This is a genomic window from Stenotrophomonas sp. STEN029 (assembly GCF_056760015.1).
This window is the reverse complement of record NZ_JBRREC010000021.1, coordinates 1-52,663: the sequence shown is the minus strand read 5'-3', so window position 1 is coordinate 52,663 and position 52,663 is coordinate 1. Positions and strand designations below refer to the sequence as shown.

41 protein-coding genes are annotated in these 52,663 nt (G+C 64.5%); 9 read left to right on the top strand and 32 right to left on the bottom strand.

Annotated features, from left to right (window positions below; genetic code table 11):
- Window positions 1–124: 124 nt before the first annotated feature.
- The 4 genes from ACVOLI_RS07095 to ACVOLI_RS07080 form a co-directional block, all read right to left on the bottom strand.
- Entirely contained in the window at window positions 125–2,185 is a 2,061-nt protein-coding gene (locus ACVOLI_RS07095) for a TonB-dependent copper receptor (RefSeq protein WP_481534096.1), read from the bottom strand.
- Window positions 2,186–2,253: 68 nt separating this feature from the next.
- Window positions 2,254–2,703 (bottom strand): DUF2946 family protein, encoded by a 450-nt coding sequence (locus ACVOLI_RS07090; RefSeq protein WP_481534095.1) that lies wholly within the window; start codon window positions 2,701–2,703, stop codon window positions 2,254–2,256.
- A gap of 274 nt (window positions 2,704–2,977) precedes the next feature.
- Complete coding sequence (locus tag ACVOLI_RS07085) at window positions 2,978–3,685, bottom strand: serine aminopeptidase domain-containing protein (RefSeq protein WP_481534094.1); 708 nt, start codon at window positions 3,683–3,685, stop codon at window positions 2,978–2,980.
- 14 nt (window positions 3,686–3,699) lie between these two features.
- Window positions 3,700–4,683 carry a LysR family transcriptional regulator gene (locus tag ACVOLI_RS07080; protein ID WP_481509618.1) on the bottom strand — a complete coding sequence of 328 codons (984 nt, stop codon included), beginning with the start codon at window positions 4,681–4,683 and terminating at the stop codon, window positions 3,700–3,702.
- 179 nt (window positions 4,684–4,862) lie between these two features.
- Between ACVOLI_RS07080 and cysG the strand changes: the two genes are divergently transcribed.
- The 3 genes from cysG (at window position 4,863) to ACVOLI_RS07065 (ending at window position 8,055) form a co-directional block, all read left to right on the top strand.
- Window positions 4,863–6,314: a siroheme synthase CysG gene (cysG, locus tag ACVOLI_RS07075; RefSeq protein ID WP_481534093.1), complete on the top strand. Its 1,452-nt coding sequence runs from the start codon at window positions 4,863–4,865 to the stop codon at window positions 6,312–6,314.
- A 20-nt stretch (window positions 6,315–6,334) separates the two neighbouring features.
- Entirely contained in the window at window positions 6,335–7,294 is a 960-nt protein-coding gene (gene cysK / locus ACVOLI_RS07070) for a cysteine synthase A (protein WP_481534092.1), read from the top strand.
- A gap of 170 nt (window positions 7,295–7,464) precedes the next feature.
- A complete protein-coding gene (locus tag ACVOLI_RS07065) occupies window positions 7,465–8,055 on the top strand; it encodes an O-acetyl-ADP-ribose deacetylase (RefSeq protein ID WP_296247103.1) in 591 nt (196 codons plus the stop codon).
- A gap of 185 nt (window positions 8,056–8,240) precedes the next feature.
- Here the strand turns inward: ACVOLI_RS07065 and ACVOLI_RS07060 are convergent, their stop codons facing one another.
- From ACVOLI_RS07060 to ACVOLI_RS07040, 5 genes are all read right to left on the bottom strand, one after another.
- Window positions 8,241–9,548: a M1 family metallopeptidase gene (locus ACVOLI_RS07060; protein ID WP_481534091.1), complete on the bottom strand. Its 1,308-nt coding sequence runs from the start codon at window positions 9,546–9,548 to the stop codon at window positions 8,241–8,243.
- Window positions 9,549–9,774: 226 nt separating this feature from the next.
- The gene (locus ACVOLI_RS07055) at window positions 9,775–10,779 is read right to left on the bottom strand and encodes a class I fructose-bisphosphate aldolase (protein WP_282271310.1); all 1,005 of its coding nucleotides are present in this window, start codon (window positions 10,777–10,779) and stop codon (window positions 9,775–9,777) included.
- A gap of 164 nt (window positions 10,780–10,943) precedes the next feature.
- Window positions 10,944–12,410 (bottom strand): pyruvate kinase, encoded by a 1,467-nt coding sequence (gene pyk, locus ACVOLI_RS07050; protein WP_282271308.1) that lies wholly within the window; start codon window positions 12,408–12,410, stop codon window positions 10,944–10,946.
- Window positions 12,411–12,860: 450 nt separating this feature from the next.
- The gene (locus ACVOLI_RS07045) at window positions 12,861–13,505 is read right to left on the bottom strand and encodes an HAD-IA family hydrolase (RefSeq protein ID WP_481534090.1); all 645 of its coding nucleotides are present in this window, start codon (window positions 13,503–13,505) and stop codon (window positions 12,861–12,863) included.
- Window positions 13,502–14,680 carry a phosphoglycerate kinase gene (locus ACVOLI_RS07040; RefSeq protein WP_303747251.1) on the bottom strand — a complete coding sequence of 393 codons (1,179 nt, stop codon included), beginning with the start codon at window positions 14,678–14,680 and terminating at the stop codon, window positions 13,502–13,504. Before ACVOLI_RS07040 ends, ACVOLI_RS07045 begins: the two co-directional genes overlap by 4 nt.
- An 81-nt stretch (window positions 14,681–14,761) precedes the next feature.
- On the opposite strand from ACVOLI_RS07040, the gene ACVOLI_RS07035 reads away from it, so the two are divergent.
- Window positions 14,762–15,316 carry a GNAT family N-acetyltransferase gene (locus ACVOLI_RS07035; protein ID WP_481534089.1) on the top strand — a complete coding sequence of 185 codons (555 nt, stop codon included), beginning with the start codon at window positions 14,762–14,764 and terminating at the stop codon, window positions 15,314–15,316.
- Window positions 15,317–15,513: 197 nt separating this feature from the next.
- On the opposite strand, the gene ACVOLI_RS07030 is transcribed toward ACVOLI_RS07035, so the two are convergent.
- The 3 genes from ACVOLI_RS07030 to gap all read right to left on the bottom strand — a co-directional run bounded on the left by ACVOLI_RS07030 (window position 15,514) and on the right by gap (window position 21,179).
- Window positions 15,514–16,899, bottom strand: coding sequence for a DUF3999 domain-containing protein (locus tag ACVOLI_RS07030; RefSeq protein ID WP_481534088.1), 1,386 nt, complete (start codon window positions 16,897–16,899; stop codon window positions 15,514–15,516).
- A complete protein-coding gene (locus ACVOLI_RS07025) occupies window positions 16,896–19,661 on the bottom strand; it encodes a DUF2339 domain-containing protein (RefSeq protein ID WP_481534087.1) in 2,766 nt (921 codons plus the stop codon). The genes ACVOLI_RS07030 and ACVOLI_RS07025 overlap by 4 nt, the downstream gene beginning before the upstream one ends.
- Window positions 19,662–20,177: 516 nt before the next feature.
- Window positions 20,178–21,179: a type I glyceraldehyde-3-phosphate dehydrogenase gene (gene gap / locus ACVOLI_RS07020; RefSeq protein WP_282268943.1), complete on the bottom strand. Its 1,002-nt coding sequence runs from the start codon at window positions 21,177–21,179 to the stop codon at window positions 20,178–20,180.
- Window positions 21,180–21,388: 209 nt separating this feature from the next.
- Here gap and ACVOLI_RS07015 point away from each other — a divergent pair, with 209 nt between their 5' ends.
- Both ACVOLI_RS07015 and ACVOLI_RS07010 read left to right on the top strand, forming a co-directional pair.
- A complete protein-coding gene (locus tag ACVOLI_RS07015; protein WP_481534086.1) occupies window positions 21,389–22,036 on the top strand; it encodes an OmpW/AlkL family protein in 648 nt (215 codons plus the stop codon).
- A 129-nt stretch (window positions 22,037–22,165) separates the two neighbouring features.
- A complete protein-coding gene (locus tag ACVOLI_RS07010) occupies window positions 22,166–22,990 on the top strand; it encodes a S1/P1 nuclease (RefSeq protein ID WP_481534085.1) in 825 nt (274 codons plus the stop codon).
- Window positions 22,991–23,023: 33 nt separating this feature from the next.
- On the opposite strand, the gene ACVOLI_RS07005 is transcribed toward ACVOLI_RS07010, so the two are convergent.
- Genes ACVOLI_RS07005 through ACVOLI_RS06995 form a run of 3 tightly spaced genes read right to left on the bottom strand, consistent with a single transcriptional unit; the run spans window position 23,024 to window position 25,584 of the window.
- Window positions 23,024–23,596, bottom strand: coding sequence for a hypothetical protein (locus tag ACVOLI_RS07005; RefSeq protein ID WP_481534084.1), 573 nt, complete (start codon window positions 23,594–23,596; stop codon window positions 23,024–23,026).
- 1 nt (window position 23,597) lies between these two features.
- Window positions 23,598–25,223 carry a TonB family protein gene (locus ACVOLI_RS07000; RefSeq protein ID WP_481534083.1) on the bottom strand — a complete coding sequence of 542 codons (1,626 nt, stop codon included), beginning with the start codon at window positions 25,221–25,223 and terminating at the stop codon, window positions 23,598–23,600.
- Entirely contained in the window at window positions 25,210–25,584 is a 375-nt protein-coding gene (locus ACVOLI_RS06995) for a BlaI/MecI/CopY family transcriptional regulator (protein ID WP_282268950.1), read from the bottom strand. Before ACVOLI_RS06995 ends, ACVOLI_RS07000 begins: the two co-directional genes overlap by 14 nt.
- 118 nt (window positions 25,585–25,702) lie before the next feature.
- Here ACVOLI_RS06995 and ACVOLI_RS06990 point away from each other — a divergent pair, with 118 nt between their 5' ends.
- Entirely contained in the window at window positions 25,703–27,661 is a 1,959-nt protein-coding gene (locus ACVOLI_RS06990; RefSeq protein ID WP_481534082.1) for an acetyl-CoA hydrolase/transferase C-terminal domain-containing protein, read from the top strand.
- Window positions 27,662–28,103: 442 nt separating this feature from the next.
- Here the strand turns inward: ACVOLI_RS06990 and tkt are convergent, their stop codons facing one another.
- The 13 genes from tkt to ACVOLI_RS06925 all read right to left on the bottom strand — a co-directional run bounded on the left by tkt (window position 28,104) and on the right by ACVOLI_RS06925 (window position 43,661).
- Entirely contained in the window at window positions 28,104–30,110 is a 2,007-nt protein-coding gene (gene tkt, locus ACVOLI_RS06985; RefSeq protein ID WP_481534081.1) for a transketolase, read from the bottom strand.
- 185 nt (window positions 30,111–30,295) lie between these two features.
- Window positions 30,296–31,603, bottom strand: coding sequence for a dicarboxylate/amino acid:cation symporter (locus ACVOLI_RS06980; protein ID WP_481534080.1), 1,308 nt, complete (start codon window positions 31,601–31,603; stop codon window positions 30,296–30,298).
- A gap of 58 nt (window positions 31,604–31,661) precedes the next feature.
- Window positions 31,662–33,341: a BatD family protein gene (locus ACVOLI_RS06975; RefSeq protein WP_481534079.1), complete on the bottom strand. Its 1,680-nt coding sequence runs from the start codon at window positions 33,339–33,341 to the stop codon at window positions 31,662–31,664.
- Window positions 33,338–35,167 (bottom strand): vWA domain-containing protein, encoded by a 1,830-nt coding sequence (locus ACVOLI_RS06970; protein WP_481534097.1) that lies wholly within the window; start codon window positions 35,165–35,167, stop codon window positions 33,338–33,340. Before ACVOLI_RS06970 ends, ACVOLI_RS06975 begins: the two co-directional genes overlap by 4 nt.
- Window positions 35,146–36,144: a vWA domain-containing protein gene (locus ACVOLI_RS06965; protein WP_481534078.1), complete on the bottom strand. Its 999-nt coding sequence runs from the start codon at window positions 36,142–36,144 to the stop codon at window positions 35,146–35,148. The genes ACVOLI_RS06970 and ACVOLI_RS06965 overlap by 22 nt, the downstream gene beginning before the upstream one ends.
- Window positions 36,144–36,596 (bottom strand): DUF4381 domain-containing protein, encoded by a 453-nt coding sequence (locus ACVOLI_RS06960; protein WP_481534077.1) that lies wholly within the window; start codon window positions 36,594–36,596, stop codon window positions 36,144–36,146. Before ACVOLI_RS06960 ends, ACVOLI_RS06965 begins: the two co-directional genes overlap by 1 nt.
- Window positions 36,596–37,528 carry a DUF58 domain-containing protein gene (locus ACVOLI_RS06955; RefSeq protein WP_481534076.1) on the bottom strand — a complete coding sequence of 311 codons (933 nt, stop codon included), beginning with the start codon at window positions 37,526–37,528 and terminating at the stop codon, window positions 36,596–36,598. Before ACVOLI_RS06955 ends, ACVOLI_RS06960 begins: the two co-directional genes overlap by 1 nt.
- Before the next feature lie 67 nt (window positions 37,529–37,595).
- Window positions 37,596–38,615, bottom strand: a complete 1,020-nt coding sequence (locus tag ACVOLI_RS06950) for an AAA family ATPase (RefSeq protein ID WP_296250747.1) — start codon at window positions 38,613–38,615, stop codon at window positions 37,596–37,598.
- A gap of 101 nt (window positions 38,616–38,716) precedes the next feature.
- On the bottom strand, window positions 38,717–40,621 hold the full coding sequence (locus tag ACVOLI_RS06945) for a type IV pilus secretin PilQ (protein WP_481534075.1): 1,905 nt from the start codon (window positions 40,619–40,621) through the stop codon (window positions 38,717–38,719).
- A gap of 19 nt (window positions 40,622–40,640) precedes the next feature.
- Window positions 40,641–41,171 carry a pilus assembly protein PilP gene (locus tag ACVOLI_RS06940; protein WP_481534074.1) on the bottom strand — a complete coding sequence of 177 codons (531 nt, stop codon included), beginning with the start codon at window positions 41,169–41,171 and terminating at the stop codon, window positions 40,641–40,643.
- A 2-nt stretch (window positions 41,172–41,173) separates the two neighbouring features.
- The gene (locus tag ACVOLI_RS06935) at window positions 41,174–41,848 is read right to left on the bottom strand and encodes a type IV pilus inner membrane component PilO (RefSeq protein WP_481534073.1); all 675 of its coding nucleotides are present in this window, start codon (window positions 41,846–41,848) and stop codon (window positions 41,174–41,176) included.
- On the bottom strand, window positions 41,845–42,603 hold the full coding sequence (locus ACVOLI_RS06930; RefSeq protein ID WP_481534072.1) for a PilN domain-containing protein: 759 nt from the start codon (window positions 42,601–42,603) through the stop codon (window positions 41,845–41,847). Before ACVOLI_RS06930 ends, ACVOLI_RS06935 begins: the two co-directional genes overlap by 4 nt.
- The gene (locus tag ACVOLI_RS06925; RefSeq protein WP_481534071.1) at window positions 42,603–43,661 is read right to left on the bottom strand and encodes a pilus assembly protein PilM; all 1,059 of its coding nucleotides are present in this window, start codon (window positions 43,659–43,661) and stop codon (window positions 42,603–42,605) included. The genes ACVOLI_RS06930 and ACVOLI_RS06925 overlap by 1 nt, the downstream gene beginning before the upstream one ends.
- A 214-nt stretch (window positions 43,662–43,875) precedes the next feature.
- Here ACVOLI_RS06925 and ACVOLI_RS06920 point away from each other — a divergent pair, with 214 nt between their 5' ends.
- Together ACVOLI_RS06920 and ACVOLI_RS06915 are read left to right on the top strand one after the other, a co-directional pair.
- Window positions 43,876–46,314: a penicillin-binding protein 1A gene (locus ACVOLI_RS06920; RefSeq protein WP_481534070.1), complete on the top strand. Its 2,439-nt coding sequence runs from the start codon at window positions 43,876–43,878 to the stop codon at window positions 46,312–46,314.
- 76 nt (window positions 46,315–46,390) lie between these two features.
- Window positions 46,391–47,020, top strand: coding sequence for a hypothetical protein (locus ACVOLI_RS06915; RefSeq protein WP_481534069.1), 630 nt, complete (start codon window positions 46,391–46,393; stop codon window positions 47,018–47,020).
- 406 nt (window positions 47,021–47,426) lie between these two features.
- Here the strand turns inward: ACVOLI_RS06915 and ACVOLI_RS06910 are convergent, their stop codons facing one another.
- From ACVOLI_RS06910 to recG, 4 genes are all read right to left on the bottom strand, one after another.
- Window positions 47,427–48,701 (bottom strand): citrate synthase, encoded by a 1,275-nt coding sequence (locus ACVOLI_RS06910; protein ID WP_282271232.1) that lies wholly within the window; start codon window positions 48,699–48,701, stop codon window positions 47,427–47,429.
- A gap of 278 nt (window positions 48,702–48,979) precedes the next feature.
- Complete coding sequence (locus ACVOLI_RS06905; RefSeq protein ID WP_054657059.1) at window positions 48,980–49,222, bottom strand: type B 50S ribosomal protein L31; 243 nt, start codon at window positions 49,220–49,222, stop codon at window positions 48,980–48,982.
- A 97-nt stretch (window positions 49,223–49,319) separates the two neighbouring features.
- A complete protein-coding gene (locus ACVOLI_RS06900; RefSeq protein ID WP_481534068.1) occupies window positions 49,320–50,258 on the bottom strand; it encodes a nucleoside hydrolase in 939 nt (312 codons plus the stop codon).
- A gap of 65 nt (window positions 50,259–50,323) precedes the next feature.
- Window positions 50,324–52,453: an ATP-dependent DNA helicase RecG gene (recG, locus tag ACVOLI_RS06895; protein ID WP_481534067.1), complete on the bottom strand. Its 2,130-nt coding sequence runs from the start codon at window positions 52,451–52,453 to the stop codon at window positions 50,324–50,326.
- Window positions 52,454–52,663: the final 210 nt, after the last annotated feature.

Genomic DNA, 52,663 nt, shown 5'->3' with positions numbered 1-52,663 from the left:
GCTACTGCTGCATCCGGGCATGTGTGTAATTCGATCTGGATATTCAGCTTCGCGGCTCACGCCGCTCCCACAACAGCACTACAACAATCTCGACGCCCGCCTCAACGAGGCGGGCGTCCTCGCTTCAATACCGGTAGTCCAGCTTCAACCAGAACGAACGCCCCGGCTCATTGATCCGCACCGGGTCAGCAGGAAACCCGAAATCCGCGCTACCGGCCAGATTCAGGTGTTCGGCATAGGCGCGGTCGAACAGATTGTCCACGCCCACACTGGCACGCAGCCCGTCATTGATCCGATAGACGCCGTTGAGTGACAAGGTCGCAAAGCCCGCACTCGGGCCCAGGTCCCGCGCCACCACATTGCCCTCATCCAATGCCACACGGCTCTGCCGGCTGACCGCGCGCAACAAGGCACCCACCGACCAGCGCGACTGTTCATAGGAGGCGGAGAAGCGCCCTTCCAGCGGTGGAATCTGCGGCAACGGCCGGTTTTCGCTGCGGTTCTCGCCCCAGGCGTAAGCCAGCGTGCTGCCAAGCTTCCATGCCTGCGTCGGCCGCCATTCCACGCCCGCCTCGGCCCCGGCGATGCGCGCATCCACATTGCGGGCCTGGGTGCTGCTGCCCATCATTCCACCGCTGCGGTACTGGAACAGGATGTAATCCTGCAGGCGACCGGCATACGCCGACACCCACGCATCAAGCCGCTCGCTGCGGAACTGCAAGCCCAGGTCCAACTGTGTGGTCTGTTCCGGCTTCACGCCCGAGAACGCATTGATGCTACCGACCGGCCCGGCATTGGCCGAGAACAACTCCCAGTAATCCGGCATGCGCTCGCTGTGTCCGATACCTGCGTACCAGGTCCAGACCTGGCCATGATCGCGCTCATAACGCACGAAACCACTGCCGAGATCCTCCTGACGCTGTTGCCCCGCAGTTGGATTCGGCATGCTCATCATGCCGGTGGTCGCGCGCCGATCCTTGACCGTCGCCTTGTCCAGACGCAGGCCGCTGATCCAGCGCTGTGGCGTGCCTTCGCCCAAGGTCAGCTCAGTGAACACACCCTGGCTGCTGAAGTCGGCATCACGCTTCCACGCCGACTGCTGCCAGGTATTGCGTCCCATGCCATTGCGGCTGCGATGGCGACTGTCCTGCGCATCGAAGCCGGCGACGACTGCCACCTCCTGCCAGCGCCATTCGCTGCTGACACGGCCACCGGTGGTGCGCCGCTCAACATTCGAGGCCATCGGCATCGGCATGCTGCTGGCCGGGTTCGGCGTGCGCAGCGTGTAGTTGTCCATCAGGTGATCTGCGTTGTTGTAATACAGATTGGCCTGCAACTTGTCCCAGGCGCCGGGCAGGTTGTCGCGCTCGAAGCGCAGGCCATAACTATCGCGCTTGAACGCGGCGCCATCCATGCCACGGCCGGCATAGCGCGCAATCGCATCGCCTGTGCCGGCACTGAGCTCCACAACCGTGTCAGCATCCGGCGTCCAGCCGATGGCCGCATCGGCGTTCCACTTGCGCCACCGCGAAGGCACCACGTCGCCATTGCCGTCGCGGTAGTCGTCGGACTCGGAACGGTTGCCGTTGACACGCACATATCCGGGCGTGCTGCCGAACGTGGCATCGAGCATCTGGTCGTTGCGGTTGTTGGATCCGCCCAGTGCACTGGCTTTCAGCTCCATGCCAGGGCTGTCAAAGCGCGGCGTCTCCCGCTCGAAGCGCACCGTTCCCGCGGAGGCACCAGCGCCCCAACGCACGCTTTGCGGTCCCTTGATGACGGTCAAGCGATCATAGGTTTCCGGCGCAATATACGACAGCGGATTGTCCATGCGTGACGGGCAGGCACCGATCAGGTTGCCGTCATTGCTGAGAATGTTCAGTCGCGAGCCGGACATGCCGCGTAGTACCGGGTCGCCATTGGTGCCGCCGTTACGGATCGCCGAGAAGCCCGGCACGGTCTTCAGGTAGTCGGCGCCGTCACTGGCCGGCACCGGTTGCCGTGGCAGGCGCGGATCGGTGACCCATTGCAGCGGCGAAGAGGGTGCCGCGGCGGTAACCACCAGCGTGTCCAGGGTTTGGGTCAGATCACGCTCGACGGCATTGCCGATATGTGGGAACAGCGCCATGCAGACGCAGACAGACAGGCATGCCGGAGCACCCGGCATACGGGAAAGGGATTTCATTTGGTTCTCCAATACGACACGTCCGCGCACCGCCCAACGGCAGCGCACGGCAAACAGGAAAGGTGGCGTTATCTGGAGAGCATCGGCGGCCCGCGCGGCGGGTGCGCAGGCCAGCGCAGGCTGGCGCGAACAAGGGTCTTGCGGGGGGATTCAGGCGCCAGCCGATACAGCAACGGCGCCAGTACCAGGATCACCGCCAGCCAGGGCAGCAGGCGCGAGGCCATGGTGCAGTAGTCGCAGGCTTCGCCATGGGCGGCGTGCGGATCGGCCGGCGGCGTTGGCTTCAGCTCGCTCACCGCCAACGCGGGCGCGTGATGCGACATGTGATGCATGTCGTGATGCCCAGCGTGCGCATCGGCAGACACCGGCATCGCTACTTCATGCGCGGCATGGCCCATTGCGCTCGTCGGCAACTGCTGGGACTGCAGCCAGCGGCTGACCACCGGCGCCACTGCCATCAACAAGGCTGCGGCAAAGGCCAGCAGAAGCACAAAGGATTGGAAGCGAAGCGAACGCATGACCCGCGCATTTTATCGGCACGACAATGCCGACGTTGCCACGCAAGGTGCGACCGTTTGCCGCACATCCTGTTCACAGACGCAGACCGTAGTGCCGAGCCACGCTCGGCAGAGGCCTTCCCGGCAATGCCTCACCCACGCAGCGTTTGTAGGAGCGGCGCAAGCCGCGAAGCTGATGTCAATGAAATCGCCAAATAACCCGAAATCCGACGGACCATCAGCTTCGCGGCTTACGCCGCTCCCACAAGGTTGATCACGCTCCAAGGGTAAAGCGTCAGCGGAATCTGGCCGACTGCAGGCCTTCAACGAAATCGCGCACAGCCTGCGCCGCCAGTGAAGGACATGCCTGCAGGAGGAGATGGGGACCTGCAATACTCCTGACGGTCGCATGCTTGATAGCCGACATAATTAGCTCACCGGCACCCGGCATGATCAGGCGATCACCCTCTGCTCGCAGATACAACACCGGCAAGGTGACGCGTGTCAGCAATGCCGACACATCCGCCTGCATTGCAAGCGCCGCACGTTGCCGCAACACGTTTGGATGCACTTCAAGCAAGGCCCGTTCGAGCGCAAGATTCAATGCCGGGGTTGCCCAGCGGCCCAGTAACCACCAGGACAGCAAGGCCAGCGGCAACGCGCGGACAGGCGCAAAACGCGTCAGCGGTGCCAACGGCGAGAACAACGGCAGCGGCGTGCGTGCGAATGTTGTGGACAGCACCACGCCGACAAGATTGGCCGGTGGGTCAGCTGCGATCGACAGCGCTATCGGACCGGAAAAGGATTCACCCAACAGCACGAAAGGAACGTCGCGGTGCAACTCAGCCCTGGCCTGCACCTCCAGCGCCGCATAGTCCAACGCCTTATCCGGCGGGTAACGCAGCACCGTCACCGGCCCAAACACATCACCCAGGCAGGCGACAAACTGCGCGTGCAGCGCCGCCGTGCCATCAAGACCGGGCAGGATTACCAGTGCGGTCACCCAGCCCGTCTCATTCAGACGGTAATCGTCTGCGTCAACGATTCCCAGGTCGGCGGTACCGGCCAATCGGCCTGTTGGTTGCCGTCCAACACGCGGCGCAGATCACGCTTGTCGATCTGCGGTGCAAGCACGTGTACCAGCTCCAGGGCGTAGTCGCGCAGCACGCGGTCGCGCGGCAGCACCGCCCAGGCGATGCACTCGGGAATCGATGCCGGTGCTGGCCAGGCGCGCAGGTCGGTGTCGTTGGCGCTTACCGCCATTTCCGCGAGCAGGCCGACGCCCAGTCCGGTGCGCACATAGGTCTTGATCAGGTCCGCGTCCAACGCGGTCAAGGTCAGGTCCGGTTCCAGATCCAGCGCGGCGAAGGCGCGACGCAGGGATGAACTGGTGCGGGTGGAAGACTCGTAGCTGATCAAGGGATGGCTGGCCAATGCGGCCATGTCCGGCGTTACACCGGCGCGATCCAGCGGATGGCCCTTGGGCACCAGCACCAGCCTGCGCCAGCGATACAGCGGCACGGCAATACCGGTGCTCGGTTCGCCACCTGCAGTGCTGATGATGGCGATGTCGGCATCGCCCTGGCTCAGCAGATCCAGTGCATCGCTTTCAGCGGCCTGCTGCAGGTGCACGCTGACCTGTGGGTAGGCCAATTTGATACGTGCAACCGCTGGCGGCAGCACGAAACGTGCCTGCGTATGGGTCGTGGTCAGGATCAGCTGGCCGTGGCTCTCGCGGCGCTGGTTCGCGGCGTAGGTGCGAATGTTGTTGGCTTCGGCCAACACGCTGCGCGCACGGTTGATGACTTCTTCGCCTGCAGGCGTTACCGATTCAAGACTTCTTCCTTTTCTCACGAACAACAGAAAACCCAACTCGTCCTCAAGCTGTTTGAGCTGTTTCGACAACCCCGGCTGGGTGGCATGCACCCGTGTCGCGGCGAGCGTGATGTTCAGCTCGGCATCGGCAATAGCAACGAGGTAACGCAGTTGGGTAAGTGTCATCGCAGTGTTGGAGAGAGATCTTCGGTAAGGAACTGTGAAGAATGTAGGCCAAAACGGTCTCGATACTTATAACCTAAAGTTATCTGACGTTGGGCGCTTTTCATTTCCGGCGCTGCGGGGCCGGCGCTACGGTCACGGACCTAACTCCGACTACCTCCGTCATCGCCTTGGACAGCCCCTTGTTCCCCCTGTTTGCCGACCTCAAGGGTCGGGCCGTGCTGGTCGTTGGCGGGGGCGCGGTGGCCGAGCGAAAAACCGAGGCGCTGCTGCGTGCCGGTGCCCTGCCCCGGGTCGGCGCACCGGCCCTGAGCCAGGCACTGCGGCAATTGGCCGATGCCGGACGCATCCAATGGCTGAATGGTCAGTTTGATCCAGCCTGGCTGGACCAGGCGATCTGGCTGGTGATTGCCGCCACCGACGACATCATCATCAACCGCGCGGTAGCCGAGGCCGCCGAAGCGCGCCGGCTGTTCGTCAACGTGGTCGATGACGCGGCGCTGTCCGGCTTCCACGTGCCGGCAGTGGTCGAACGCGGGCCGCTGCAGATCGCCATTTCCAGCGGCGGCGGTGCACCAATGGTGGCCCGCCATGTGCGCCGCCAGATCGAAGAACTGTTTGACCAGGCCTGGGGCCAACTGGCGCAGCTGGTCAGCCGCAAGCGCGGGCTGATACGCGAGCGCTTCCCCGAGCTGGCCGCGCGCCGTCGCTTCTTCGACCGGCTGATCGACGGTCCATTGCTTGGCCTGCTGCGCGCACGCCAGTCCATTGCTGCCGAGACCCAGCTGCTGCTGGACATGGGCGCCGAAGCGCCGGCTCATGCCGGCTCGGTGGTGCTGGTCGGTGCCGGCTCCGGTGACCCCGGCCTGCTCACCCTCAACGCCCTGCGCGCACTCAACCAGGCCGATGTGATCCTGCACGACCGTCTGGTCAGTGCCGAGGTGCTGCAGCTGGCGCGACGCGATGCCGACTTCATCGAGGTCGGCAAATCCGCACAGGGCCGCAGCACCGCGCAGGAGCACATCCACGCGCTGATGCTGGAGCATGCCCGCGCCGGCAAGCGCGTGGTGCGACTCAAGGGCGGCGATGCCTTCGTGTTCGGCCGCGGCGGCGAGGAACTGCAGTTCCTGCGCGCCCATGGCATCGCCTTTGAAGTGGTGCCCGGCATCACCGCCGCACTGGCCTGCGCCGCCTACGCCGGCGTCCCGCTGACCCACCGTGACCACGCCCAGCAGCTGCGGTTGGTCACCGCGCACTGCAAGGACTCGCTGGACACGCTGGATTGGCCGGCGCTGGCAGAGCCGCGGCAGACGCTGGTGTTCTATATGGGCGTGGCCGCGCTGGCGCAGATCCGCAGCCACCTGCTCGGCGCCGGGCTGACGCCCAGCACCCCATTCGCCCTGATCGAAAACGGCTCGCGCGCCGACCAACGGGTGGTCAGCGGGCAACTGCGCCAGCTGCCCGAGGCCGCTGCCCAGCACCAGGTGAAATCACCGGCGCTGCTGATCCTCGGCGACGTGGCGGCGCTGGCCGATGAACTGCATTGGTTCGGCGACGCGCCGCTGCACGCAACGCCTACTGTTTCCTCACTTTCCGCAAAGACGGCACCGCCCACACTGGCCGACGCCGCCTGACCACCTCCCCGGAGATTTCAATGGCCCTGTACAACAGCATCCTGGACACCATCGGCAATACCCCGGTGGTCAAGCTCAACCGCCTGGCCCCGGCCGGCGTCGACATCTACGTCAAAGTCGAGTCGTTCAACCCGGCTGGGTCGGTCAAGGACCGCCTGGCCCTGGCCATCATCCTCGACGCCGAGAAGAAGGGCCTGCTCAAGCCCGGTGACACAATCGTCGAAGCCACCTCCGGCAACACCGGCGTCGCCCTGGCGATGGTGGCCGCCGCGCGCGGCTACAAGTTCGTCGCCACCATGGTGGAAACCTTCTCCATCGAGCGCCGCAAGCTGATGCGCGCCTATGGCGCCAAGGTCATCCTGACCCCGGCCGCCGAGCGTGGCAGCGGCATGGTGCGCAAGGCCAAGGAACTGGCGCAGCAGCACGGCTGGTTCCTGGCCAGCCAGTTCGCCAACCCGGCCAACCCGGCCTATCACCGCCAGACCACTGCCGCTGAGATCCTGCGCGACTTCGCCGGCAAGCGCCTGGACTACTTCGTCAGCGGTTGGGGCACCGGCGGCACCCTGACCGGCGTCGGCGAAGTGCTGAAGCTGGCCCGCCCGGAAACCCGCATCATCGCCACCGAGCCGGCCGGCGCCGCGCTGCTGGCCGGCAACGACTTCACCCCGCACAAGATCCAGGGCTGGACCCCGGACTTCGTCCCGGAAGTACTCAACCGCAACGTCTACGATCAGTTGCTGTCGATCCAGGACGAACGTGCGATTGAGACCTCGCGCCGCCTGGCTGCCGAGGAAGGCATCTTCGTCGGCATCTCCTCCGGTGCCACGGTTGCCAGCGCACTGGATGTCGCCGCCACGGCCGAGGCCGGCTCGGTGATCCTGGCGATGCTGCCCGACACCGGCGAGCGCTATTTCTCCACGCCGCTGTTTGCCGACATCAACGACGGCTCCGACGACGACTGGCTGGCCGGTCTTCCGTAACGGCCGTTACTTAACCCGTCAGCAACGCGAAGGCCGCCCATGCGGCCTTCGTGCTTTTCCGTGCCCGTGAATCGCGCCAGATGAGACGCCATGGGCGCAGACTGCAGTTGTGTCCGGCCAGGCGGTAGCCGTCACATCTTTCTCATACATCGCAATGGAAGATCACGGCCATGAACATTGAAGTTTGGCAGGGCGACATCACCGAACTGGCCGTTGACGTCATCGTCAACGCGGCCAATGAAACCCTGCTTGGCGGCGGCGGCGTGGACGGCGCAATCCATCGGGCCGCAGGCCCCGGCCTGCTGCGCGAATGCGAGCAGCTACCCGAACTGCGCGCCGGCGTGCGCTGCCCCACCGGCGAAGTGCGCGCCACCGGCGGCCACAATCTGCCGGCCAAGCATGTGTTCCATACCGTCGGCCCGGTGTGGCGCGATGGTCGCCATGATGAAGCGGCGTTATTGGCCAATTGCTACTGGCAGTCACTGCGGCTGGCCGAGCAGATGGGCCTGGAGTCGATTGCGTTCCCGGCGATCAGCTGCGGGGTTTATGGCTACCCGCTGCACCAGGCGGCGGTCATAGCCGCGACCGAGACCATGACCTGGCAGAAGAGCCATGCGCGGCCTTCGCGGATCGTGCTGGTGGCTTACAACGCGGCGGCGTTCAAGATCTACCAGCAGGCCTTGGCCAGCGCTGGGCCGGCGCAGGAGCAGGCGGGCTCGGTATTGGCGTCGTTTGCGGGTGGGTTTGCGCCTGCGCATTGAGGTGTTTGGCTGTTCGAGCCGAGCAAAATCAAAACCTACCCCTCCCCAGCCCTCCCCTTGCCTTCGGCAAAGGGAGGGGGCCGTTTGTGCAGGTCGGGCAGATCGCAGGTAGCCGCTTTTGCCCCCTCCCTTTCGCGCAGCGAAGGGGAGGGTTGGGGAGGGGTAAGCTCTTGGCAGCAGGCCCATCACCCCAGCTCACCACCCACCCCATAAACCCAGGCATCAAAAAACCCCTGCAGTGAGCGCCCGGCCGCACGCTCCATCGCCTGCTGGAAGTCCGCCGTCACCACCGAGCGCCCATCATTGGCCTGCGTGTACTCACGCAGCCCACGCCAGAACAGCTCTTCGCCCAATTCCAAGCGCAAGCGGTGCAGCACGTACGCGCCCTTCTTGTAGACCACCGCACGATCATCGGCGCTGGGTTTGTTCCAATCCGGATACACCAACGGCCGATCAGCACCCTTCTCGCGCAGCGCCAACACCCGCTGCTCCCAGCCCTGCACCATCGCCTGGTAGGCGGCTTCGCCCTGCGCCTGCTGCAACCACGCCGCCGTCATGAAGTTGGCGAAACCTTCGTTGAGCCAGAAATGCTCCCAGCTGGCACAGGTCACGCGTACTCCCCACCATTGATGCGCGGCTTCGTGGGCGATCAAGCCAGTTTGGGCGGGATCATCCAGCACGCCTTTGCCATAGGCCTCCGACATCACCGACAAACCAGCCATTTCCTGGCCGATGGTGTTGGCCACCAGCGCCTGTCGATAGTCGCCTTCATAGGCCAAGCCTGCGCGGGCGGCGAAGAAGTCGAGCATGTCGTCGGTGGCGGCGAACACCTGTCGCAGTTCGGCCTCGGAGCGGTCCTTCGAGTAGAACTGCAAGCGCCCCTGCCGTGCGTGCTGATAAGGGCCGGCAGCAAAGCCATAGACAAACGCGGGCGTTGGTTTGCGCAGCTGCCAGCGGCGTTCAATACGACCATCACCGAGCAGGCGCGATGGCAGTTCATCGCCAACCGCCGTCGCATGCAGGTCGTGAGGAAGGCGCAGCGCCAACTGCAGCGTAGCGCGCTCGTCCGGCGCATCCACCGACGGCATCCATTGGCTGGTGGAGAATATCGTGTAGACCTCGTTGCGTTCGGCGGCGAACTCCAGGCCAAAGCGCGGCTTGCCGCGGTAGTGCACGCGTACGCTGCTTTGCTGGCCTGCCGTCAACGTCGCTGCAAGGCTGATGGTCAACGTTCCATCGGCCTGCTGGAAGCCGAGCGGCCTGTCATCCTGCGTAACCGAATCGATGACCAGCTCACCACTGTCCAGGACAAGCTGTTGCAGTGGGCCTGTGGCGTCGAAACGCACCAGGGTCTCACCCTGCAGCTGACCGGCGACGATATGCAGATCCAGGGTGGTTGCGTAGTGCTGGATATCGAAATCGCGTGGTTCCGCAGCGAAGGCAGACACGGTCATGGTCGATGCAAACAGTGCCAGCGTGATTCTGAGGTGCATCGGATCATCCCTGAGGAAAAACCCGATTGTAGGTCGCCGAGCTTGTAGGAGCGGCGTAAGCCGCGAAGCTGGAAATGCACAGGCTGCCTGGAATGAATGCAATTGCAGCCACCCTGGCGGTTTTGTTTGCACCGGCTTCGCGGCTTACGCCGCTCCTACAAAAACACTGCAAAACAAAACGCCGGCTGTTGGCCGGCGCTTTGTTCAACTCACGCAGCTTGGCCTATCAGCCTTCCCACTTGCCCTGTGCAGCCAGGCCGTTTTCCTTGGCACGCTCGAACACGGTCTTCTGTGCGGCAGCGTAGTTGCCCTTCATGTCCTTGGCCCACAGCTTCAGTGCAGCCTGCTGCATGGCGCGGCCGTAGGAGAAGCTCAGCGGCCACGGCAAGGTGCCGACCTGGTTCATGGCATTGAGGTGAGCGGTGGACTGCTCGTCGCTCTGGCCACCGGACAGGAACACCACACCCGGCAGGATCGCCGGCACGGTCGACTTCAGGCACATCACGGTGGACTCGGCCACTTCCTCGACATCCACCTGCTCGTCGCAGGTCTTGCCCGGGATGACCATCGAGGCCTTCAGGATGGTGCCTTCCAGCACCACGTTCTGCTGGTACAGGGCGTCGAACAGCGAACGCAGGGTGGCTTCGGTGACTTCGTAGCAGGTCTCGATGTCGTGGTCGCCGTCCATGATCACTTCCGGCTCGACCATCGGCACCAGGCCGCATTCCTGGCACAGGGCGGCATAACGGGCCAGTGCATGGGCGTTGGACTCGATGCAGGTGCCCGACGGCATGCTTTCGCCGATGTTGATCACCGCACGCCACTTGGCGAAACGGGCGCCCAGCTTGTAGTACTCCTGCAGGCGCTCACGCAGGCCGTCCAGGCCTTCGGTCACCAGCTCGCCGGGACAGCCGGCCAGCGGGTGCGCACCCTTGTCGACCTTGATGCCCGGGATCATGCCGTTGTCGGCCATGTACTTGGCGAACGGCACGCCGTCCTTGGTCGACTGGCGGATGGTTTCGTCGTACAGGATGGCGCCGGAGATGTGCTCGTTGAGCTTCGGCGTGGTCAGCAGCAGTTCGCGGTACGCACGACGGTTTTCTTCCGTGTTCTCGATGCCGACGCTTGCGAAGCGCTTGGCAATCGTACCGGTGGATTCGTCAATGGCGATGATGCCCTTGCCCGGGGCGACCATGGCCTGGGCGGTTTCAGCCAGCAGTTCGATGCTCATGAGGTTCCTGTGACAGCGTGCGGGAAAACCCGGATTATAGCCCGGCACGCTCACCGGCTGGCTGCCCGCAAGGTCTGGAATCGGTTTCAGGCTGTCAGGTCAGGACAAAACCTGTCCGCTCCGATCAACTTCTGACCGGAGCGGTGGCTTGTTGCTGGCGTCGCTTACAGGTCGCCCAGACCGCTGGCGCGGCCGTCGTTACCCACTTCCAGCAGGCGCAAGGTGTTGGTGGCGCCATGGGTTTCCATGTGCTCGCCACTGGTGAACACCACGCGATCACCCGCCTGCAGCAGGTTGGACTCGACCAGCAGGCGGATGCTGCCGCGCGCGGCTTCGCGCGGGGTGAAACCACGGCTGTCGAAGTTGATCGGGAACACGTCACGCATCAACGCCATCTGCCGGCGCGCACCGTCATGGCGGGTGACCGCGTAGATCGGCGACTTGGCGCGGAAGCGCGACAGGTAACGCGCGGTACCACCGGATTCGGTCATCGCCACGATGGCGCGCACGCCCACGTGCTGGGACAGGAACATGGTGGCCATGGCAATGGCCTGGTCGGCGCGTTCCAGGTTGCGCGGCGAGGCATTGAAGTCGGTCTCGGTCTGGAACTGGCGCTCGGCACCCAGGCAGATGCGGGCCATCGCCTCGACCGCCTTGACCGGATAGGCACCGGCCGCGGTTTCGGCCGACAGCATCACCGCATCGGTACCGTCGATGACCGAGTTGGCCACGTCCAGCACTTCGGCGCGGGTCGGGATCGGGCTCTCGACCATCGACTGCAGCATCTGGGTGGCGGTGATGACCACTTTGTTCTGCGCCAGCGAGGCCTTGATGATCTTCTTCTGCAGGCCCGGCAGCTCGGCGTCGCCGATTTCCACGCCCAGGTCGCCACGCGCCACCATCACCACATCGCTGGCGTCGACGATCTCTTCCAGGTTCTCGATAGCTTCGGTGCGCTCGATCTTGGACACCAGCGCGGCGTAGCAGCCATGCGATTCGGCGATCTCACGCGCGTCATTCATATCCTGCGCATTGCGGCAGAACGAGACGGCGATGAAGTCGACGCCGATCTTGGCGACGATGCCGATCAGCTCCTTGTCGCGCTCGGTCAGCGCACCCAGCGACAGGCCACCGCCCTGCTTGTTCAACCCCTTGCGGTCGGACAGCACGCCATCGTTGAGCACGGTATTGATGATGCGCTCACCCTGCACTTCCACGACCTGCAGCTGCATCAGGCCATCGTCGAGCAGGAGCACGTCGCCCGGCGCCACGTCCTGCGGCAGGCCGAGGTAGCTCACGCCCACCTGGCTGGTGTCACCGGCCGGTGCCGAGGTGCTGGCGATCAGGTCGAAACGGTCGCCGGCCTTCAACGAGATCTTGCCTTCGGCAAAACGCTCGATGCGGATCTTCGGGCCCGGCAGGTCAGCCAGGATGCCGACTTCCACGCCCACGCGCTGGGCGGCGGCGCGCACGTCGGCGGCACGCTTGGCCTGGCCGGACGGATCGCCGTGGGAGAAGTTCAAACGCACAACGTTGACGCCGGCGCGGAACAGATCGTCCAGCACCCCTGGCGCGTCAGTTGCCGGCCCGAGGGTGGCGAGGATCTTGGTGCGGCGCTGACGTTCAATCATTGTGCGTGGTCTCCCTAATAGACCGCCGAAAGTAGCACATCCATTGCATGACAACGATGTCGCATACGATTTCATACGACACTTTCTGCTGTGTCCCAAAGACAGGCCAGACAGTCGATCTGGACATACCGTACGGTATGACAACGCGGGACCTATAGCTGACTTGCATAGGTCGATAAGCAGGGGAGATAGCTCAACACGCAAATGTTGCTGCTGCGTGTTGGATTGAAGATAAATTGTGCTGCTTTGCAGCAGAAAAAGTTGGCAGCGGAGACATGCCGAGGACATCGGGTGACAAGTGGGCGCGCGACTGCTGCGAAAGGGGCTTCCCCCCCTGAAACCTCCCAGATCGTCATTCCCGCGCAGGCGGGAATGACGGATCAATTTTTTCTGTGCAGTGAAAGCATGGAGGCTCCGGTTACCAAAGCCTCAATACACCCGCCCCATCAATCAACCACGCAACACCGCTGCCAACGCATCCGGCGTCGCCGCCAACGCGCCAGCCCCGGCAGCAACCAGCTCCTCGCGGCCACCAAAACCCCACAGCACGCCAACATTGCGCATGCCGTGGTGACGGGCACCTTCGATATCCATGCGCCGGTCGCCGATCATCCAGCACGCTGCCGGCTGCAGCTGCAGGCGCTGCAGGGCCTCGGCGATCAGTTCCGGCTTGTGGCTGCGCGAGCCGTCCGGGGTGGCGCCAATGATGTCCTCGAAACAGCTGCCGAACGGCAGGTGCTCGACGATGCGGCGGGCATGCGGCTCGTTCTTGGCGGTGACCACCGCCAGCCGGTGGCCAGCCGCATGCAGGCCCTGCACGACCTCGCCGATACCGGCGTAGATCGCATGCTCCTGCCAGCCCAGCGCGTCAAAGCGCTCGCGGTACAGCTCAACGGCCCGCTCCACCCGTTCGGCGTCGCCGAATACCGGAGTGAAGCTGGTACGCAGCGCCGGGCCGATCCACTTGCGCAGCTCGGCATCACCCGGCACCGGATGCTCCATCTGTTCCAGTGCATAGGCCACGCAGCGGGTGATGCCGACGGCCGAATCAATCAGCGTGCCGTCGAGATCGAAGAAGAAAACGTCGCGGCTCACTGGCCGCGAGCCTCCAACGCTGCCACCGCCGGCAAGGTCTTGCCTTCCAGGAACTCCAGGAACGCGCCGCCGCCAGTGGAGATGTAGCTCACCTGCTTGGCGATGCCGTACTTGTCGACTGCGGCCAGGGTGTCGCCACCGCCGGCAATCGAGAACGCATTGGAGCTGGCGATGGCCTTGGCCAGCGCTTCGGTACCCTTGCCGAAGGCATCGAACTCGAACACACCAACCGGGCCGTTCCAGACCACAGTGCCTGCTTTTGCAATCAGCTCTGCGTACTGCGCGGCAGTCTGCGGGCCGATATCCAGAATCATGTCATCGGCGCCGACGGCATCGACCGCCTTGACCGTGGCCGGGGCGTCAGCCGCGAATGCGGGCGCCACCACCACGTCGGTCGGCAGCGGGATCTCGGCGCCGCGGGCCTTGGCGTCGGCATCGATCTTGCGCGCGGTGTCGAGCAGGTCGTTCTCGACCAGCGACTTGCCCACGCCATGCCCTTCGGCCGCGATGAAGGTGTTGGCGATGCCACCACCGACGATCAATTGGTCGACCTTGCTGACCAGGCTGGACAGCAGTTCCAGTTTGGTCGAGACCTTGGAGCCGGCCACGATCGCCAGCAGCGGGCGTGCCGGGTTGGCCAGCGCCTTGTCCAGCGCGTCCAGCTCGGCCATCAGCAGCGGACCGCCAGCAGCAACCGGAGCAAAACGAATCACGCCATGGGTCGAGGCCTGTGCGCGGTGTGCGGTACCGAAGGCGTCCATCACGAACACGTCGCACAGCGCGGCGTACTTCTGCGACAGCGCCTCATCGTCCTTGCCCTCACCCACGTTCATGCGGCAGTTCTCCAGCAGCACGATCTGGCCCGGGGCCACGGCTACGCCGTCCACCCAGTCCTTGACCAGCGGCACATCCACGCCCAGCAGCTCGGACAGACGCTTGGCCACCGGCGCCAGCGAATCGGCTTCGCTCCACACGCCTTCCTTAGGACGGCCCAGGTGCGAAGTCACCAGTACAGCCGCGCCCTTCTCCAGTGCCAGCTTCAGGGTCGGCAGCGAGGCGGTGATGCGCTGCTCGGAGGTGATCTTGCCGCTCTCGTCGATCGGCACGTTCAGATCCTGGCGGATCAGTACGCGCTTGCCGGAAAGGTCGAGGTCGGTCATGCGAACGATGGACATGGCAGGATCAGCTCCGCAAAGATGGGGGAAACCGCAATTCTCGCCCGCCCTGCCTGATGGGGCAAACCCAAGGTGCACCGGATGTCGCCACGCCTGCCGCAACCCGAACTGTCCAGCCCCCGCCTGCGCCTGCGCGAAGTCCGGGATGGCGACGCTGCAGCGCTGTTCGCCATTCATAGCGATGCCCGGGTGATGCGCTACTGGAGCTACCCGACCTGGACCGAACTGGAGCAGGCCGAACAGAAGATCGCCGACATCCAGCGCCAGCGGCGTGAACTGGACATGCTGGTCTGGGCCATTGCCGACGCGGACAGCGACCTGTTGATAGGCAGCAGTGCCATCTTCCACATGGACCTGGCACAGGCCCGTGCCGAGATCGGTTACAGCCTGCACCCCGACTGGCAGGGCCGCGGCCTGGCCAGCGAAGCCCTGCAGCTGGTACTTGGCTATGTGTTCAACGAATTGGGGCTGCGCCGTATCGAGGCCGACATCGACCCCCGCAACCTGCCCTCCTGCCGCCTGGTGGAAAGATTCGGCTTCGTCCGCGAAGGCCTGCTCCGTGAGCGCTGGCAGGTAAACGGCGAAATCTGCGACAGCGCCATCTACGGCCTGCTGCGCCAGGATTTCAAACTGTAGCGCCGAGCCATGCTCGGCTGCAGGCCTCACCAGCAACCCACACTACTTGTGGGAGCGGCGTAAGCCGCGAAGCAGATAAATCAACAGCGCAAAAAGCAACCCCTCCCGGGCCCTCCCCTTCGCTTTGCGAAAGGGAGGGAGAGAAGCCTGCTGACTGCGCGTGTGAAGGCCTCTGCCGAGCATGGCTCGGCACTACGTCAGGTGTCTTTTTTTTCTGTGTGGCTGCTGCGGATCAGGCTGAATGCAAAACCCGCTACTGCTGCTGCACCGAGTACCAGCACCGACCACAACACGATGTTCTTCCAATCACGCGGGGCTTCGGCCTGATGGTAGGCAGCATCACCGGCGCGCTGTGCGCCCGCACCCAGCGTTGCCGCGACCGGCTGCCATTGCGCGCCGTTGTGCGCGCGCAAGGCTGCCAGCATCGGATCCAAAGCCGCCTGTGCGCTGCCTTCGTCGGCGCTGCCTGCAACCAGCAGGTAGGGCGCTTTGCCCTGTGCAAGAAACACCACGCTGCCGGGGCGATAGCCCAGACGCAAGCTTGGTGCGGCAGCAGGCACCGCGCCGGGCTCGGCCTGCAGGCGCCACTGTCTGTCATCGACGATGCCCGAGGTTTCCAACGGCGGTGAACGCTGCTGTTTTCCTGCCTGACTGAGGTTCCATGCATTCCAGCCCGTGGTCAGTGTCTGCCACACCGGTTCACCATCGGCAGCGCGCGCGCGATCTTCGTCGCGACTGGAGACAGTCCAGCTCACCGCGCTGTTCGGCGGCATCACCACATCCAGGCGCTGCACCGGGAATCGGCCCTGCAGGCGGTACAGATAGCCATCCTTGCCGTTGCCGCCGGCAGCCGCCTGCAGTTCCTGCCATTGCCAACCGCCAACCTCGACCGCATCAGCGAACTCACCGCGCAAGCCCTGCAACTGCGGCGCGCCGCTGCGCTGCAGAGGTACCAGACGCAGATAGCGCAGCTCTGATTCAACCTTGATGCTGTTGCTGCGCAGCTCGTTGTCCTGGTTGCGCAGCTGCACCAGCCGCACCTGCGGATCCAGCACCTGCCAGCCACGCAGGTCATCGCTGCCTTCGAGGCGATAACCAAGATCCAGCGTCGCCGCGGTGTCACTCCAATCGACCAGCAGTTTGTGCAGCTTGCCCGCCTCGTCACCCAGGTCGACCAGCCATACCGGGTCAGCGCTCCCCGCCGCCCTTGCCGTGCCCACAGAATTGCGGATCGACACCACTTTGCCAGCGGTATCGCGTTCCACCACGACGCTCAGGTCGTCATCACCACCGGCGCTGGCCGCAGGCAATGCAAACCATTGCAAGGGTGCGATGCGCAGCGCGCCGCCCAGCGGCGTTGCAGCCGCGTACACCGCACTGGCCACCGGCTTGCCATCAGCATCGATCACCCGCACATCGCGCAGGTCACGCCAATGCACGGCGGCATACACCGATGCATCCAGCGGCACCCGGTAGGCGCCAGCATCGGGCAGGGACAACTGCAGCGGCCATTGGCGGGCGAAGTCATCGGCTGCAATTGCGCTGAAAGGCAACAAGGCCAGTACCAGCAGGCGCTTGATCATGCGGTTGTTTCCTCGTTGTTTGTTCCAGCACCCTGCCTTCGTGGCGGTGCCGGCGCCAGCCAGCCCACCAGGGTGCACAGCAGTCCGTAAGCGATGAAGGCGCCGATACCGAGCAGGTCACCCAGGTTGCCGCGATCGATCAGCAGCAGCTTGGCCAACACCACGCTCATCAGGATTGCGCCGGCCAACCACAACCCCCACTGGCCGCGACGCGAGCCGGAAATCCAGCCAACCACGCCCAGCAGGCTCCAGACCACGGTCAGGCTGGTCTGCGCCAGTTTCGTGCCAAGCAGACTGTCACTCCACGGCACATCACCCCAGTGATGCACCGCTCGCAGCGTCATCACCGTCACCGTCACCAGCACCAGCGCAGCCACCGCCGTACCAACCAGTTGCATCGGCAACACCGCTGCGCCACCGCTCTGGCGCAGGCGCATCGCCAGCAAGGCAAGCACGGCGATTTCCGCCAGTTCCAGCGGGTTGAGTACGACGATCCACGGCAATGGCGCAGCCGAACCAGCACTGGCCAACGATGTCAGCCACCACAGGCCAAGTGCTGCGAACACAGCGATCTGCAAGGCCTTGCGATAGCCATCAAACGCGGCCCCCAAGGGCTGCGACAACCACGCCCAGCGATACATGGACAACACCGCCAGCAGCAGCCACGGCAGCGCCAGCAACATGCCCACCCAGCCCTCGGCCAGCGCGAAGCGGTCGCCGATATGCCAGGCCAACAGCGACAACACGGTCGGCCACAGCAACCACCAGGCCAACTGCGCCAAACCAGCAACCTTGCCGCTGCCAGCGCGCAGGCACATCAGGCTGCGCACACCCAAGGCAGCAAAGATCGCCCACGCAATCGCTCCGTAGCCTGCGAACGGCTGCCCGTACTCGGACACCTGCAGGAAGGCGACCGGGAAGGCCATCAACAAACCGCCCAGCGTGGTCAGGGACAGCGCCAACGCAGGCGCACGCCGCTGCACTTCCGCCGCCAGCCAACCGGTCACACCGAGTAGCAGCAAGACCGCGTGCAGGCGACTGTCGACCTCGACGAAATCACCGATCTCCAGGATCACGTTGCCCAGCCACCAGGCCAACGCCCACAGGTAGGCCACCGTCGCCACCTGCAGATTGCCTGCACTTCGGTACCACCATGCGGTGGCGAAGCCGGCCACGGCGATCAGCAAGGCACCCATGAAGGCGGCGTTGGCGATGGCAGTCGTCGCGCCGAGATGGCTGCCCGACACACCAATCGCCAAGGCCCCGGCAGCGGCCAGTTGCAGGCCAAGACCCGTCCAGCGGGCCAGACGACGGTCCTGGGTCAAGCCCAGCCAGACCAGACCCGCACCTTCCAGCGCGAATACCGATGCGGTTGCCTTGGCCGACAGGGCCAAAGGTACCGCCAAGGTGGCGAATCCGACTGCGAGAATCGCATAGCCACGTGCCAGCACATTCATGCGCTCGTTGTTGATCAACGCGCGCGCCAATACTGCGTACAACGCCGCCACGCCCAGTGCACAGAACGCCAGGGGCATGCGATCGCCGTGCAGCAATGCTGCCTGCAACGAGAATGCGACCAGCGGCGTACCGAACAACAGGCAGCCATCGATGCGCGCACTGCCAGCGCTGCTGGCCTTGCGGGCATACAACAAGGGCAACAACAGATAAAACACGAAGAACAACACCAGGAATGGCTCGGTGCTGTTGAAATTGGCCGGGGTGTACCTCAACACGCCCCAGGCCGTGCCAATGCCCCAGGTGAAGGCAAACCCCAGCAGGTTGAGGATGCGCCACGGCCGCACCCAGGCGATGGCGAAGATGCCGGCATTGAGCAGCGCGTAGTACGAGAACAGGGCCACATGATTGCCACTGCCGTCGGACAACCAGATCGGCGCCATGAAGCCAGCCAGTACACCGAGAATGGCCAGGGTTCTGCTTTCCTGCAGAACCGCCATCACCGACAGGCCGGCGATCAACACCACACTCAACGCAAATGCGGCGCCAGTGCCGATCATTCCGTAGTTCTTGCAGGCGGAGAACACCACCAGCAACAGGATGCCGATCATGCCGCCCTGCATCGCCAGGGCGAAGGTGCGATGGCTCTCGCGCTTGCGCCACGCGAATACCAGACCCGCCAGCGCAGCGGCACTGATGCCGGCCAAGCGCAGGCTCGGCGGCACCACGAACCAGCCCTGGTCGCTTGCGTACTTCAACAGTGCGGCAACACCGGCCAGCAGCACCAGCATGCCGACCTTGACCGGCACATTGCCACTGGTCAGCCACTGTTTGGCGTAGGCAAGCGCGCGTTCGACGAAGTTCGGTTCGGCAGGCTCAACCGGCGTCCAGGTCTGCTCCGGCGGCGGTTCGCGGCGGGCAGGAATGGGGCGGGGCGGCTCGCCTGCCAGTGGATCGAGCGGATCTGCCCTGGGCGGCAACGGCGGCGGTGCTGGCGACGCAGCGACGGGTTCGGCCGGGTGCGTCGGCGATGCAACCGCCAGCGGCTCGATCACGGCTTCATCTGCCTCTGCCTCTGGCTCGGGCTCGGGGGCAGGCTCGGGCTCCGCCCAGGCGTAGGGCCTGATAGCCTCGGCGCGCTGCCTGCGTGGTGCTGCCTCCGTCTCGCCAGCATCCAGCCGCTCCTCCAGCGCTGCCACGCGGCGCTTGAGCGAGGACACCGATACCAGGGCAACCACCAGCAACACCGGTATGGCCAGTGCAGCCAGTACCAGCAGCACAATCAACAACACCCAACCCTCGTCCATTGATCATCCTTGTGCACCTGAACGTGCTGCATCACCTTATCGGGGCCGCCTGAAAACGCAAGACGCCCCCAGTCAGCTTCAGCCCGCGCCTTGCCGCGCAATGCTTTCAGCCCGGGCGTTTGCGCCGCGTTGAGCCCCAGACTGCACTTTTGTGCGAGCGGCGTAAGCCGCGAAGCCGGTAGATCATCAGATGGCATGTACCAAGGGTTTCAGCCGCCTCAGCTTCGCGGCTTGCGCCGCTCCCACACCGAACGCTGCTCGCGCAACACTGGCGTCGGCTCGATTGTCGGGTGGCGAGTGGACAGCGCCAGGCTTCCAGCGAGACTTCCCCGGCATCACCATCACCCTCAAGCCCGCGCAAGGACCGCGCCAGCAGCAGCCTTCGGTCGTTCATCAGGCCGCACGCCAGTGGCGTGCAAGCAGCCTTCTTCCCCCTTCACCTTCGGTGAAAGGGAGGGCTTTGAATGCAGAACGGGCGCCTTTCGGCGCCCGTTCTGCTTGCAGCTGTTGCGTGGATCAGGCGGCGACGACGCGCACCATTTCCAGGCACTTGTTGGAGTAGCCCCACTCGTTGTCGTACCAGCTGACCAGCTTGACGAAGGTGCCGTCCAGGGCGATGCCGGCTTCGGCGTCGAACACGGAGGTGTGGGTCTCGCCACGGAAGTCGGTGGCAACCACCTTGTCTTCGGTGTAACCGAGGATGCCCTTCAGCGCGCCCTCGCTCTGTGCCTTCACTTCGGCGCAGATTTCAGCGTAAGTGGCTTCCTTCTCCAGCTCGACGGTCAGGTCGACCACCGACACGTCCGAGGTCGGCACGCGGAAGCTCATGCCGGTCAGCTTCTTGTTCAATTCCGGGATCACCACGCCCACGGCCTTGGCAGCACCGGTGGAGGACGGAATGATGTTTTCCAGGATGCCGCGGCCGCCGCGCCAATCCTTGTTGGACGGACCGTCAACGGTCTTCTGGGTAGCGGTGGCAGCGTGCACGGTGGTCATCAGGCCACGCTTGATGCCCCACTTGTCATTGATGACCTTGGCCAGCGGGGCCAAGCAGTTGGTGGTGCACGAGGCGTTGGAGACGATGCTCTGGCCAGCGTAGGTCTTGTGGTTCACGCCGAACACGAACATCGGCGTGTCGTCCTTGGACGGGGCCGACAGGATCACCTTCTTGGCGCCCGCGTCCAGGTGCTTCTGCGCGGTTTCCTTGGTCAGGAACAGGCCGGTGGACTCGATCACCACGTCCACGCCCACTTCGTCCCACTTCAGGTTGGCCGGGTCGCGTTCCTGGGTGAGGCGGATCTTCTTGCCGTTGACCAGCAGGTCGCTGCCCGACACTTCCACGTCGGCCTTGAAACGGCCGTGCACGGAGTCGTACTTGAGCATGTAGGCCAGGTAATCCGGCTCCAGCAGATCATTGATGGCCACGATCTCGATGTCGTTGCCGAAGTTCAACACTGCCGAACGCAGCACATTGCGCCCGATGCGACCGAAACCGTTGATGCCGACCTTGATTGCCATGTTCACAAGCTCCTGCAGCCGCAAAACCGTTGCGGCGGGGTGGAAAGGGGACGCCATTCTAACAGGACCCATGCCCGCCCCGTGGCCATCGGCCCTGCCACCGCAGCTGAGCGCCAGCTGAGCGCAAACCCCTGTTTGATCAGGATCAAAGCGGTACCCGAGCGCTGACCGGACACTGGCGCCACCTCCACCAAGCAACGGAATTACACATGCGCAAGACCTCCGCCCTGCTGCTCTCCGCCATGGCCGCCGCCGTGTCCCTGGCTGCCGCCGCCCCCGCAATGGCCCAGTCCAAGGGCGATTGGACCCTGGGCGTCGGCGTCCACGCGGTTGACCCGACGTCCGATGCCGGCGATCTGAACGGCGCCGCATTGGGCCTGGGCAAGCTGTCCACCAAGGTCGACAGCGACGTCAAGCCGACCGTGACCTTTGAATACTTCGTCGCCGACAACGTCGGCATCGAAGTGCTGGCAGCACTGCCGTTCAAGCACGACGTCAGCATCGACGGCGTCGGCAAGGTCGGCGAAACCAAGCAGCTGCCGCCGGTGGTCTCGCTGCAGTACCACTTCACCAACAGCAGCAAGGTCACTCCGTTTGTCGGCCTGGGCGTGAACTACACCAAGTTCTTCAGCACCGACAGCAAGGGCGCGCTGGCTGGCACCAAGCTCAAGCTGGAAGACTCGTGGGGCCTGGCTGCCCACGCCGGCCTGGACTTCGCCGTCAGCGACAAGGGCGCGTTGCGCGTTGACATGCGCTGGGCCGACATCGACACCAAGGTGAAGGTCAACGGCAACAAGCTGGGCACCGCCAAGATCGATCCGCTGGTGTACGGCGTGGCATACGTCTTCAAGTTCTGAGGCTGGCCGCAGTTGCTGGGCAAGTAGATATTGCCCTCCCCCAGCAAACACGCCCCCGGCCACAACCGGGGGCGTGTTTCGCCATCTGGCGCACGTAGCCGATGGCAGCACAGCCGTTAGAATGGCGGCATGAACAAGCTCCACCGTCTCCTGATGCCGGCACTGGGCATCGCCATCGCTGTCTCCGCAACCCTCCCCGGCCAGGCACTGGCATGGGGCGCGCAAGGCCACCGCCTGGTCGCACGGGTCGCCGAAACCCGCCTGGATCCCCAGGCCAAGGCCGAAATCGATCGACTGTTGGCAAGCGAGCCCGGCGCCAGCCTCAGCAGCATCGCGCCGTGGGCAGACCAACTGCGCGCGAACGACCCCGATCTGGGCAAGAAGTCGGCCGGCTGGCACTACGTCAACATGGCTGAAGACGGCTGCAACTTCTCCCCTACCAAGCACTGCCGCAACGGCAACTGCGTGGTGGGTGCCCTGCAGCAGCAAAGTGAAATCCTGGCCAACCGCCAGCTCAGCGACGCCGAACGCCTGCAGGCGCTCAAGTTCGTCGTTCACCTGGTCGGCGACCTGCACCAACCCCTGCACGCCGGCTATGGGCACGACCGCGGCGGCAACAACTACCAGCTGCAATTCAATGGCCGCGGTACCAACCTGCACTCGGTCTGGGACAGTGGCATGTTCTATCCGCTGCAGCTGAACGACGACCAGTTCCTGCAGCGCCTGCAGGCATTGCCCGCCCCCAGCGGTGTGCACGCGCCAGACCTGCAACGCGATCCCGCCCTGTGGGCCGAGCAGACCTGCCGCATCGCCACCCGCAAGGGCCTGTACCCTGACGGTCACAAGATCGACGAGCGTTACACCGCTGTATGGGAACCGGTCGCCGAAGCACAACTTCGTCTGGGCGGCGAACAGCTGGCCGCCTTGTTGAACCGGCTGCTCGATACTCCCTGAGAGAAACACGCCTGCACCGAAGCAGGCGTGCTTTCAGTGCAGGCTGTCCTGCCTCCGAACCTGCGCCCTGCCCTCCACCACTTCAAAGGTGAAGGCATAAGCCAGGGTTACCGGCACCGTCTCGATGCGTGAGGCAGTGCTGCAGTCCCCGTTCGACGGTGCCGTTACACCAGCCGCGTAGTAACAGACCGCAGCCGGCTCGAACAACCAACCGGAAGTGGCTGCCAGCGCCGCCTGCAGCAGGCCTGCGTTGGCCGCGTCGCTTCCCGCGCCACAGGCCGAATGCGCCAACAGCGGCGCACTGCGTTCCACCCGCCCCTGCGCATCGAGGATGACATTCACACATACCGTGGTGGCATCCAGCGAACGTTTTGCGTACTCCGACGGCAACACCGGATCATCGGCACTTACGGCAACCGGCATGCGGAAGCTTTCCGTGGCCGCCAACTGATAGGGCTGTATCTCGCCTGCGCCACCGGACGACTCGGGCGTCAGCATCTGCCGGTGCTGGTTGAGGTTGAAACTGCTGCTCGCCTGTTCTTTCGCTGGCTGCGTCGCACAACCTGCAAGCATCAACACCACCAGCATCACCGCATGCCCGCGCACCTCAGCCCCTGCTCTGGGTTTCGGTGTAGTGCATTTCTTCTTCGTCCATATCAAACGAGATCGGCACCCGGATAAGGCCGGCGACCGGCTTGCCGTCCTTCATCGCCGGCGTGAAACGCCACTGCCTTGCAGCGGCAATCGACACTTCCTCGAACACTCCCTTGGGATGCGCCTCGGTGACGACGACGTCGGTCGCCCGGCCTTCGGCATCCACCGCGATACGCAGCACCACCTTGCCACTGGTGCCACTGTCGATCGCAGCACGCGGATAGCTGGGCGGTGGCATCCGCCCGGCATTCGGCAAGGTCACCTGCTCGGCCTTGCCGGAAGCTGCCGATGCGATGGCCGGGTCCCCCGCCGCCAAGGCGATCGAACGCAGCTCCAATGCCCAGGTCGAGCGCCCGTCGGCGGTGGATACTTCGATGCCTGCGGCCACATCGGGCTTGATCAGCAAGGTCGGCGACGAAATCAGGTCCCCGTTCGCCTTCAGCGTGCCCTTGAGCGTGAGCATGCCGTCGGCGGCCGGCTGCAGGGTGAACTCCGCTGCCCACTGCACGCCTTTGTCCGAGCTGGCACTGAAGGAAAAAGGCGTGCCTGCCGATTGCTGCAGCTCGAAGCGCTGCCTGGTGCCTTCCAGCGTCGCTTCCACGAAGGTTGCGTACACCGTGCCCTTGCCGGTCGTTGTGGATGTGGAGGAAGAAGACGATATGGACGTCGACGAGGACGTGGACACTGCCTTGCCCGGCTGCGCGGCCCAGGCGGTATAGCCGAAAGCGGACGACAAGCCCAACGACAGCACCAACATGGCACACCACTGCTTCCTGCCTGGTACGGGACGCTTCAACATGGCAATACGCTCCTTCAATGGATGATGGTTCTGCCAGTGACACCCCACCGGCAACGGGGACGCGGCCAGCCCGGTCTTGAGCATGGCCTCGCCGTAACTGCGGCGTGCGCCCGACACCCGGGCAATCACACGTTCATCGCAGGACAATTCCTGGTCTTCGCGGCAGCAACGCAAACCGAACAACAACAGCGGGTTGAACCAGTACAGGCACTGCAACAACGCCAGCAGTGCGTTGATCGCGATGTCGCCGCGTTGCAGATGCACGCGCTCATGCAGCAGCACCAGTTGCTGCTCGATCGGCAGATAGCGTTGCTCGAAGCCAGCCGGCAGCACGATCCGCGGCCGCAACAAGCCCATCGCCGCCGGCAAGCCCGCCACCGCCTGTGCCTGCCACAAGCCGTCATCGCGTTGGCTGAGCAGCCCCAGCCCGCGCTGGAAACTCCTCTGCTGGCGATACAGATGCACCGCCATCAACAGCCCTCCGCCCAACCATGCGCAGCACAGCCACAGCGGCCAATGCGCAATCTCGGCAGGACCAGCAACTACTGCCTGCCCGACCTGTACCGCCACCTCGCTGACCCGCATCGGCACCGCCGCAACCCGTGGTGCCGGCAACAGCACCGCCAGCAGCGTCGCCGGCAACAGCAACCACAGCAGGTAAGCAGCACTTGCCCCGAGCCAGCGCCGCAGCGGCCGGCGCAGGATCAGCGCCAGCGCAACCGCCGCACTGCTGGCCAAGGTGGTCTTCAGCAGCAGCGCAAGGATCTCAGTGCTGCTCATCGTCGAGCCCCTCGAGCAGTTTGCGCAGCTCCGCCACGTCCTCGCGGCTGAGCCGCTGGTGCTGGCTGAAATGGGCGACCAGCGGCGCAACACGGCCATCAAACAGGCGCTCGATCAGGCTGCTGCTCTCCTCCAGCAACCAGGCATCGCGCTGCACCAGCGGCGTGTACAGGAAGCGCCGCCCTTCCTTGGTTGCACTGATCGCCGCCTTGTTGAGCAGGCGGTTGAGCAGGGTCTTGACCGTGGCCTCGGCCCAGTCATTGCCGCCGGGCAGTCGCGCGATGACCTCGTCTGCAGACAGCGGGTGCTGCCCCCAGAGGACTTCCATGACAACGGCCTCGGCCTCGCTGATACGGATCATCGTTTACGCCTGTAATTTTTTACGATTACACGAGTAAACGAAAGCCCTGTCAAGCCCTCACCAAGTGATTCAGGGGGGACATGCTGTAATGCCGATACCCCCGCAGATACCGGACACCATGCCCCATCATGTGACCGACCTCGACGCCGCCGTGGACTGGCTGCTGAGCAACATCCAAGGCCCACTGCGCATCGGCGCCCCACTGGCGCTGGGCAAACCGCACCGTTTGCTCAATGCCTTGTACGTGCGCATCGAACATGACCCGGCGCGGCCGCTGCAGTTGTATACCGCCTTGTCGTTGAACCCGCCGCAGGCCAAAGGCGATGGTTTGGAAGCGCGTTTCATGCGCCCGTTCGTCGAGCGCCACTTCGGCGCCGACTTCCCGCGCCTTGCCTACTCCGACGCCATCGCCCGCGATGCGTTGCCTGCACATGTGCAGGTGGAAGAGTTCTACATGCAATCTGGTGCTTTGCTGCGGTCGACGCAGGCACAGCGCTACTACACCAGTCTCAACTACACGCATGCCGCCGATGCCGTGGCGCAGCGCGCGCCGAATGCGATCGTGCAGAAAGTGGCCTACCGCGAAGGCAGCAATCAGCTGTCGCTGTCGTGCAACAACGACATCACCCAGGACACACTGGATGCCATCGCCAAGCGCGGCCTGCCCAAGCCCTTGTTGATTGCCGAGATTGATCCGCAACTGCCGTGGCTGGGCGGCACCGCCGCCGTTGATCCGGACTTCTTCGATCTGGTGATCACCCCGCCCGGTCCCTACCCGCGGCTGTTTGGCCTGCCGCGGCAGCCAGTCAGCGATGCCGACTACGCCATCGGCCTGTATGCCAGCACCCTGGTGCGCGATGGCGGCACCTTGCAGATCGGCATCGGCACGTTGGCCGACGCGCTCAGCCATGCGCTGGTGCTGCGGCATACCGACAACGCACGCTATCGGCAGATCCTGCACGCGCTCGATCCGCAGATCGCCGAGCACCCATTGGTGCACGAAGCAGGTGGGCTGGGGCCGTTCGAGATCGGCCTGTATGGCTGCAGCGAGATGCTCAACGAAGGCTTCCGCAAGCTGGTGCAGACCGGCGTAATCTGGCGCAAGGTGCATGACGATCTTGGCCTGATGCAGCGCCTGGCCGACGGCACCGCCAGCAATGGTGACCGCGGCCGGCTTGCACGCGAAGGCGAGTACCTGCACGGCGCCTTCTACCTGGGCTCAGCCGAGTTCTACGACTGGCTGCGCAATCTCCCCGATGCCGAACGCGCTGCCATCGGCATGCGCCGCATCAGCGAGATCAACCAGCTCTACGGCGGCAACGAGGCATTGGAACGCCTGCAGCGCCGCGATGCGCGCTTCTTCAACTCCTGCATGATCGCCAGCGCGCTTGGCGCAGCGGCATCGGATGCATTGGAAGATGGCCGCGTGGTCTCCGGCGTCGGAGGCCAGTACAACTTCGTGGCGATGGCGCATGCCCTGCCCGATGCACGCAGCGTGTTGATGTTCCGTGCCGTGCGCGAGGATGGCGGCAAGCCACAATCCAATGTGCGCTGGAACTACGGTCACACCACGATCCCCCGCCATCTGCGCGATGTCTTCGTCAACGAGTACGGCATCGCCGACCTGCGCAACCTCACCGACGAAGATTGCGTGGCCGCGATGAGCAGCATCACCGATGCGGCATTCCAGCCGGCGCTGTTGGATCAGGCCAAGGCCTCGAAGAAACTCGCCGCCAACTTCAGCGCGCCAGCACAGTGGCAACAGAACCGCGCCGAGGTGCTGCGTGCGAAACTCGCCCCCTTCCGTGCCGATGGCAGTCTGCCGGACTACCCGCTGGGTAGTGACTTTGATGCCGTTGAACAGGATCTGGTACGCGCCTTGGGCTGGCTGAAATCAGCGACTGCGACGCCGATGGGCAAGCTGCGTACCGTCGTCGCAGCCTTGCGCCAACCGCCAGCCGAGAACGATGCGATGTACATGCAGCGGATGGGACTGGAGCGACCGGCCAATTTTGGCGAGCGGCTCAATGCCGGTTTGCTGCGGGTTGGTCTGGCGCGGACTGCGGGGAAAGCTTGATTGTGTGCATCGCAACCTGATCGCGCGCCCGGAAGCCTGGGTTTTGTAGGAGCGGTGTAAGCCGCGAAGCTGAGAACTCCTGGCTATCGTCAGCTTTATCTGTTGTCAGCTTCGCGGCTGACGCCGCTCCCACAACGGCTGGGATGCCGGGAAAGCCCCTTGCCGAGCATGGCTCGGCCCTACAGATGTGCTCCCTCCCTTTCGCGGAGGGTAGGGGGGGGGTGGGGAGGGGTTGCCTTCCGCTGGGGTCGCCCCTTGCCGAGCATGGCTCGGCACTACAGATCTGCCCCCTCCCTTTCGCGCAGCGAAGGGGAGGGTTGGGGAGGGGTTGCCCTTCGCGGGGAAGCCCCCTGCCGAGCATGGCTCGGCACTACAGTTGGGGCGAAGCCAAAACAAAGGCCGGGTTTCCCCGGCCTCTGTCCAATCTTGTGATGTAGGACTATCAGCCCGCGATCTGCGCCTTGGCAGCTGCCACAACCGCTTCAGTGGTGATGCCGAAGTGCTTGTACAGCTTGTCGGCCGGGGCCGATGCGCCGAAGGTGTCCAGACCGATGACTGCACCGTCCAGGCCCACGTACTGGCGCCAGAAACCGGTGACGCCGGCTTCGACGGCAACACGCTTGCGCACGGCGTTCGGCAGCACGGACTCGCGGTAAGCAGCGTCCTGGCGATCGAACACGTCGGTGCACGGCATCGATACCACGCGGGTCTTGATGCCGGCAGCGTCCAGCTCGGCCTTGGCGGCCACGGCCAGACCCACTTCCGAACCGGTGCCGATCAGGATCACGTCCGGGGTACCGGCGGCGTCAGCCAACACGTAACCACCGCGTTCGATCTGCTTCACCTGCTCGGCCGTACGCGGCTGCGGGGCCAGGTTCTGGCGGCTGAAGATCAGGCAGCTCGGGCCGTCCTTGCGGACGATGGCAGCCTTCCAGCTGACCGCCGATTCGGCCGCATCACACGGACGCCACACATCGTTGTTGGGGATGTAGCGCAGCGAGGACACGTGCTCCACCGGCTGGTGGGTCGGGCCGTCTTCGCCCAGGCCGATCGAGTCGTGGGTGAACACGTGGATGACGTGTGCCGGGATCAGCGCGCTCATGCGCAGCGCGTTGCGGGCGTAATCGCTGAACACCAGGAAGGTGGCGTCGAACGGCAGGAAGCCGCCGTGCAGGGCCAGGCCATTGGCAATCGCGCTCATGCCGAACTCACGCACGCCGTAGTGCACGTAGTTGGCATGCGGGTCTTCGCCGACCACGGTCTGCGCACCCTTCCACAGGGTCAGGTTGGAACCGGCCAGGTCAGCCGAGCCACCGATGATTTCCGGCAGTAGCGGTGCGAAAGCCTGGATGGCGTTCTGCGAGGCCTTGCGCGAGGCGATGTTCGGCGCTTCGGCCTGCACCTGGGCGATGTAGGCATCGGCCTGGGCAATGAAGTCAGCCGGCAGCTCGCCGTGCGAGCGACGGGTCAGTTCGTCGGCGTCGGCCGGGAACTGTGCGGCGTACTTGTCGAACAGCTGCTCCCACTCGGCCTGACGCAGGGTGCCGGTGCCGCCAGCGCGCCAGCCAGCGTAGATTTCTTCCGGGATCTCGAACGGCCCGTACGGCCAGTTCAACGCCTTGCGGGTGGCTTCCAGCTCGTCCTTGCCCAGCGGTGCGCCGTGGCTGGATTCCTGGCCGGCCTTGTTCGGCGAGCCAAAACCAATGGTGGTCTTGCAGCAGATCAGGGTTGGCTTGTCGAACTGCGACAGCGCCTGCTCGATGCCGGCCTTGATGCTTTCCGGATCGTGGCCGTCGACGCCGCGCACCACGTTCCAGCCATAGGACTCGAAGCGTGCCGGGGTGTCGTCGGTGAACCAGCCTTCCACTTCACCGTCGATGGAGATGTTGTTGTCGTCCCAGAAGCAGACCAGCTTGCTCAGGCCCCAGGTGCCTGCCAGCGATGCGGCTTCATGCGAGATGCCTTCCATCAGGCAGCCGTCGCCCATGAACACCCAGGTGCGGTGGTCGACAACTTCGAATTCCGGGCGGTTGTAACGCTGCGACAGCAGCTTTTCAGCCAATGCGAAGCCCACGGCGTTGGCCAGGCCCTGGCCCAGCGGGCCGGTGGTGGTTTCCACGCCTGGGGTTTCATGACGTTCCGGGTGGCCGGCGGTCTTGCTGCCCAGCTGGCGGAAGGCCTTCAGTTCTTCGATCGGCAGGTCGTAGCCGCTCAGGTGCAGCAGCGCGTAGTGCAGCATCGAGCCGTGGCCGTTGGACAGCACGAAACGGTCTCGGTTGAACCACTTCGGGTTGTTCGGGTTGTGACGGAGATAGTCGTTCCAGAGCACTTCGGCGATATCGGCCATGCCCATCGGCATGCCGGGATGACCGGACTTGGCGGCTTCTACCGCATCAGCGGCAAGGAAACGGATGGCGTTCGCCAACTGGCGGCGGGTGGGCTGCGTCATGGGTCGTCAGAATCAGGAGGCTCCCGCGGAACTGCGGGCGGCCTATTGTCCCACAAGCGACTGTCGGGATCAGTCCGTAAAAGCTGACGGTAGTTTGGATTGGTTTCGCCTGACAGGAACATGCCCAAGCAAAACGGCCACCCTGAACAGGGTGGCCGTTTGTCACTACAACTACCGGGAGACAATCACTCCTGCGGATGATGCCTGCCAATGCTGTCATCACTCTCGCCGCGCGCCACCAGGGTGGTCAGGGCCAGGTCGCCGGTCACGTTCAGCGCGGTACGGCACATGTCCAGGAAGTGGTTCACGCCCAGGATCAGGCCGATACCGGCAGGGTTGACGCCGACCATGGCACAGATCAGCGCCACCACCGGCAACGAACCGGACGGCACACCGGCCGTGCCGATGCCACCTAGGATGCAGACCACCATGACCATGAACTGCTGGCCGATGCTCAGGTCCACGCCGAAGAACTGCGCCAGGAAGATCACCGTCACGCCCTCGAACAACGCGGTGCCGTTCTGGTTGGCGGTAGCGCCGACGGTCAGCACGAAGCGCGAGACCTTGTGCGGGAAGCCCATCTGGTCGGCCACGCGCAGCGCGGTCGGCAGGGTCGCATTGGACGACGCAGTGGAGAACGCCATCACCGTGGCTTCCTGGGTCTGCCGGAAGAACTGGATCGGCGAACGCCCGGCCAGCTTCACCGCGATGCCGTAGCTGACGAACATGTGGGTGGCCAGCGCCAGCACCACCACGCCCACATAGGCGCCCAGCTTGATCAACAGATCGAAGCCGAAGATGGCCGCCAGGTTGAACATGAAACAGGCCACGGCATACGGGGCCAGGCGGATGACCAGGTTGATCAGGGTCATCGAGATCTCGAACAGGCCCTCGATGCCCTTGCGCAGCGTAGCCACCTTTTCCGCAGGCGACAGCACCATGCCGATGCCCAGCATCAGCGCGAAGAACATCAGCGACAGGATCTTGCCGTTGTCCGATGCAGCGTCGAGCACGTTGTCGGGAACGATCGACAGCAGCATGTCCAGGCCCTTGGGCGCGGTGCCGGCGCCAGCCACGATCGCCTTGCTGCGCTCGGCGTTCTCGGCCAGCAGCTTGGCGGCTACTGCCGGGTCAACACCGGCGCCGGGCTGGAACAGATTGACCAGCACGAGGCCGATCAGGACGGCCACGCCAGACAGCACGATCGTGTATGCCAGTGACTTCCAGCCAATACGGCCCAGCGAGCGGATATCGCCCATCTCCGACACGCCCATCACCAGCGCCGAGAAGATCAGCGGGACGATCAGCATGAAGATCAGGCTCAGGAACAGCCCGGAAACCGGCGTGGTCAGATAGGTGGTCACCGTGTGCACCCAGTCCGCGTCAGGGCTGACGAGGTGCACGATCAGGCCCAGCAGCAGACCGAAGCCGAAGCCGATCCCTATTTTCCAGTGGAACGGCATTTTGGCGTTGGTCTTGGCTGCATTGGCCATAAGTGGGTTTCCCTCCAGAGAATTGTTCAGCTTAACAGACGATGTACAACCGCCCTTTTCAGCTTTGTCCTGGATAGAGAGGGTCCAACAACGGTTTTTCCACCACTGTGGTTTGCCGCCAGCGCGGCCCGGCCTTGAATACCTCGCGCAACTGCGCTCGCGCGGCGCTCACGTCGCCCTCGCCGCCCCAGCGGGCGCGCTGCATGCGTTGCAGCGCATCGCGTTGTGCCGGGTCATCCAGTTTCTGCAGCACCGCGTCGAGACCATCCACTCCGCCCATCGCGGCAAGTATGTGTGCCACCTCGTCCAGGCTGCCCGCATCCAGGGCGCGGCGCAGGTCTGCCGTGCTGTAGCGCGGACCAGCGCTGGCAGTTTGCGCAGCAGGCCCGCCGCGGCCCACCGCTGGAGCATGCCGGCGCGACAGCCCCCAGATCAGCGTGGCCAGCCACAACAAGGCGAAACCAGCCGCCAGCGCGGGCCACAGCCACGTGCTCCCGCCGTCCGGCGACGCCTCCAGCGCGTTGCCTGCAGTCACCGCGGCAGACCCGACCGTTGCCGGCTGCATCAGTGGCGGCGCGACCATGCCGCTGTTGCTCCCTTGCGCAACCTGCAACGACAACGCCGGCAACGAGGTAGTGCGTGCCTGCCCTGCCGCAACGTCCCACCATTGCATCTGGATACCGGGCACGGTCAGCGCGCCGCTCTGCTGCGGCACGATCGAATAGCGCCGGGTCAACTTCAGCTGTGGGCTGGAACCCTCGAAGGTTTCATCGAACTGCGGTGGCTCGGCGAACACCTGCGCGTTGTCGCCCAGCGACGGCACCGGCAACTCCGGGAACTGTGCCTTGGTGGCACCGCTGGCGATTGCCTCCACTTCGATCGCAATCGCCTCACCGGTACGCCCGCTGTTGGGCGCGGCGGTATAGCGCAGTTGCAGGTTCTTCAGCGGCAGCCACGGTTGCGGTGCACCGGCGGGCGTCGCGCGCACCTGCAAGGTCTGGTCGGGACCACGGGCGCTGAGCTGGCCATTGTCGCGGCCGAAGAAATCGTCAAAGAAGCCACCTGCGCCCTGCCCGCTGAAACGGGCGCCGGCCACCTGCAAGGGGCCGCTGCGTTCGGGAATCAACAGGAAACGGCGCTCGACCACGTTGTAACGGCGTCCGCCGACTTCGCGCACGGAAGTGCGGTCATCGCCAACGCGCTGCAACGACGCCGCAGCCGGGGTATCCAGTACCAGTTCACCAGACGCCAGCTGGGTGGCGAAGTACAGCCGCACCACCACACCCACGCTCTGCTGCACGTAGGGCTGCTTGTCATCGACCTCAGTCTCGATGAAAGCCAGGGCATTGCCGTCACGGCTGGCGACCGGCGCCTCCTCAACCTTCACCAGCAAGGGCGTGGTGCTGCCGCCCCCCACGCGCAGCGCCGGGATGTCGAGCATGCCGGTGCGGCGCGGTGTCAGCGCCACCGCGTACTGGGCGTAGTTGCGCGAAGCGCCACCGCCCATCTGCAGCTGGCGGCTGCTGTTCTGTGCACCCAGCACGAAGTCGGCTTCCAGTGGCGCATAGTCCGGGCTGCCGGACTGGTCGGTTTCGATGGTCAGCGTGACCGACTCATTCTGCTTGATGCTGTCGCGGTCCAACCAGGCACGTGTCTGCGCCTGCAACAGTCCGGTGACAGCCAGCAGGCCGAGCAACAGCCACAGCTGCATGCCACTGCCGGTGTGATTCTTTCTCATCGCTTTTCCCGCATCCGCCGCTCGTATTCGAGCTGGAATTTCGCTTTCAACAAATCGCCCGGCTCATCCGGCACGCGCTGCATCCACGCCTCCACGGCCTGTTGCTGCTCACGCTGCGCAGGTGTCATTGCCGCCAGTGCGGCCGCGTTCTGCTGCTCACCTTCGCGCGCCTGTTGTTGACGCATGGCCTCGGCCATGCGCTGACTCTGCGCTTGATCGGCCTGCTCCTGCCTGCCTGCATCTTCGCCCTGTGGCGGCGACTGATCCTTGCCGGATGACGATTTGCCATCCGCCTGCGGATTGCGCTCAGGGGACTGCTGGCCCTGTTGCGGCGGGTTCGATTGCTGACCCTGCTGCGGCTGACCCTGCTGCCCTTGCTGTTGGCCTTGTTGATTCTGCTGCGAAGGATCCTGCTGCCCGTTCTGTGGCGGACTCTGCTGCCCGGGCTGGTCCTTGCCCTGCTGCGGCTTGGACGGATTCTGCTGATTGCCTTGCTGGCCCTGCTGCGATTTGCGCTTGCGCGCGGCATCCACCGCGGCACGGTTGGCCACCGCGTCCTGCATCCCGGGATCCGCCTTCAGTGCGCGATCATAAGCAGCGATGGCTTCGTCGTACTTGCCTTGGCGGGCAAGCGCGTTGCCAAGGTTGTACCAGCCCTGCTCGTTGTCGATACCTTCGAATTTTTTCTGTGCGGTGGCGAAATCACCAAGCCGGTACGCTTCCACACCTTCACCCAGACGCTGGTGCTGGCGCTGGTCGGCGCGCTGCCACCAGCCGCCCTGCTCGGCCGCATGTGCAGGCTGCAGCACCGGCAGCATCAGGCATAGCGCAAGTACCGGCAGCACCCGGCGTGGACGACGGAACGCGAACACCGCCAGCAACAGCAGCGGCGGCAACAACCAATAGCCCTCGTCCTGCCACTGCTTGCCAGCACTGGCCAGCTGCTCACGATCCTGCGCACCGTCCGTTGGCTCCAGCACGCCCAAGGCCTGCAGGTCCGCCGAGGTGCTTGCAATGCGCTGGTAGCCGCCACCGCCAGCTGCCGTCAACGCGCGCAATGACGCTTCATCCAGATGCGCCTGTTCTATCGCCCCACGCGGATCCCGATAAGACGCGCCCTGCAGGCTGCCAAGACCGATCGCCGAGACCCGGTAACCGGCGACGCGCAGTTTGCCGGCCTCCGCCACCGCCGCTGCATCAGCGTGATCGCTCAGCAGCAGGATCTCGCCGTTGCGCGCGCCGGACCGCTTCAACAGATCGCCAGCCCAGCGCAATGCCTTGTCCGGACGCTGGCCATCGGCCGGCATCACTTCCGGCGCCAAGGCGTCCAGGAACAGGGCGACATTGGCCGCGTCATCGGTCAGCGGTGCCACGGTGAATGGCTCATAGGCGAAAGCGACCAAGGCCACTTCGCCGCCCTTGCGCTCACGCAGCAGACTGGCCAGCTTCGCCCGCGCCTGCAGCAAGCGCGACGGCGGCAGGTCGGTGGCGCGGATGCTGCTGGACAGGTCAAGCACGATCACCAGCGGCGTCTTCGATTCCCAGAGTGGTTGCTCCAGCTGGCGCCAACTCGGGCCGGCAAGCGCGAGCACCGCCAACGTCAAGCCAAGTGCCAACGCCGCGCTACCCCACCATCCGCGCTTGCCGCCATCAGCCAGCAGGTGGGCCAGCAGGTGCGGGTCCACCGCCTCGTGCCAACGCGCACTGCGCTGACGCCGCCACCAGCTGCCCAGCAAGGCTGCCGGCACCAGCAACAAAGCCCACAGCCACTCCGGGCGCAGAAAGTGCAGATCCTGCCAATTGATCATGACCACAGCCCCCGCCAGGCAAATGCCACCACCCCCAGCAACAAGGAAAACCCCAACGGCCAGGGATAGCGTTCGATGCGTGGTCGCACTGCAGGTCCGGCATCCTTCACCGGCTCCAGTCGGTCCAGTTCGGCATAGATGTTGACCAGTTCATCGGTGTCGCGGGCGCGGAAGAAGCGACCGCCGGTTTCATCAGCCACCTTGGTCAAGGTGGCTTCGTCCACCTGGTCATCGGCACCGGGCAACTGCACGCCGAACAACGACATGCCGCCGGTCCCGCCAAAGGCGATGGTGTAGACGCGCACGCCTTCGGCCTTGGCCAGCTCGGCCGCCTTCAGCGGCTCCAGCACGCCGGCGGTATTGACGCCGTCGGTCAACACGATCAGCACGCGCTGCCCCTGCGGCTGCTCGCGCAGGCGCTTGACCGACAGCGCGATCGCATCGCCCAATGCGGTCTCTCGCCCAGCCAGGCCAACCACGCTGTCGCGAAGTTGATCACGCACGGTGGCGCGGTCGGTGGTCAACGGTGTCAATGCGTAGGCACGCTGGCCGAACACCAGCAGGCCGATGCGATCGCCTTCACGGCGGTCGAGAAAATCCGCCAGCACGGCCTTGGCAGCCGTCAGGCGGTCCACCACCTGGCCGCCAAGCTGCATGTCCGGCTCGCTCATGCTGCCGGACAAGTCCACCGCCAGCATCATCTGCCGCCCCTGCCGCGGCGGCTCAATCGGCTCACCCAGCTGCTGCGGGCGCGCCACTGCAGCACACAGGCACAACCAGGCCAGCCACAGCAGCAACGTCTGCAGTACTGCACCGCCACGCGAGGACGACTGGCCCTGCAACCGCGATGGTTCGTAGGGCACGCGCAAGGCAGCACCACGTTGTTCACGCAGCGGCCAAAGCCGCATCAACAGCGGCAATGGCAGCGCGAGCCATGCCCACGGCCACGCAAAATCCGGCAACAGGCCCGTCCATTGGGAGATCATGTCCTGCATCAGCGCCGCCCGGCCATCAACTGCAGGAAGCGGCTCCGAGCCAACTGGCAGGCACGTTCAACCTCCGCAGCCTCAAGCTGTGGACGAAAGCCCCCGTCCAGCAGCAGACGTCCGCCGCCGCCGCTGAAGTCATTGCCCTTGGCTCCATCAAGGAAACGCAGCCATGCATCGCCTTGCAACTGCACCGCCTGCGAATCGAGCCGCCGCGCTGCGCGACGCAGCAACTCCGAGGCCGCGGCAAGCTTGGCAGGCCCCTGCGGCGCCGCCTGTAGCTGACGGTCAAACAGGGCCATCCAGCGCCGCAACCGGCGCCGACGAATGAAATAAACAGCAAGCACTGCGACGGCAACCAGCACCACCGCACCGATCAGCAGCCACCAACCAGGAGCCAACGGCCACCAACCCGGCGCAGTCGGCAAGTGCACATCACGCAGCGGCAATTGCGCAGCCATCAGCCCACGCTCCGGTTTGGCGCCGCGCCCAGCCAGGCATCGCTGGCATCGTCACTCACCAGGGTACTGACGCGGATACGGCGACCCGGCAGTTGTCGGCACAGCTCTTCGACCGGGGCGACCAGGGCATCGTGCCAAGCGTCGCGCACGGCGGCTGAAGCCAGGTCCAGCCGCATTCGACCGGACTGTGTTGCAAGCGGCAATACGCAGTGCGGCGGCGAAATTTCCAGGGGATCAAGCAACAACACCAACTCCACTTCAACATGCATAGACAGCGCCGACCAGGTAACGGCCGGTACGGCTTGCGCGCTGGCTGGATCAGCCAGTACCACCGCGCGCGCGCCTGGGTGCAATACGCGCGCAGCCTGCTCCAGCGCCAACTGCAATCCGCCATCATCAGCGGGCCGTTCACCGTACCAGCGCACCAGTGCATCCAGCGCTCGCAATACACCACGCGTTCCGCCTGCCGGTGGCACCAGCGCTTGCTGCGCGGAACCCCGCAACGCTGCGATCCTGTCGCCATCGCGTAACGCCGACCACGCAGCCACCGCACCAGCCCGCGCAGCCTGCACCGACTTGAAACGCACGCGCGTGCCGAAGTACAGCGGCGCAGCCGTATCGGCAATCAACAAGGTGACCCGTTCGCGCTCGGTCTGGAACGTCTTGGTATGGGGGGCATCGGTGCGTGCGGTCAGTTTCCAATCAATATGTCGCGCGTCGTCGCCGGGCGCGTACTCACGCGACTCGGCGTATTCCATGCCACGGCCACGCAGCATCGACGCGGCACGTCCGCTGACCGCGTAGTGCCCGCGGCGAGCCTTGCGGCCGCCGGTGGCGGCACCGCGCAGCGCGATCAGTTCGGCCAACTGCGGACGTATGCCACTTTCGGCGGCCGCACTCGTCTGCGCTTGCCTGGCTGTGGGCGCAATCATCGCTGACCCGCGTGCAAACGCGGCCTCGTGATCATCCGATCATCGGCATCCGTCATCACACCCAGCCTCAGGGCAGGGGCACGCAGTCAAGCAGCGCTGCCACCAGGCGCTCGCCATCCCAGCCCTCGGCTGCCGCCTCGTAGCTGGGCAGCACGCGGTGGCGCAGCACATCGGCTGCCACCGCCCGGATGTCGTCAGGAGTGACGTAATCGCGACCGGCCAACCAGGCGCGCGCACGTGCGCAGCGTTCCAGCGCAATCGAACCGCGTGGGCTTGCGCCCCAGGCAATGCGCTTGGCCAGCTGTGCGTCATACGCGCTGGCATCACGCGAGGCCAGCACCAGCGCAATCAAATAGCGCTCCAGCTGCGGTGCCATATGCAGTTCCAGCACTTCGCGGCGCGCCTGCTCGATTTTCTGCAGCGAGATCTTCTCGATGGTCACCTGCTGCGGCCGCATCGCGCGCAAGGCGCGCTCACGTGCCAGCCGCAGGATCTCGGTCTCGGCGCTGGCATCTGGGTAACCGATGCGCACATGCATCAGGAAGCGGTCCAACTGCGCCTCGGGCAGTGGGAAGGTCCCTTCCTGCTCGATCGGGTTCTGCGTGGCCATCACCAGGAACACCTCTGGCAGCGGATAGGTGTTGCGTCCGACTGTCACCTGGCGCTCACCCATCGCTTCAAGCAACGCCGACTGCACCTTGGCCGGGGCACGGTTGATTTCGTCGGCAAGCAGGATCGGGTGAAAAATCGGCCCAGCCTGGAACTCGAAGCGGCCTTCCTGCGAACGCCAGATATCGGTGCCGGTGAGATCGGCAGGCAGCAGGTCCGGGGTGAACTGGATACGCGCGAAGCTGGCGTCGATGCGCGAGGCCAAGGCACGGATGGCGGTGGTCTTGGCCAGGCCAGGCGCCCCTTCCACCAGCAGGTGGCCGTCCGCCAACAGCGCGGTCAGCAGCCGGTCGACCAACAACGACTGGCCGACGATCTCGCCGGCCAGCGCGTCACGCAGCGCGGTGAATTCCTGATGCAGGCCGCTGTCGCGGACCGGCGCATCGTCTTGATTGGGCAGCACGGGAGGCAGGTTCATAGGCGCAGTTTGACTGATCTGCGATGAAATGGTTCCAAACGCCGTCCTGCAAACGGGAAAGGGCCGCAATAGCGGCCCTTTTCCTTAGACGTAACAAGCGCTTACCTGGCAGCCTTGGCTACACGCAGGATCTTCGGGGTCACGAACACCAGCAGCTCAGCCTTGTCCTTGGAGCGACCGCGCTTCTTGAACAGGTTGCCAAGGAACGGGATGTCACCCAGGAACGGGACCTTGCTGATGCTGGTCCGGTCATTGAACTCATACACGCCGCCGACCACAACGGTCTGGCCGTCATCCACCAACACCGCGGTGTTGATTTCGCGACGATTGATGATCGGGACAACACCAAAATCCGCCACTTCCAGGTAGGAGTCGATTTCGTCCTTCTTCACATTCATGTTGAGAAAGACACGATTGTCCTGGGTGATGGTCGGCGTGACCTTCAGCTCCAGCAGCACTTCCTTGAACTGGACGTTCGGCGTTGCCGCAGTACCACCGGTACCACCGGTAATAGTGACGTAGCCGATTTCCTTACCCTGCTTGATGACGCCTTCGCGCTGGTTGGCGGTGACGATACGCGGATTGGATATGACTTCACCACGGCCTTCTTCCTGCAACGCGGAAAGCTCCAGGTCCAGGTTGAAATTCGCGCCCAGCAGCGTATAGGCGATGCTCGGAGCCTCACCCGCCTTGACGCTGGTGAAGGTGCCGGCGGGCAAGCTGACATTGAGCCCACGGCTTGCGTTGCCAGTACCACTAGTGCCGCTGCCGATCGTGCCGACGTTGCTGCCATTGTTGTAACTACGGGTGCCACCGATGCCGAACTTGGCACCCAGGTCACGGGCGAAGGTATCGGTTGCGATCACGATACGGCCTTCGATCAGCACCTGATCCACGGGTCGATCGATCACCCCGATCAGCTCACGCATCTGCGCGACCTTCTTCGGGATGTCACTGATCATCAGCGTATTGGTGCGTTCATCGGCAACCAGACGGCCACGCGGCGACAGGAAGCCGTTCTCCTGCTCGGTGCTGTTACCGTTACCACCACCGCCGCCGCCATTGTTATTGTTGTTGCCGATCCCCTTGGCCTCGGTCAGCGCTTTGAAGATCGCCTCGGCACTGTGGTAGTTGATCTGCACGTAGTCGGTGATCAGGTCAACGCGGTTATCGATGGCGATACGCGCGTCTTCCTTGTCCTGCTCGAACTTCGCCAGCTCGGGCTGCGGTGCAACCCAGATCACGCCACCATCACGACGCTTGTCCAGGCCCTTGGCGCGCAGCACGATGTCCAGTGCCTGGTCCCACGGCACGTTGACCAGGCGCAGGGTCACATTGCCCTGCACCGTGTCGGAGGCGACCACGTTGAGATTGGACTCCTCGGCGATCAACTGCAGCACGGTGCGCACCGGCACGTCCTGGAAGTTGAAGGTCACCGGACGGCCACTGTAGCCACGTGCCGCGACGGTAGCGGCCGCTTGCGCAACCGTCCTGGACGTCACCGCACCGGTAGCCACCTCGGCCTGGCGCGGAGTGATCTCGACCACGTACTCATTGCCGGACTGATAGGCCAGCGAATCGAATGCGCCATTGGTGCTGAGCACCAGCTGCGAGCCCTGCCCGGACGGCTTGGCATCGATACGCTGCACCGGCGTGGCGAAATCAACAACATTGAGCGGGCGTTGCAGCTCGGCCGGCAACACGGCGTTGCCAACGTCGATCACGACGTTGTTGCCCTGGTTGCGCAGGTCCGGGCTTGCGCCCTGGCCGTCGAACTGCATGATCAACCGCCCGGCACCATCATCGCCGCGCTTGAAGTCGATCTTGGTTACGGAAACCGCCTTCACCGCCTGCTGGGTGGCTGCGGCTGCGCCGCCTACACCCGCAACAGGCTGTGCTGCGTAGGAAGAGCCGCACACCGCTGCCAGCGCCACTCCCAGGGCGCAGACGCGGACCAGTGCATGGCGCCGGATGGGACGCAGGCTCAGGGCTTTGGTAAAAGTCATCGTGCTATCCCCTAATCAATCAACGATCGTCCAGTGCAAGCGAAGCTGGGCGTTCCAGCCAGCCACCTGCACCGTCCGGCACTAGTTCAATCAACTCGATCCCGTCTTCGCGTACGCCAGTCACACGGCCATCGCTCTGACCCATGTACACCCCAGGACGTACACGGTAGGTGACCTTGTCCGGCCCCATCACCAGTGCCACGGCACCCGCGCCGCTACCGATCGTGCCAACCATGTCCAGGCTGTCCAGCGGGAACCCTTCGAGCGGTTCCTTGCGGCGGTTCGGATCTGGCCGCAACTGGCTGTTGCCGTCATCGGATACCCAGGCATCACTGAACGGATCGCGCAGGCCTTGCGCCGAATATTCAAAGGTTTCGAACTGCTGCATCACCGGCAGAGGCTGCAAGGGCTCGGCCGGACGTGCACGCACGTCGGCCATCCACTTTTCAAGATTGGGCGCTTCGCCAGGCGTGCTGGTGATGCCGCGGGCGCAACCGCCCAGCAGCACCACGCAAGCCATACCCAACGCCAGGGAGGAAATACCACGCATGATCACTTCCCTCCCTTTTTCTTGGCTTCGGCAGCCGCGTCGGCGGCCGCCTTTTGCTGGTCAGCCAACTCGGTGTCATCCAGGTACCGATAGGTCTTGACCGTACCGGACAGCTCCAGCGCGCCACCGGGCGTGATCACGCCCTGTCCGCCCTTGGGCTGCAGATTGATGTCATGCATGGTCAGGATGACGACGCGCGGCAATGAGGCCACGCCGCTGACGAACGCACCAAACTGGTGATAGCTGCCAACAAGGCGCAGCGCGATCGGCTTTTCGGCATAGAACTCTTTCAAGGTCTCGTCACCGGGCTTGAACAACTCGTTGTTCAAGCCGCTGGACAACGCGGTCTGCGAAACGTCGATGATCAGATCCGGCATCTCGGTCTTGCTGGGCAACTGGCGCAGCATCTGCTGCAACACCTGCTCCATCTGAGCCAGCTGCTGCTTCAAAGGCTCCAGGTTGACCGCACGTTTCTGCTCGGTCTCGAAACTCTGGCGCAAGGTCGCTTCCTTGTTCACCAGGTTTTCCAGCTCCCCTCTCTGCCCACTGATGATCAGCAGGTAAGACAGGCCGAGGATCAGCAAGGACAGCAACACGCAGAACACGACTTTCGCGTTGCGCGGCCAGGCGCCGATATTGTTGAAATCCAGCTCTTTGGCGTTGAATTTCTTGCTCACGAACGGGCCTCCTTCTGCGCCGGCGCTGCTGGCGCTGTCTCGCCCTTTGGCTTCTCCGCCCCGCTTGCCGGTGCAGCCGGCGCTGCAGCAGCGGGAGCTCCAGGCGCAGCACCAGTAGCCGGTGCAACCGCCGCGGCATCAGCTGCGGTCAGCGCGGCATCAGCTTCGGCCTGACCATCGCTGGGTGCAGGCAGCTGCACTTTCAGCGTGAACACGTACGGCAGGGACTTGATGTCGACAACCGCACCACCCTTCTGCTGCGGATCCTGCGCACGCGCCTCAATGATGGTCAGCTCCGGGTTTCTCATCCAGCCCGAGGTCTCGAGATTGCGCATATAGGCACTGACACGGGCGTTGGACTGCGTACGGCCTTCCAGCGTCAGGGTCTCACCTTCCTGCTTCAGCGCGGTCAGTACCACGCCATCGGGAATGGTGCGCACCAACGAATCAAACAGGTGCACCATCTGCGACCGCTTGCCCTGCAGCTCCTCGATCACCGCCTTGCGGTCCAGCAGACGTTTCTTCTGCTCGTCCAGGCGATCGATTTCCTTGTTCTGTTCCTTGACCTTGGCGATCTCGGTCTCAAGGTAGGCATTGCGCTCGTTCTGCCCGCTGATCTGCTGGCTGAAGTAAAACCACAGCAAGCCTGACAGCACAACGCCACTGAGCGCGGCAAAGCCCAGCATCCCGTAGAACTCACGTTGACGCTGTTTGCGGCGCTCCTCGCGCCATGGCAATAGGTTGATCCGTGCCATCAGTCGAACCCCCTCATGGCCAGACCCGTCGCGATCATCAGTGCCGGCGCATCCTGGTTCAGTGCATGCGCCTGGACCTTCGGCCCCAGCGTCATCTGCGCCAGGGGGTTGGCGACCGAGGTCGCCACGCCAAGCTGTTCTTCGACCATGGTCGGCAAGCCGATCAAGGCCGCACAGCCGCCGGCCAGCACGATGTGGTCAACGCGGTTGAACTCGCTGCCCGCATAGAAGAACTGCAACAGGCGGCTGATCTGCTGCACCGTCGCCTCCTTGAACGGCTCCAGCACTTCAACCTCGTAGCTCTCCGGCAAGCCGCCCTGGCGCTTGGCCAGGCCTGCTTCCTCGTAGCTCAGGCCGTAGCGGCGCATCACCTCGTCGGTGAGCTGCTTGCCACCGAACACCTGTTCGCGGCTGTACAGGCTGCGGCCACCGCGCAATACGTTGAGCGTGGTCATGGTTGCACCGATATCGACCAGTGCCACCACGCCATCACTGGGTACAGCCAGCTCGCTGGCGACCAATGCGAACGCGTTCTCGATCGCGAACGCCTCCACATCCATCACCTTGGCGGTCAGCCCGCCCAGCTCCAGCGCGGACTGACGCAGCTCCACGTTCTCCGAGCGCGACGCGGCCAACAGTACCTGCACCATTTCTGGATTGTTCGGCACTGGACCCAGCACTTCGAAATCGAGGTTCACTTCGTCGATGGGGTACGGGATGTAGTTCACCGCCTCCAGCTCGACCTGTGCTTCCAGATCGCTTTCGTCCAGGTCCGCCGGCATCGGGATCACCTTTGTGATCACCGCAGAGCCCGCAACAGCAGCGGCCGCCCCTTTGGCCTTGCTTCCCGAACGCGCAACAGCCCGCCGAATTGCTTCGCCGACTGCTTCGACTTCGACAATGTTTTTCTCCACCACCGCATTCGGCGGAAGAGGTTCCACAGCGTAATGTTCCACGCGGAAACGGTTACCGCTGCGGGAAAGCTGAAGCAGCTTTACCGCAGTCGAACTGATGTCGACGCCAATGATGGGCGTCTGACTCTTTGGGATAAGCCCCACGGATTCTCCCCTGCCGACGGGCACTTGGACGCAAGTCTTGCGTCGGCGCATTAATAACGTTTTTTCAGCAAATGGCAACCATCCGGAATGCGAGACGCGATCTGCATCACGTCGCCCAGCTGTATCCCATTTGCTCTCCCCAGGATGCGGCCCCAGCCGCTCCCCTGCGTAATCTATACTCTGCGGCTACAAAAACCGCAATCGGGACTTCTGGATGCCACGTTTTCGTCGCTGGCTGCGTTGGCTGCTGGCCCTCTTTGTCGCCTTCTCCCTGGTCGGCGCAATCGCCATCGGTTCACTCTATTACGTTGTCTCGTCCAAGCTCCCGGACGTGCAGGCGCTGCGCAATGTCGAGCTGCAGGAGCCGATGTATGTCTATGATAACGAAGGGAAATTGATGGCGGTATTCGGCGAGACCCGCCGTTACCCGGTACAGATGAAGGACGTCCCGGAGCGCCTGAAGCAGGCCTTCCTGGCCACCGAGGACGCCCGTTTCTACCAACACGACGGCATCGACTACAAGGGCATTGCCCGCGCCGTCTGGCTGATCGCGCGCACCGGTTCCAAGGACGGTGTACCCGGTGGATCGACCATCACCCAGCAGGTTGCGCGGCAATTCTTCCTCAGCAGCGAGGTCAGCTACACCCGCAAGTTCGCCGAAATCCTGCTCGCCCGCAAAATCGAGAGCGAACTGAGCAAGGACGAGATCTTCGAGCTGTACCTCAACAAGAGCTTCTTCGGTAACCGCGCCTATGGCATCGGCGCCGCGGCCGAGTACTACTACGGCAAGAAGCTGGGTGACCTAGACCTGGACGAAATGGCCTCGCTGGCCGGCATCCCCAAGTTCCCCTCCAGCGGCAACCCGCTGAGCAACCCCGAGCGCGCACGCCAGCGCCGTGACAACTATGTGCTGCAGCGCATGGCCGACCTGGGCTACGTCAGCCAGGCCGAGGCCGATGCCGCCAAGGCCGTGGCCATGCATGCCAGCCCGCACGAGCCGCCGGTTCAGGTCTATGCACCCTACGTGGCCGAGCTGGTGCGCCAGGAAATGATCGCCAAATACGGCAGCGACGTGCTCAACAAGGGCTACCACGTCACCACCACCATCAATGGCCAGCTGCAGGACGCCGCCAACACGGCGGTGCGCGATGGCCTGCACACCTACGACCACCGCCACGGCTGGCACGGCGTCGAACAGCACTTCGATGTCGCTGCCGATGCCGACAGCACCGCGCTGGCCCGGCACATCGCCGGCATCCCGACCCAATCGGGCCTGCAGGCTGCCGTGGTTTCGGCCACCCATGCCGACGGCAGCATCACCGTGGTGCTGGCCGACCGCAGCGAACTGGTGCTGCCGGTGGCGTCCAGCCGCTGGACCAACCGCAGCCCCGCCAAGCTGGCCACCCGCGGCGACATGATCCGCGTGCGCGCTGGCAGCAAGGAAGGCGAATGGCTGATCGACCAGATCCCGCGCGGTCAAAGCGCACTGGTCTCGGTGGACGCTGAAAGCGGCGCGTTGCGTGCCCTCGTCGGCGGCTTCAGCTTTGCCGGCAACAAGTTCAACCGCGCCACCCAGGCACGCCGCCAGCCCGGCTCCAGCTTCAAGCCGTTCATCTATGCGGCCGCCTTCGACAAGGGCTTCAACCCGGCCTCGATCGTGCTGGATGCACCGGTGGTATTCCGCGACCGTCGCGGCAAGACCTGGCAGCCGCAGAACGATGGCGGTGGCTTCCGCGGCCCGATGCGTCTGCGCGAAGCACTGGTGCAATCACGCAACCTGGTATCCGTGCGCCTGCTCGACAGCATGGGCGTGGACTATGCGCGCAAGTACATCAGCGAATTCGGCTTCCAGGAAGCCGAGCTGCCGCCGAACCTGTCGATGTCGCTGGGTACCGCCTCGCTGACCCCGTTGTCGGTCGCCCGCGGTTACGCGGTGTTCGCCAACGGCGGCTCACGCGTGGACACCTGGGTCGTGGACGAGATCAAGGACCGCGATGGCAACGTGATCTTCAAGGAAAACCCGGCCATGGCCTGCCGCGGCTGCGGCGGCACCTCGACTGCAGGCGCCGCACCGGTGAGCCAGGTGGTGGACGGCTTCAATTTCGGCGCCGAGGTGGCACCCGCTCCGGTTGCCGCCAAGCCGGCAGAAGCCAAGCCTGAGGCCATCGAGCCGGCAAAGCCGGTGAACCCGGACGCCCGCACTGCGCCGCGCGCCATCGACGAACGCACCGCCTACCAGCTGGTGTCGATGATGCGTGACGTGGTCCAGCGCGGCACCGGCACCGCAGCCAAGGTCCTGGGCCGCGAAGACGTGGGCGGCAAGACCGGCTCCACCAATGACCACCGCGACGCCTGGTTCTCCGGCTTCGGCGGCCCGCTGGCAACCACCGTGTGGGTCGGCCGCGACGACTTCCGCTCGCTGGGCTACCGCGAATACGGCGGCAAGGCAGCCCTGCCGATCTGGATCGACTACATGCGCGTTGCGCTGAAGGACGCCCCCATCGCCAGGAACGATCCACCGTCCGGCATGGTGCAGGCGACCATCAACGGCGCCACGGAATGGGTCAAGACCGAAGACCTGGATCGCGTGCAGGACTTCGACTTCGGACAGCAGGACCACGCGACCAACGACGCCGCGTTCGACATCTTCTGATCAACCCAGCAGGCGGCGGGGCGCAAGCCCCGTCGCCTGCCTACAATCGGGCCAGCAAGCCCAAGGTCAGAGCCCGATGCCGTCAACGCCACCGCACGCCCTCCCCCGCAATGCCCGCGAACGGCAATTGATCGCGCAGGAGGCCGCCCGCTTGATCGCCGAAAGCGGCATCCATGACATCGAACACGCCCGCCGCAAAGCCGCCGCAAAGCTCGGCGTCGCCAGCGAAGCCTTGTGGCCCCGCCTGGGCGAGATCGAGCAGGCGCTGCGCGAGCATCAGTTGCTGTTCGCCTCCGCCAGCCAACCCGGCGCGCTGCACGAGCGCCGCGAATCAGCAGTGCAGGCCATGCAGTTCCTGCAGGCCTTCCAGCCACGCCTGACCGGCGCGGTGCTGAGCGGGCTGGCCGCCGGCGACAGCCCGGTCATCCTGCACCTGCATTGCGATGATCCCGATGCCGTGCAGCGCTTTCTTCACGAACAGCACATTCCTGCCGAGGCGCGCACCTGGTCGCTGCGTTTGGCGGGACATTCGTCCAAACAGCACTATCCAGGCTGCGAGTTCGCCGCCGATGGCATCGCCTTCGAACTGGTCGTGCTGCCCGAGGATGCACTGCGGCAGCCGCCTGTTTCGGCGGACGATGGCAAGCCCCTGCCGCGCGCGACGTTGGCGCAGCTGAAGCAACTGCTGGCACAAGAGCAGAGGTAGTGCCGAGCCATGCTCGGCAGAGGCATTTCCGGCGAAGCCTCTGCCGAGCATCCATCCGCGCTTGTGGGAGCGGCGCAAGCCGCGACGCTGGCAATGCGCGAAAGGCCGAAGAAGCTACCCCTCCCCAACCCTCCCCTTGCCTGCGGCAAAGGGAGGGAGCGTAGCGCCGAGCATGGCTCGGCACGACCGGGCGTCCATCTGGGCTTGTTGGAGCGGCGTAAGCCGCGCCGCTGGCAATGGGCGGAAGGCCGAAGAAGCCCCCCCGCCCCCACCCTCCCCATGGCCCCCCCCCCCCCCCCCCCACTACAGGACACCCCTGTTTTTGCAGGAGTGGCGCACAAACAAAAACCCCGCCGGAGCGGGGTTTTTGTCGTGATGGAAGCGGCGCATTGCTGCGCCGTTGCCATTACTTGTAGTCGCGCACGTCGTGGCCGGTGTAGACCTGGCGCGGACGGCCGATCTTCATTTCCGGATCAACCTGCTGCTCCAGCCAATGCGACACCCAGCCAGCGGTACGGCCCAGGGCGAACATGACCGTGAACATCTCGGTCGGGATGTTCAGCGCCTTGTAGATGATGCCGCTGTAGAAGTCGACGTTCGGATACAGCTTGCGGGCAACGAAGTACTCGTCCTGCAGCGCAGCCTGCTCCAGCTTGACGGCAACGTCGAGCAGCGGATCCTGCACGCCGAGCTGACCCAGCACCTGCTTGGTCATCTCACCGATGACCTTGGCGCGCGGATCGAAGTTCTTGTAGACGCGGTGACCGAAGCCCATCAGGCGGAAGCCCGAGGTCTTGTCCTTGGCCTTGACCACGGCAGACTCGACGTTGTCGGCCGAACCGATCTCTTCCAGCATCTTCAACACGGCTTCGTTGGCGCCGCCATGTGCCGGGCCCCACAGCGCGGTGACGCCAGCGGCGACCGATGCATACGGGTTGGCACCGGTGGAGCCGACCAGACGCACGGTCGAGGTCGAGGCGTTCTGCTCGTGGTCGGCATGCAGGATGAACAGCAGGTCCAGTGCCTTGACCACGTCCTTGTTCAGATCGTACTTGCCATCGGCCGACTCGAAGGTCTGCTTCAGGAAGCGGCTGACGTAGTCCAGCGAGGTGTCCGGCTTGTTGGCCGGCAGGCCAGCGCCATGGCGGTAGATCAGCGCCGACAGGGTCGGTACCTTGGCGATCAGACGCACGGCTGCCTGGCGGCGCTGCTCGGCGTCTTCCAGGTCCAGCGAGGCGTGGTACTTGGCCGACAACTGCGCGATCGAGGCAGTCAGGATCGCCATCGGATGTGCGTCCTTGGCGAAGCTGCCGATCAAGGTGTTGATGGATTCATCAACGCCGGCTTCAGCGGTCAGTTCGGCTTCGAAAGCCTTCAGCTGGTCGGCGCTCGGACGATCGCCATTGATCAGCAGGTAAGCCACTTCGACGAAGCTGGACTTGGCAGCCAGCTGCTCGATCGGATAGCCGCGGTACAACAGCACGCCATTGTCGCCATCGATGTAGGTGATGGCCGACTTGCAGCTGGCGGTGGCGGTGTAGCCCGAGTCGTAGGTGAAGAGACCGGTTTCCTTGGTCAGCTTCGAGATATCGACACAGTTATTGCCCAGGACGGGTTTGACGACAGGCAGAACGACCGACTTGTCGCCGGCGTTGAGCGTGACCTGATCAAGATCGGACACAGTGTGCGCTCCTCAAGTGGAAGGCGCCTGTCCTGACGAAAGGGGTGCGGGCAGGCGCGTGAAGGAATTCCGCAGTTTTCCACTGCGGTTCCGACGATTATCGCACAGCAGCATTTGCAGTTTGCGAAGACAAAAGTCTTATAGCCGGAGTTTCCGCGCGACACAGCGTCGCACTGGCACAACCGCCCGATTCCGCAAGGGTTCAGCCGTACGACACGCAAGACAAAACAACGGCCGCGCAAGGCGCGGCCGTTGTCTGTGCAGCAACAACAGTTCGATTAGCGCGCGTAGCGCTTCTGGAACTTGTCGATGCGGCCGCTGGTATCGATAACCTTGTGCTTGCCCGTGTAGAACGGGTGCGAAGCCGAGGAAATTTCAACCTTGACGAGCGGATACTCTTCGCCGTCTTCCCACTTGACCGTTTCCTTGGAGGACATGGTCGAACGGGTCAGGAACTTGAAATCAGAGGTCACGTCGTGGAAAACGACGTTGTGGTAATCAGGATGGATATCGGCCTTCATGGGCTCGCACCGTGTGGGCTGGTGGTCAAGACGGCCATTATAAGCACGGCTTGCCGCAACAGGCAAGTCGTGCTTACTGAACCATTCCCCGGGGCCATTACTGGCCCAGCAGCGCCCCACGCACCTGGGCCTCGAAGCGGGCCTGGTCGTAGCCGATCAGCAGCGCCGTATTGTCCGCCACACCGGTCTGGCGGTTCCAGTCGACGATGGTGGCACCCCGGGTACGGGTGCCGGTCAGTTCGATCGACAGCGGCCGTTGCTCAACCACCTTGCCGCCCTCCGGCTGCAGCGCCCAGGCCATCGCCAGCGCATCGGCGGCATACCAGCGCTCACCGCGGCTGTCTTCCGACCACAGCCGGGTCTGGCGTGAGATCAGTTCGTAGAAACGCGCCTTGTCGGTATCTGCAGCGAGCCACTGTTCGACATCACGGTGCAGCAGGCCGTGGGCGATGGTGGCCTCCCAGTCCGCGACTTCGATGAACGGGAACGAGGTGAAGACGATATGCGCCGATTCCGGATCGAAGGCGATATTGAACTCGGCGGCCGGGGTGATGTTGCCATGGCCGGTGATCGCGCCGCCCATCACCACGAAGCGCTTCACGCGCTGCGGCAAGCTTGGGTCGAGCTTCAGCGCGAGCGCGATATTGGTCAGCGGACCCAGTGCGACCAGCAGCAATTCGCCTGCATATTGGTGCGAAAGGCGCAGGATCGCCAAGGCTGCGTGTTCGGCTTCCACCTTGCGTGCAGCCAACGGCAGATCGACGTCACCAAAACCGTCGCGGCCATGCACGTGCGCGGCGTCTTCGGCCGGATATACCAGCGGATCGGGGGTACCCGCGAACACCGGAACGTCTTCACGGCCAGCCACTTCGCACAGCTTCAGCGCGTTGCGCACGGTGTATTCGAGGCCGACATTGCCCGCTGCCACTGTCAGCGCAACCACGTCGTGGCGCTCATCGGCAAAGGCCATCAGCAGTGCCAGCGCATCGTCCACGCCCGGATCAGTATCAATCAGCAACGGTATCTTCTTGCTCATCTTCTGCTTCACTTCTGGTTGGCCATGGAGTCTGTCACGGCCTCCATGACAGTGGAAGCACGCAATCAGGCCGATGCGTAGCGCACTGCCCCGCCAATCCAGCGGTTGACGATGCGATCAGCCAATTCCGGCGCATCGCTGAGCAGGCGTTCGGCCAGATCGTGCACAGTCGGCAACAGGCCCGCATCACGGGCCAGATCAGCCACGCGGAACGCGGCCAGACCAGTCTGGCGGGTGCCCAGCAGTTCGCCGGGACCGCGCAGTTCCAGGTCCTTCTCGGCGATCAGGAAGCCGTCGGACGTCAGCCGCATGGTTTCCAGGCGCTCGCGTGCCATCGCCGACAGCGGCGCCTGGTACATCAGCACGCAGCTGGACGCGGTTGCACCACGGCCGACGCGGCCACGCAGCTGGTGCAGCTGGGCCAGGCCCAGGCGTTCGGCGTTCTCGATGATCATCAACGAGGCGTTGGGCACATCGACACCGACTTCAATCACCGTGGTGGCGACCAGCAAATCGGTCTCGGCCTGCTTGAAGGCGCGCATCGCCGCCTGCTTCTCCGCCGCCTTCATGCGGCCGTGGACCAGACCGATGCGCAACTCGGGCAGTTGCGCCGACAGCGTCTCGAAGGTCGTCTGCGCGGCCTGCGCATCCATGCGTGCATTGCCGGGGCCGGCGTCTTCCTCGCTCTCTTCGATCAGCGTGCAGACCCAATACACCTGCCGGCCCTGCTGGCAGGCGATGCGGATGCGCTCGACCAGTTCCGGACGCCGCTCAGCGCTGATGGCGATGGTCTGCACCGGCGTGCGACCGGGCGGCAGTTCGTCGATGGCCGATACATCCAGATCCGAATACGCCGCCATCGCCAAGGTGCGCGGGATCGGCGTGGCGGTCATCACCAGCTGATGCGGCACTACACCGGCCGTTGCGCCCTTGTCGCGCAGGGCAAGCCGCTGGTGCACGCCGAAGCGGTGCTGCTCATCGACGATGGCCAGTGCCAGATCATTGAACACTACGCTGTCCTGCATCAGCGCATGGGTGCCTACCACCACTTGTGCATGGCCGCTGGCAACATCCTCCAGCACCTTGGCGCGGGCCTTGCCGGTGACCTTGCCGGCCAGCCAGGCTACGCGCACATCCAGCGGTTCCAGCCAGCTGCGCAGATTGTTCAGGTGCTGCTCGGCCAGCAGTTCGGTCGGCGCGGCCAGCGCCACCTGTTTGCCGCGCTCCACCGCCAGCATCGCCGCCAACGCAGCAACCACGGTCTTGCCCGAGCCGACGTCGCCCTGCACCAGCCGCAGCATTGGATGGGCGCGGGCCAGGTCCTTGCGGATCTCGTCGAATACGCGCTGCTGCGCGCCGGTCAGCTTGAACGGCAAGGAGTCGCGCAGGGCTTTGACCAGTCCGTCGCGGCCACGCAGCGACGGCGCGCGATGTTGCTGCAGGGCGATGCGCTGGCGGCGCAGGCTGAGGTGGTGTGCCAGCAGTTCCTCCAGCGCCAAGCGGCGCTGCGCCGGATGCGTACCCGTTCCAAGGGCACTGATATCGGCGTCGGCCGGCGGCCGGTGCATGGTCAACATGGCTTCGCGCAACGACGGCAGGCCCATGCCGGCGAGCAAGGCCGGCGGCAGCAGTTCCAATGCGGCCGCATCGGGCAAACGATCCAGTGCCTGGCCAATCAACTTGCGCAGGCTGGCCGGGCCGATGCCCTCCACTGCCGGGTACACCGGGTCCAGCACCGCGCCCAACGCGGCGTCTTCGCCGTCACCGAGCACGTGATAGCTGGGATGCACGATCTCCAGCCCATTCTGACCCGCGCGCGGTGTGCCATAGGCGCGCAGACGGCGACCGACGGCGAACTGCGATACCTGCGCAGCACGGAAGTGGAAGAAACGCAGCACCAGGGTGGCGCCGGAGTCGTCGCTGATCGCCACCCGCAGCACCGGCCGGTAACGGAAGCCTCGCTCAACTGCCTCCACCCTGCCCTCCACCTGCGCGGCCATGCCGGCCTTCAAGGCGCGGATCGGCAGCAGCGTGGTGCGATCCTCGTAGCGCAGCGGCAGGTGCAGCCACAGGTCCTGCAAGCTGGTCAGGCCGCGCGCTTCCAGCTTGGCTGCCACCCGTGGCCCAACCCCGGCCAGGCGGCTCAGTGGTTCGGTGGAAAGATCGAGGGTGGCGAGGTCACGGCGTGCAGACATTGCATAAGGATGCCGTCATGCGCTGCAAACAGAAACCCCGGCGTGGTTGGACGCCGGGGTTTCCTACTCCCCAAGTGATGATTTGCTGCGGTGTTGTCGATTGGCGCCTTCAAGCAATGCGTAGTGGCGCGCCCCGGTGGGGCGGGGGGGTTCCCGCGCCGGCACCGCCGCGCCGGGGGGGGGGGGGCAGCGCTGGCGGCCGCGCCCGCT

Coding starts and splice junctions, on each gene's coding strand:
- ACVOLI_RS07095 (WP_481534096.1), bottom strand. CDS start 2,185: ATGAAATCCCTTTCCCGTATGCCGGGTGCTCCGGCATGCCTGTCTGTC.
- ACVOLI_RS07090 (WP_481534095.1), bottom strand. CDS start 2,703: ATGCGTTCGCTTCGCTTCCAATCCTTTGTGCTTCTGCTGGCCTTTGCC.
- ACVOLI_RS07080 (WP_481509618.1), bottom strand. CDS start 4,683: ATGACACTTACCCAACTGCGTTACCTCGTTGCTATTGCCGATGCCGAG.
- cysK (WP_481534092.1), top strand. CDS start 6,335: ATGGCCCTGTACAACAGCATCCTGGACACCATCGGCAATACCCCGGTG.
- ACVOLI_RS07065 (WP_296247103.1), top strand. CDS start 7,465: ATGAACATTGAAGTTTGGCAGGGCGACATCACCGAACTGGCCGTTGAC.
- ACVOLI_RS07060 (WP_481534091.1), bottom strand. CDS start 9,548: ATGCACCTCAGAATCACGCTGGCACTGTTTGCATCGACCATGACCGTG.
- ACVOLI_RS07055 (WP_282271310.1), bottom strand. CDS start 10,779: ATGAGCATCGAACTGCTGGCTGAAACCGCCCAGGCCATGGTCGCCCCG.
- pyk (WP_282271308.1), bottom strand. CDS start 12,410: ATGATTGAACGTCAGCGCCGCACCAAGATCCTCGCCACCCTCGGGCCG.
- ACVOLI_RS07040 (WP_303747251.1), bottom strand. CDS start 14,680: ATGTCCATCGTTCGCATGACCGACCTCGACCTTTCCGGCAAGCGCGTA.
- ACVOLI_RS07035 (WP_481534089.1), top strand. CDS start 14,762: ATGTCGCCACGCCTGCCGCAACCCGAACTGTCCAGCCCCCGCCTGCGC.
- ACVOLI_RS07030 (WP_481534088.1), bottom strand. CDS start 16,899: ATGATCAAGCGCCTGCTGGTACTGGCCTTGTTGCCTTTCAGCGCAATT.
- ACVOLI_RS07025 (WP_481534087.1), bottom strand. CDS start 19,661: ATGGACGAGGGTTGGGTGTTGTTGATTGTGCTGCTGGTACTGGCTGCA.
- gap (WP_282268943.1), bottom strand. CDS start 21,179: ATGGCAATCAAGGTCGGCATCAACGGTTTCGGTCGCATCGGGCGCAAT.
- ACVOLI_RS07015 (WP_481534086.1), top strand. CDS start 21,389: ATGCGCAAGACCTCCGCCCTGCTGCTCTCCGCCATGGCCGCCGCCGTG.
- ACVOLI_RS07010 (WP_481534085.1), top strand. CDS start 22,166: ATGAACAAGCTCCACCGTCTCCTGATGCCGGCACTGGGCATCGCCATC.
- ACVOLI_RS07000 (WP_481534083.1), bottom strand. CDS start 25,223: ATGAGCAGCACTGAGATCCTTGCGCTGCTGCTGAAGACCACCTTGGCC.
- ACVOLI_RS06995 (WP_282268950.1), bottom strand. CDS start 25,584: ATGATCCGTATCAGCGAGGCCGAGGCCGTTGTCATGGAAGTCCTCTGG.
- ACVOLI_RS06990 (WP_481534082.1), top strand. CDS start 25,703: ATGCCCCATCATGTGACCGACCTCGACGCCGCCGTGGACTGGCTGCTG.
- tkt (WP_481534081.1), bottom strand. CDS start 30,110: ATGACGCAGCCCACCCGCCGCCAGTTGGCGAACGCCATCCGTTTCCTT.
- ACVOLI_RS06980 (WP_481534080.1), bottom strand. CDS start 31,603: ATGGCCAATGCAGCCAAGACCAACGCCAAAATGCCGTTCCACTGGAAA.
- ACVOLI_RS06975 (WP_481534079.1), bottom strand. CDS start 33,341: ATGAGAAAGAATCACACCGGCAGTGGCATGCAGCTGTGGCTGTTGCTC.
- ACVOLI_RS06965 (WP_481534078.1), bottom strand. CDS start 36,144: ATGCAGGACATGATCTCCCAATGGACGGGCCTGTTGCCGGATTTTGCG.
- ACVOLI_RS06960 (WP_481534077.1), bottom strand. CDS start 36,596: ATGGCTGCGCAATTGCCGCTGCGTGATGTGCACTTGCCGACTGCGCCG.
- ACVOLI_RS06955 (WP_481534076.1), bottom strand. CDS start 37,528: ATGATTGCGCCCACAGCCAGGCAAGCGCAGACGAGTGCGGCCGCCGAA.
- ACVOLI_RS06950 (WP_296250747.1), bottom strand. CDS start 38,615: ATGAACCTGCCTCCCGTGCTGCCCAATCAAGACGATGCGCCGGTCCGC.
- ACVOLI_RS06945 (WP_481534075.1), bottom strand. CDS start 40,621: ATGACTTTTACCAAAGCCCTGAGCCTGCGTCCCATCCGGCGCCATGCA.
- ACVOLI_RS06940 (WP_481534074.1), bottom strand. CDS start 41,171: ATGCGTGGTATTTCCTCCCTGGCGTTGGGTATGGCTTGCGTGGTGCTG.
- ACVOLI_RS06930 (WP_481534072.1), bottom strand. CDS start 42,603: ATGGCACGGATCAACCTATTGCCATGGCGCGAGGAGCGCCGCAAACAG.
- ACVOLI_RS06920 (WP_481534070.1), top strand. CDS start 43,876: ATGCCACGTTTTCGTCGCTGGCTGCGTTGGCTGCTGGCCCTCTTTGTC.
- ACVOLI_RS06915 (WP_481534069.1), top strand. CDS start 46,391: ATGCCGTCAACGCCACCGCACGCCCTCCCCCGCAATGCCCGCGAACGG.
- ACVOLI_RS06905 (WP_054657059.1), bottom strand. CDS start 49,222: ATGAAGGCCGATATCCATCCTGATTACCACAACGTCGTTTTCCACGAC.
- ACVOLI_RS06900 (WP_481534068.1), bottom strand. CDS start 50,258: ATGAGCAAGAAGATACCGTTGCTGATTGATACTGATCCGGGCGTGGAC.
- recG (WP_481534067.1), bottom strand. CDS start 52,453: ATGTCTGCACGCCGTGACCTCGCCACCCTCGATCTTTCCACCGAACCA.